Annotated in this window: 55 protein-coding genes and 1 pseudogene (1 of these 56 only partly in view); 33 read left to right on the top strand and 23 right to left on the bottom strand. The window is 65.8% G+C overall.

All coding sequences use genetic code 11. The features are described from left to right. The 10 genes from fdhF to CH339_RS12555 form a co-directional block, all read right to left on the bottom strand. On the bottom strand, nt 1-1,641 hold the 5' portion of the coding sequence (gene fdhF / locus CH339_RS12600; RefSeq protein ID WP_201241010.1) for a formate dehydrogenase subunit alpha. 1,221 nt of this gene lie to the left of the window's left edge; 1,641 of the gene's 2,862 nt are visible here — the first part of the coding sequence; its start codon is at nt 1,639-1,641; its stop codon lies beyond the left edge, outside the window. Nucleotides 1,642-1,673: 32 nt separating this feature from the next. Then, nucleotides 1,674-3,191: a formate dehydrogenase beta subunit gene (locus CH339_RS12595; RefSeq protein ID WP_111434709.1), complete on the bottom strand. Its 1,518-nt coding sequence runs from the start codon at nt 3,189-3,191 to the stop codon at nt 1,674-1,676. Next, entirely contained in the window at nt 3,188-3,670 is a 483-nt protein-coding gene (locus tag CH339_RS12590; protein WP_420825892.1) for a formate dehydrogenase subunit gamma, read from the bottom strand. The genes CH339_RS12595 and CH339_RS12590 overlap by 4 nt, the downstream gene beginning before the upstream one ends. Before the next feature lie 92 nt (nt 3,671-3,762). Continuing rightward, complete coding sequence (locus CH339_RS12585) at nt 3,763-4,650, bottom strand: LysR family transcriptional regulator (protein ID WP_111434708.1); 888 nt, start codon at nt 4,648-4,650, stop codon at nt 3,763-3,765. A 66-nt stretch (nt 4,651-4,716) separates the two neighbouring features. Beyond that, a complete protein-coding gene (locus tag CH339_RS12580; protein ID WP_111434707.1) occupies nt 4,717-5,748 on the bottom strand; it encodes a sodium:calcium antiporter in 1,032 nt (343 codons plus the stop codon). A 31-nt stretch (nt 5,749-5,779) separates the two neighbouring features. Then, complete coding sequence (locus CH339_RS12575; protein WP_111434706.1) at nt 5,780-6,364, bottom strand: exopolysaccharide biosynthesis protein; 585 nt, start codon at nt 6,362-6,364, stop codon at nt 5,780-5,782. 39 nt (nt 6,365-6,403) lie between these two features. Continuing rightward, a complete protein-coding gene (locus tag CH339_RS12570) occupies nt 6,404-6,658 on the bottom strand; it encodes a YMGG-like glycine zipper-containing protein (RefSeq protein ID WP_111434705.1) in 255 nt (84 codons plus the stop codon). A gap of 92 nt (nt 6,659-6,750) precedes the next feature. Continuing rightward, complete coding sequence (locus CH339_RS12565) at nt 6,751-8,217, bottom strand: cryptochrome/photolyase family protein (protein WP_111434704.1); 1,467 nt, start codon at nt 8,215-8,217, stop codon at nt 6,751-6,753. Between the two features lie 154 nt (nt 8,218-8,371). Then, nucleotides 8,372-9,025 (bottom strand): cytochrome b/b6 domain-containing protein, encoded by a 654-nt coding sequence (locus CH339_RS12560; protein ID WP_111434703.1) that lies wholly within the window; start codon nt 9,023-9,025, stop codon nt 8,372-8,374. Beyond that, nucleotides 9,025-9,321, bottom strand: coding sequence for a PepSY domain-containing protein (locus CH339_RS12555; RefSeq protein ID WP_111434702.1), 297 nt, complete (start codon nt 9,319-9,321; stop codon nt 9,025-9,027). The genes CH339_RS12560 and CH339_RS12555 overlap by 1 nt, the downstream gene beginning before the upstream one ends. 137 nt (nt 9,322-9,458) lie before the next feature. On the opposite strand from CH339_RS12555, the gene CH339_RS12550 reads away from it, so the two are divergent. Genes CH339_RS12550 through CH339_RS12540 form a run of 3 tightly spaced genes read left to right on the top strand, consistent with a single transcriptional unit; the run spans nt 9,459 to nt 11,802 of the window. Continuing rightward, entirely contained in the window at nt 9,459-9,797 is a 339-nt protein-coding gene (locus CH339_RS12550; protein ID WP_111434701.1) for a PepSY domain-containing protein, read from the top strand. Further along, nucleotides 9,797-10,459 (top strand): response regulator transcription factor, encoded by a 663-nt coding sequence (locus tag CH339_RS12545; protein ID WP_111434700.1) that lies wholly within the window; start codon nt 9,797-9,799, stop codon nt 10,457-10,459. Before CH339_RS12550 ends, CH339_RS12545 begins: the two co-directional genes overlap by 1 nt. Further along, nucleotides 10,456-11,802, top strand: a complete 1,347-nt coding sequence (locus CH339_RS12540; protein ID WP_111434699.1) for a sensor histidine kinase — start codon at nt 10,456-10,458, stop codon at nt 11,800-11,802. Before CH339_RS12545 ends, CH339_RS12540 begins: the two co-directional genes overlap by 4 nt. On the opposite strand, the gene CH339_RS24320 is transcribed toward CH339_RS12540, so the two are convergent. From CH339_RS24320 to CH339_RS25155, 4 genes are all read right to left on the bottom strand, one after another. Further along, the gene (locus tag CH339_RS24320; RefSeq protein ID WP_146610169.1) at nt 11,747-12,235 is read right to left on the bottom strand and encodes a hypothetical protein; all 489 of its coding nucleotides are present in this window, start codon (nt 12,233-12,235) and stop codon (nt 11,747-11,749) included. The genes CH339_RS12540 and CH339_RS24320 overlap by 56 nt on opposite strands. A 65-nt stretch (nt 12,236-12,300) precedes the next feature. After that, a complete protein-coding gene (locus CH339_RS12535) occupies nt 12,301-15,714 on the bottom strand; it encodes an error-prone DNA polymerase (RefSeq protein WP_111434698.1) in 3,414 nt (1,137 codons plus the stop codon). Continuing rightward, on the bottom strand, nt 15,711-17,198 hold the full coding sequence (locus tag CH339_RS12530; protein WP_276329881.1) for a Y-family DNA polymerase: 1,488 nt from the start codon (nt 17,196-17,198) through the stop codon (nt 15,711-15,713). Before CH339_RS12530 ends, CH339_RS12535 begins: the two co-directional genes overlap by 4 nt. Continuing rightward, nucleotides 17,155-17,997 carry an ImuA family protein gene (locus CH339_RS25155; protein ID WP_244669114.1) on the bottom strand — a complete coding sequence of 281 codons (843 nt, stop codon included), beginning with the start codon at nt 17,995-17,997 and terminating at the stop codon, nt 17,155-17,157. The genes CH339_RS12530 and CH339_RS25155 overlap by 44 nt, the downstream gene beginning before the upstream one ends. Nucleotides 17,998-18,284: 287 nt before the next feature. On the opposite strand from CH339_RS25155, the gene CH339_RS12525 reads away from it, so the two are divergent. Next, on the top strand, nt 18,285-18,476 hold the full coding sequence (locus tag CH339_RS12525; RefSeq protein ID WP_111434696.1) for a type II toxin-antitoxin system HicA family toxin: 192 nt from the start codon (nt 18,285-18,287) through the stop codon (nt 18,474-18,476). Between the two features lie 23 nt (nt 18,477-18,499). Then, nucleotides 18,500-18,916 (top strand): type II toxin-antitoxin system HicB family antitoxin, encoded by a 417-nt coding sequence (locus CH339_RS12520; protein WP_111434725.1) that lies wholly within the window; start codon nt 18,500-18,502, stop codon nt 18,914-18,916. 63 nt (nt 18,917-18,979) lie between these two features. Here CH339_RS12520 and CH339_RS12515 read toward each other — a convergent pair whose 3' ends face one another. Then, complete coding sequence (locus CH339_RS12515; RefSeq protein ID WP_111434695.1) at nt 18,980-19,447, bottom strand: SAM-dependent methyltransferase; 468 nt, start codon at nt 19,445-19,447, stop codon at nt 18,980-18,982. A gap of 21 nt (nt 19,448-19,468) precedes the next feature. Next, a complete protein-coding gene (locus CH339_RS12510) occupies nt 19,469-20,398 on the bottom strand; it encodes a LysR family transcriptional regulator (protein ID WP_111434694.1) in 930 nt (309 codons plus the stop codon). A gap of 111 nt (nt 20,399-20,509) precedes the next feature. Here CH339_RS12510 and CH339_RS12505 point away from each other — a divergent pair, with 111 nt between their 5' ends. From CH339_RS12505 to CH339_RS12420, 18 genes are all read left to right on the top strand, one after another. After that, a complete protein-coding gene (locus CH339_RS12505) occupies nt 20,510-21,700 on the top strand; it encodes a CaiB/BaiF CoA transferase family protein (protein ID WP_111434693.1) in 1,191 nt (396 codons plus the stop codon). Further along, nucleotides 21,697-22,641, top strand: coding sequence for a hydroxymethylglutaryl-CoA lyase (locus CH339_RS12500; RefSeq protein ID WP_111434692.1), 945 nt, complete (start codon nt 21,697-21,699; stop codon nt 22,639-22,641). The genes CH339_RS12505 and CH339_RS12500 overlap by 4 nt, the downstream gene beginning before the upstream one ends. 59 nt (nt 22,642-22,700) lie before the next feature. Next, nucleotides 22,701-23,681 (top strand): TRAP transporter substrate-binding protein DctP, encoded by a 981-nt coding sequence (gene dctP, locus CH339_RS12495; RefSeq protein WP_111434691.1) that lies wholly within the window; start codon nt 22,701-22,703, stop codon nt 23,679-23,681. Between the two features lie 7 nt (nt 23,682-23,688). After that, nucleotides 23,689-24,219 (top strand): TRAP transporter small permease, encoded by a 531-nt coding sequence (locus CH339_RS12490; protein WP_111434690.1) that lies wholly within the window; start codon nt 23,689-23,691, stop codon nt 24,217-24,219. Then, nucleotides 24,216-25,502, top strand: coding sequence for a TRAP transporter large permease (locus tag CH339_RS12485; RefSeq protein ID WP_111434689.1), 1,287 nt, complete (start codon nt 24,216-24,218; stop codon nt 25,500-25,502). Before CH339_RS12490 ends, CH339_RS12485 begins: the two co-directional genes overlap by 4 nt. 301 nt (nt 25,503-25,803) lie before the next feature. Continuing rightward, nucleotides 25,804-26,301 (top strand): Na+/H+ antiporter subunit E, encoded by a 498-nt coding sequence (locus tag CH339_RS12480; protein WP_111434688.1) that lies wholly within the window; start codon nt 25,804-25,806, stop codon nt 26,299-26,301. Then, complete coding sequence (locus CH339_RS12475; RefSeq protein WP_111434687.1) at nt 26,294-26,554, top strand: MrpF/PhaF family protein; 261 nt, start codon at nt 26,294-26,296, stop codon at nt 26,552-26,554. The genes CH339_RS12480 and CH339_RS12475 overlap by 8 nt, the downstream gene beginning before the upstream one ends. After that, entirely contained in the window at nt 26,554-26,883 is a 330-nt protein-coding gene (gene mnhG / locus CH339_RS12470) for a monovalent cation/H(+) antiporter subunit G (RefSeq protein WP_111434686.1), read from the top strand. The genes CH339_RS12475 and mnhG overlap by 1 nt, the downstream gene beginning before the upstream one ends. Next, nucleotides 26,880-27,140 carry a hydrogenase subunit MbhD domain-containing protein gene (locus tag CH339_RS12465; protein WP_111434685.1) on the top strand — a complete coding sequence of 87 codons (261 nt, stop codon included), beginning with the start codon at nt 26,880-26,882 and terminating at the stop codon, nt 27,138-27,140. The genes mnhG and CH339_RS12465 overlap by 4 nt, the downstream gene beginning before the upstream one ends. Beyond that, nucleotides 27,133-27,837, top strand: a complete 705-nt coding sequence (locus CH339_RS12460) for a Na(+)/H(+) antiporter subunit B (protein WP_111434684.1) — start codon at nt 27,133-27,135, stop codon at nt 27,835-27,837. Before CH339_RS12465 ends, CH339_RS12460 begins: the two co-directional genes overlap by 8 nt. Next, nucleotides 27,834-28,190, top strand: coding sequence for a sodium:proton antiporter (locus CH339_RS12455; RefSeq protein WP_111434683.1), 357 nt, complete (start codon nt 27,834-27,836; stop codon nt 28,188-28,190). Before CH339_RS12460 ends, CH339_RS12455 begins: the two co-directional genes overlap by 4 nt. Beyond that, nucleotides 28,187-31,330: a proton-conducting transporter transmembrane domain-containing protein gene (locus CH339_RS12450; RefSeq protein ID WP_111434682.1), complete on the top strand. Its 3,144-nt coding sequence runs from the start codon at nt 28,187-28,189 to the stop codon at nt 31,328-31,330. The genes CH339_RS12455 and CH339_RS12450 overlap by 4 nt, the downstream gene beginning before the upstream one ends. Then, on the top strand, nt 31,327-32,232 hold the full coding sequence (locus tag CH339_RS12445) for a respiratory chain complex I subunit 1 family protein (protein ID WP_111434681.1): 906 nt from the start codon (nt 31,327-31,329) through the stop codon (nt 32,230-32,232). The genes CH339_RS12450 and CH339_RS12445 overlap by 4 nt, the downstream gene beginning before the upstream one ends. Nucleotides 32,233-32,242: 10 nt before the next feature. Beyond that, nucleotides 32,243-32,944: a NuoB/complex I 20 kDa subunit family protein gene (locus CH339_RS12440; RefSeq protein ID WP_111434680.1), complete on the top strand. Its 702-nt coding sequence runs from the start codon at nt 32,243-32,245 to the stop codon at nt 32,942-32,944. A gap of 6 nt (nt 32,945-32,950) precedes the next feature. Beyond that, on the top strand, nt 32,951-33,484 hold the full coding sequence (locus tag CH339_RS12435) for an NADH-quinone oxidoreductase subunit C (protein ID WP_111434679.1): 534 nt from the start codon (nt 32,951-32,953) through the stop codon (nt 33,482-33,484). 1 nt (nt 33,485) lies between these two features. Further along, complete coding sequence (locus tag CH339_RS12430) at nt 33,486-34,664, top strand: NADH-quinone oxidoreductase subunit D (RefSeq protein ID WP_111434678.1); 1,179 nt, start codon at nt 33,486-33,488, stop codon at nt 34,662-34,664. 13 nt (nt 34,665-34,677) lie between these two features. Further along, entirely contained in the window at nt 34,678-36,477 is a 1,800-nt protein-coding gene (locus CH339_RS12425) for an FAD-dependent oxidoreductase (protein WP_111434677.1), read from the top strand. Continuing rightward, nucleotides 36,477-36,974, top strand: coding sequence for a ferritin family protein (locus CH339_RS12420; protein WP_111434676.1), 498 nt, complete (start codon nt 36,477-36,479; stop codon nt 36,972-36,974). The genes CH339_RS12425 and CH339_RS12420 overlap by 1 nt, the downstream gene beginning before the upstream one ends. 9 nt (nt 36,975-36,983) lie before the next feature. Here the strand turns inward: CH339_RS12420 and CH339_RS12415 are convergent, their stop codons facing one another. Beyond that, nucleotides 36,984-37,892 carry a MurR/RpiR family transcriptional regulator gene (locus CH339_RS12415; RefSeq protein WP_170138510.1) on the bottom strand — a complete coding sequence of 303 codons (909 nt, stop codon included), beginning with the start codon at nt 37,890-37,892 and terminating at the stop codon, nt 36,984-36,986. 115 nt (nt 37,893-38,007) lie between these two features. Here CH339_RS12415 and CH339_RS12410 point away from each other — a divergent pair, with 115 nt between their 5' ends. The 4 genes from CH339_RS12410 to glnQ all read left to right on the top strand — a co-directional run bounded on the left by CH339_RS12410 (nt 38,008) and on the right by glnQ (nt 41,409). After that, on the top strand, nt 38,008-39,000 hold the full coding sequence (locus CH339_RS12410; RefSeq protein ID WP_111434674.1) for an N-carbamoyl-D-amino-acid hydrolase: 993 nt from the start codon (nt 38,008-38,010) through the stop codon (nt 38,998-39,000). A gap of 56 nt (nt 39,001-39,056) precedes the next feature. Beyond that, entirely contained in the window at nt 39,057-39,809 is a 753-nt protein-coding gene (gene glnH / locus CH339_RS12405; protein ID WP_111434673.1) for a glutamine ABC transporter substrate-binding protein GlnH, read from the top strand. 164 nt (nt 39,810-39,973) lie between these two features. Beyond that, nucleotides 39,974-40,630: a glutamine ABC transporter permease GlnP gene (glnP, locus tag CH339_RS12400; RefSeq protein ID WP_111434672.1), complete on the top strand. Its 657-nt coding sequence runs from the start codon at nt 39,974-39,976 to the stop codon at nt 40,628-40,630. Further along, nucleotides 40,627-41,409 carry a glutamine ABC transporter ATP-binding protein GlnQ gene (glnQ, locus tag CH339_RS12395; protein WP_276329880.1) on the top strand — a complete coding sequence of 261 codons (783 nt, stop codon included), beginning with the start codon at nt 40,627-40,629 and terminating at the stop codon, nt 41,407-41,409. Before glnP ends, glnQ begins: the two co-directional genes overlap by 4 nt. 21 nt (nt 41,410-41,430) lie before the next feature. Here the strand turns inward: glnQ and CH339_RS12390 are convergent, their stop codons facing one another. From CH339_RS12390 to CH339_RS12380, 3 genes are read right to left on the bottom strand one after another with little or no spacing between them, the layout of a single operon-like run. After that, nucleotides 41,431-41,787, bottom strand: a complete 357-nt coding sequence (locus tag CH339_RS12390; protein ID WP_111434671.1) for an Hpt domain-containing protein — start codon at nt 41,785-41,787, stop codon at nt 41,431-41,433. After that, nucleotides 41,768-42,196, bottom strand: coding sequence for a response regulator (locus tag CH339_RS12385; protein WP_111434670.1), 429 nt, complete (start codon nt 42,194-42,196; stop codon nt 41,768-41,770). The genes CH339_RS12390 and CH339_RS12385 overlap by 20 nt, the downstream gene beginning before the upstream one ends. A gap of 1 nt (nt 42,197) precedes the next feature. Then, the gene (locus CH339_RS12380) at nt 42,198-45,347 is read right to left on the bottom strand and encodes an ATP-binding protein (protein WP_111434669.1); all 3,150 of its coding nucleotides are present in this window, start codon (nt 45,345-45,347) and stop codon (nt 42,198-42,200) included. 222 nt (nt 45,348-45,569) lie between these two features. On the opposite strand from CH339_RS12380, the pseudogene CH339_RS25405 reads away from it, so the two are divergent. From CH339_RS25405 to CH339_RS12365, 3 genes and pseudogenes are all read left to right on the top strand, one after another. Continuing rightward, a pseudogene (locus CH339_RS25405) lies at nt 45,570-46,943 on the top strand (TackOD1 domain-containing metal-binding protein); the annotation flags it as partial. A gap of 493 nt (nt 46,944-47,436) precedes the next feature. Beyond that, nucleotides 47,437-48,702: a glycosyltransferase family 2 protein gene (locus tag CH339_RS12370; protein WP_245408145.1), complete on the top strand. Its 1,266-nt coding sequence runs from the start codon at nt 47,437-47,439 to the stop codon at nt 48,700-48,702. Nucleotides 48,703-48,706: 4 nt separating this feature from the next. After that, entirely contained in the window at nt 48,707-49,831 is a 1,125-nt protein-coding gene (locus tag CH339_RS12365; RefSeq protein WP_170138509.1) for an HlyD family secretion protein, read from the top strand. Nucleotides 49,832-49,879: 48 nt separating this feature from the next. Here CH339_RS12365 and CH339_RS12360 read toward each other — a convergent pair whose 3' ends face one another. Next, nucleotides 49,880-50,803 carry a 3-hydroxyacyl-CoA dehydrogenase family protein gene (locus tag CH339_RS12360; protein WP_111434722.1) on the bottom strand — a complete coding sequence of 308 codons (924 nt, stop codon included), beginning with the start codon at nt 50,801-50,803 and terminating at the stop codon, nt 49,880-49,882. A 409-nt stretch (nt 50,804-51,212) separates the two neighbouring features. On the opposite strand from CH339_RS12360, the gene CH339_RS12355 reads away from it, so the two are divergent. Beyond that, nucleotides 51,213-52,592, top strand: a complete 1,380-nt coding sequence (locus CH339_RS12355; RefSeq protein WP_111434721.1) for a DEAD/DEAH box helicase — start codon at nt 51,213-51,215, stop codon at nt 52,590-52,592. 145 nt (nt 52,593-52,737) lie between these two features. Then, on the top strand, nt 52,738-52,947 hold the full coding sequence (locus CH339_RS12350) for a cold-shock protein (RefSeq protein ID WP_111434667.1): 210 nt from the start codon (nt 52,738-52,740) through the stop codon (nt 52,945-52,947). A 95-nt stretch (nt 52,948-53,042) separates the two neighbouring features. Here the strand turns inward: CH339_RS12350 and CH339_RS12345 are convergent, their stop codons facing one another. Next, nucleotides 53,043-53,606 (bottom strand): antibiotic biosynthesis monooxygenase, encoded by a 564-nt coding sequence (locus CH339_RS12345; protein ID WP_111434666.1) that lies wholly within the window; start codon nt 53,604-53,606, stop codon nt 53,043-53,045. A 252-nt stretch (nt 53,607-53,858) separates the two neighbouring features. Between CH339_RS12345 and CH339_RS12340 the strand changes: the two genes are divergently transcribed. Further along, nucleotides 53,859-54,587, top strand: coding sequence for a GntR family transcriptional regulator (locus tag CH339_RS12340; protein ID WP_111434665.1), 729 nt, complete (start codon nt 53,859-53,861; stop codon nt 54,585-54,587). A 15-nt stretch (nt 54,588-54,602) separates the two neighbouring features. Here the strand turns inward: CH339_RS12340 and CH339_RS12335 are convergent, their stop codons facing one another. Beyond that, nucleotides 54,603-55,196, bottom strand: a complete 594-nt coding sequence (locus tag CH339_RS12335) for a 2-hydroxychromene-2-carboxylate isomerase (RefSeq protein WP_111434664.1) — start codon at nt 55,194-55,196, stop codon at nt 54,603-54,605. Between the last annotated feature and the right edge of the window lie 100 nt (nt 55,197-55,296).

Below are 55,296 nucleotides of genomic sequence, written 5' to 3'. Positions count from 1 at the left end.
GACGCCGAGGCCGTAATAGATCGCGCCGTTGCCACCGGTGGCGAACAGGCGCGCGGCGCCGCGGAGTTCTTCGGCCGGTACGCCGGTCAGGGTTTCCACGGCCTCCGGGCTGTGGCGATCCTCGGAGACGAAGGCGGCGTAGTCCTGGAACTCGTCCCAGTCGCAGCGCTCGCGGATATAGGTCTCGTCAAAGAGGCCTTCCGTGACGATGACGTGGGAAAGGGCGGTGACGACGGCGACGTTTGTGCCGGGGCGGAGCGCCAGGTGGTGGGACGCCCTGATGTGGGGCGAGCGCACCAGATCGATGCGGCGCGGGTCGATGACGATCAGCTTTGCGCCCTGGCGCAGCCGCTTCTTCAGCCGCGAGGCAAAGACCGGGTGGCCGTCGGTCGGGTTGGCGCCGATGACGATGACGACGTCGGAGGCTTCGACGCTGTCGAAATCCTGGGTGCCGGCGCTGGTGCCGAAGGTTTGGCCGAGGCCGTAGCCGGTCGGCGAATGGCAGACGCGGGCGCAGGTGTCGGTGTTGTTGTTGCCGAAGACGGCGCGGGCGAGTTTCTGGACGAGGAAGGTCTCCTCGTTGGTGCAGCGGCTCGAGGTGATGACGCCGATGGACTTCTGACCGTGGCGTTCCTGGAGGCTCCGGAGCCGCGCCGCGGCAAAGCCGATGGCCTCCTGCCAGGAGACCTCGCGCCAGGGCTCGTCGATGGTGTCGCGGATCATCGGGTTGAGGATGCGGTCCTTGTGGTTGGCGTAGCCCCAGGCGAAGCGGCCCTTGACGCAGCTATGGCCGCGATTGGCCTTGCCGTCGCGATAGGGGACCATGCGGACCAGTTCGTCGCCGTTGAGCTCGGCCTTGAAGGAGCAGCCGACGCCGCAATAGGCGCAGGTGGTGACGACGGCGCGTTCCGGCGTGCCGAGTTTGTCGACGGACTTTTCCTGCAAGGTCGCGGTCGGGCAGGCCTGGACGCAGGCGCCGCAACTGACGCAGTCCGACGACAGGAAGTCGTTGCTGCCCATGCCCGGCGAGACCCGGCTGTCGAAGCCCTTGCCCTCGATGGTCAGGGCGAAGGTGCCCTGCACCTCCTCGCAGGCCCGGACGCAGCGCGAGCAGACGATGCATTTGGACGGATCGTAGGTGAAATAGGGGTTGGACTCGTCCTTCGGGATGTAAAGCGCGTTGGCCTCGCCGGAGGCCTCGCGCGGCGTGAAATGGTTGGCGAGCCCGTTGCCGTTCGCGGGCTTGTAGCGCACGTCGCGCAGGCCCACCATGCCGGCCATGTCCTGCAGTTCGCAGTCGTTGTTGGCGGAGCAGGTGAGGCAATCGAGCGGGTGGTCGGAGATGTAGAGCTCCATCACCCCTTTACGGATTTTCTTCACCTTTTCCGTCTGGGTGCGGACCACCATGCCCTCGGCGACGGGAGTGGTGCAGGAGGACGGCGTGCCGCGCTTGCCCTCGATCTCCACCACGCAGAGCCGGCAGGAGCCGAAGGCCTCGATGGAGTCCGTGGCGCAGAGCTTGGGGATCTGGATGCCGCCTTCGGCGGCGGCGCGCAGCACGCTGGTGCCCTTCGGCACGGTGATCTCGAAGCCGTCGATGGTGACGGTCACCGGGGCGCCGTGCCGTTCCGGGGTGCTCATGTCGCGGTCGTTGGGGAGCGTCGTCGGTCTGGTCATTCTGCGGCCTCCCGTGCTGCTGAGAAATCTTCGGGGAAATGGGTGAGCGCCGACATCACCGGGAACGGCGTGAAGCCGCCGAGCGCACAGAGCGAGCCGCCGCGCATGGTCTCGCAGAGGTCGGCCAGGAGCGCAGGCGCGTCCGGGTCGCCATGGGCGATGCGGTCGATGGTCTCGACGCCCCTGACGGCGCCGATGCGGCAGGGCGTGCACTTGCCGCAGCTCTCGATGGCGCAGAACTCCATGGCGAAGCGGGCCATCTGTAGCATGTCGACCGTGTCGTCGAAGACGACGATGCCGGCATGGCCGATGAGGCCGCCCTGGCCGTCGAATTCCTCATAGCCGAATGGGGTGTCGAATTTCTCCCGAGGCATGTAGGCGCCGAGGGGGCCGCCGACCTGCACGGCCTTGACCGGCCGGCCGGAGGCGGTGCCGCCGGCAATCTCGTTGATCAACTCGCCGAGCGGCATGCCGAAGGCGGTCTCGAAGAGGCCGCCATATTTGACGTTGCCGGCGATCTGGATCGGCATCGTGCCCTTGGAGCGGCCGAGGCCGAAATCGGCGTAGTGTTCGGCGCCCTTTTCGAAGATTGCCGGGATGGTCGCGAGGGAGAGCAGGTTGTTGACGACCGTCGGCCTGTTGAAAAGGCCGCGATAGGCCGGCAGCGGCGGCTTTGCCCGCACCACGCCGCGCTTTCCCTCCAGCGAGTTCATCAGCGAGGTTTCCTCGCCGCAGACATAGGCACCGGCGCCGATGCGCAGTTCCAGATCGAACCGGCGGCCGGAGCCGAGCACGTCCGGTCCGACGAGGCCGCGCTCAAGGGCGATGTCGATGGCCTTGGCAAAGATGGCGTTGGCATCGGGGTATTCGGAGCGGCTGTAGATATAGCCCTTCGTGGCGCCGACGCCGAGGCCGGCGATCACCATGCCCTCGATGAGGACGAAGGGATCGCCCTCCATGATCATGCGGTCGGCGAAGGTGCCGCTGTCGCCCTCATCGGCGTTGCAGATGATGTATTTCTGGGCGCCCTTGGCGTGGAGGACCGTTTCCCATTTTACGCCGGTCGGAAAGCCCGCGCCGCCGCGGCCGCGAAGGCCGGAGGTCTTGACCTCCTCGACGATGTCCTCGGAGCTCATGCCAATCGCACGCCTGAGGCCGGCAAGGCCGCCATGGGCCTCATAATCCTCGATGTTGAGCGGATCGATCAGGCCGCAGCGGGCGAAGGTGAGCCGGGTCTGGCGGGCAAAGAAGGGGATCTTTTCGACGTCGCCGAGGGTCTCTAGCGTGCCGTCGAGGAGGGCGGGGACGTCGTCGGTGGTGAGGGGTCCATAGCCGCGCCGGCCGGCCTCGTCCTCGATTTCCACCAGCGGCTCCAGCCAGACCATGCCGCGGGTACCGTTGCGCACGATCTCGATGTCGAGGCCGCGGGCGTCGGCCTCGCGGCGGATTTCGGCGGCGACGTCGTCGGCGCCGAGCGCCTTGGCGGCGGCGTCAAGGGGAACGTAGATCCTCATGCGCCGGCCTCCGCCAGGAGCTTGTCCATGCGCGCGTCGTCGACGCGGCCGACGACCGTCCCGTCGACCATCGCCGCCGGTCCGCAGGCGCACAGGCCCAGGCAATAGACCGGCTCGACGGTGACGGCGCCGTTCTCCGTGGTGCCATTCCAGTCGATACCGAGCTTCTTCAGGGTATGTTCGGCGATCGCCGTGCCGCCGGAAGCCTGGCAGGCCTCGGCGCGGCAGATTTTTACGACATGCCGTCCGGTCGGGGCGTGGCGGAAGTCGTGGTAAAAGGAGACGACGCCGTGGACCTCGGCGGCTGTCAGGTTCAACGCATCGGCGATCAGCGGCAGCGCCATCTCCGGCACATAACCGTACTCAGCCTGGATGGCGTGAACGATCGGCAGCATCGGGCCTTCCAGATGCATGCGGGCCTCGATCAATGATCGAACGCCCTCAGCCGTCGGCTGCGGGTACTCCTCGGACATCTTCATCTCCCGATTGTCTTTTGCGACAATTTGCCCGATCAATTATTTGAATATCAATACATGAATTCCGTTGATCGATAGAAAATATCTATCAAAGGTCAGGACGGATCGGCGATCGAGCGGGCCATTTTCTGCAATGCCTCGAACACCGGCGTGTAGGGTTCGTGGTGCAGGGCGACGAGGCCGACGGTCGGCACGAAGGCGCCGTCGGCGACCGGCACGAGCGCCAGGTCGCGGCCGACGGCGAGGAAGCGGGCGAGGTCAGTCGGCAGGATGGTGGCAAAGCCGCCCTCGACCACATGGCTGACGAGCACGATGGTGGAGTTGGATTCCACCAGCGCGGCGGGCTCGACGCCGGCCTCCATGAAGTTGCGGTTGATGATGCGCCGGTTCTGCATGTCCGGCGTCAAAAGGCAGAGGCGGACGCCCGAGAGGTCGCTCCAGGTCAGTCGCCTGCGGATGGCGAGCGCGTGGTCGGCCGGGCAGATGACGACGTAGCGCTCGCGGTAAAGCGAGGCGGCGGCGACGCGGCCGAGCGGCTCGTTGTCGAGATAGGTGATGCCGGCGTCGATATCGAGGTTTTCCAGCATCGCCAGGATGTCGATGGAGGAGCGCGACAGGACCGTAAAGCTGACATTGGGGTGCTTTTCGGTGAAGTGGGACGTCAGCCTGGCGGCCCAGGTCAATGCCGTCGGGATGGCGGCAAGGCGCAGGTGCCCGGAAAGACCCTCCTTGGAAAACCGCATCTCGTCGCGCAGGCGCCGTGAATCGCCGACGATCTGGCGTGCCCAGACGAGGGCGCGCTGGCCCTCCGGGGTCAGGCCGCCGAAACGCGAGCCGCGCTGGACCAGCTTGACGCCGAGCTGTTCCTCAAGCTGGCGGATGCCGGCCGACAGGGTCGGCTGGGTGATGCCGAGGCTGTGGGCGGCGCGGCCGAAATGTTGCTCCTTGGCGAGCGCGAGCAGCATTTCCAGCTTGGCGAGCATAGCAGATCCCTATCGAAAGCATTTCGATCAATAGCGGAAACGCATGGGATCGGGAATGGCTGAAAGCTACCCCCACAGCGCCTGCAGGCCGATGGCGCCACCGAAGATGAGGAAGAGCAAAAGGCTTTCAAAGCCGATGCGTGCCGTGCCCTCCTTCTGGCGCAGCAACAGGCCGAGGAGCAGGACGGCGGTCATGACGAGGCCGACGGCGTTCCAGAAGAAGTCCGAATTGCCGACGGCGTGGTAGATCGAGCCCTCGCGGTAGCCGGCGTCGGAGATCGTCAGGAACAGGGTGTCGAAGCTGTTGCCGCCGATGATGCCGCCGACGGCAAGCTGCAGGGCGCCACGGCGCACGGCGGCCAGCGTCGTCACCAGCTCCGGCAGGGAGGTGATGACCGCCGTCATCAGGGCGCCGACGAGGGTCTCGGACAGGCCGAGCCGGTCGGAGAGCGTGACGCCGCAGCGCGCGATGGTCCAGCCGGCGCCCGCCAGGAACACGACGAGGACGGCGAAGGTGGCGATGAGGCCGACCGGGCTCTGTCGGGCGTCGTCCTCGTCCTCGGGCCTGTCCTCACGCGTCTCGTCGGTCGAGATCGGCTGCCACATCGGGTATTCGCGCACGCGCCGCGTGGCGACGATGCCGGCGACATAGATCGCCGGGATCGCGAAGGACAGCGGATGGATCGCGAAGAGGGTGATTTCCGGCGTCGTCGACGCCAGGAACGGGATTGCCAGCAGCAGGATCAGGAGCCCGCACTGGAAGACGTTGGCGAGTTCCGCCGCGGCGTGTTCCAGGTTGGCGCGGCGATAGACGAGGTCGGCAACGGCGAGAAAGGCGGTCTGGGCGGCGATGCCGCCGATGCCGTTGGCAAAGGCGAGCGAAGCGTGGCCGTTGAGCGCGGAGGTCAGGGAGACGACCGCGCCGGAGAGCGACGTCGCGGCGCCGAGAAGGACGCCGCCGATCAGCGCCTCTCCGAGGCCGGTGCGGTCGGCGATGCGGTCGGCAAGCGTCGTCATGCGCAGGCCGCACAGCAGAATGACCGCCGCGGCAGCGGCCATCACGGCGGCGATTGTGGGAGTGCTCAGGTCGGCCAGCATGGGTGCCTTTCTTGAGCGCTTTTTTGCGAGCTTATTGGGTAACGACGCTGACCACCACCGTCGCGGCGACGCACAGGACGACAATTCCCCCTGCCGCCAGAAGCCCGTCACGGACGACGAGGGCGGCCGCGAACAACGTGACTGCCCCGGCAACGATCGACGAGGTGAAGGGGATGACTTCCAGGAACGGCATGACGAGGCCGCAGGCAACGCATGCGGCCTGCAGCAGGGACCGCGCCGGCGGGCTCATCAGCAGGTGCAGACGTTCCCTGGTGTAGCGGTCGACGAAGCGCGCTGGACGGCGCAAGAAACCGAGAGCGCTCTTCAGCTTGTCGCTGGATATCCGACGCCTCAGGATCCAGCCGGGAAGCCAGACGTGGTCCCGGCCGATGAGCATCTGCAGGGAAACGAGGGCGATCGTCAGCCCGAAAAAGCTCGACGCTCCGGGAATGCCGCTGAGCGGCGTGATCGCCAGCAGCGCCGGCAGCAGGATCAACGCGCTCTGGGACGCCGCGCCGAGGGAGGTCACCGTCTCATCGACGGAAACCTCTTCGCCTGACGCGATCTCGCAGGTCCTGTCGAGCACCGCGGTGATGGAATAGGCGCCCTCACTCACAGGCGCCCATCTCTCTTGTCGGCTCCGGCCACTTTGCGATCAGTAGTCGCAGCGGGCGCGATAGCGGCGGCCGTAGCGGTCGCGGTAGTAGCACCAGCCCGGCTCGGCGGCACGGCCGATGAGGCCGCCGGCAACGGCACCGATGGCACCGCCGGCGACGGCGCCGCCCATGGTTCCGCTGGTCGCGGCACCGATCGCGGCGCCCGATGCGCCACCGACGACGGCGCCCTGTTCGGTGGTCGTGCAGCCGGCGATCATCAGAGCGGCAAGGGCAGGCAGGATCACTTTCTTCATGGGATTTCTCCTCCGGTTGTCGCAAGAGCAATTCGCGGCGGCGAAAAAAGTTTCATGCCGAATGCGATTCTTTGCGCGACAGGGTTACCGGATCAGTCGTTCCCGTCCTTCATGCGCTGATAGCGCTCCAGCGCCCGCTTGCGGGCAACCGCGTGGTCGACGATGGGTTCGGGGTAGTCGCGGCCGAGCGCGATTCCGGCTTCTTTCAGTTCGAGCGGCTGTGCGGTCCAGGGGGCGTGGACGGCCTTGCCGGAAAGGTCCTTCAGCTCCGGCACCCAGCGGCGGACATAGGTGCCGTCCGGATCGAACTTCTCGCCCTGGAGGACCGGATTGAAGACCCGGAAATAGGGGGCGGCGTCGGCGCCGGAGCCGGCGACCCACTGCCAGCTCGCGGTGTTGTTGGCGAGATCGGCGTCGACGAGGGTATCCCAGAACCAGGCTTCGCCGTCGCGCCAGTGGACGAGGAGATCCTTGACGAGAAAGGAGGCGACGATCATGCGCACCCGGTTGTGCATCCAGCCGGTTGCCCAGAGCTCGCGCATGCCGGCATCGACGATCGGATAGCCGGTCCGCCCCTCCTGCCAGGCCTTCAGACCTTCCGCGTCGTCCTTCCAGTCGAAGTCCGCAAATTCCGGGCGGAGCGGCTCTTTGGGGATGGTCGGGAAGTGATAGAGCAGGTGATAAGAGAATTCGCGCCAGGCGATCTCCGAGAGGAACGTCTCCACGCCCTTCGGCATCGGCTGGCCGGTGGCCGACATGCCGGCGGCGATCGCCGCATGCCAGACCTGGCGCGGGCCGATCTCGCCGAAATGGAGATGCGGCGACAGGCGCGAGGTGCCGTCGGTGCCCGGGAAATTGCGCTTGTCGTCATAGGCCATCACCGCCTCGTCGACGAAGCTGGCGAGCTGCTCCTGCGCGCCTTTCTCGCCGGGAGTCCAGGTATGGCGCAGGCCGCCGGCCCAGTCGGGTTTTTCGGGCGGCAGCTTCCAGTCATCGAGGTTTTCGGTTTTGGGCAAGGCGTCCGGCGCGGGGATGCGGTCCGGCGCCGGTTCGGGCCGGTCTGGGTCGCCGAGGCCGCGCAGCGCCTTCCAGAACGGGGTGAACACCTTGTAGGGGCCGCCGTCCTTGGTCTGGATCTCCCAGGGCTCGCGGATGAGGGCGGCGTTGAAGCTCTTCGCCGCGATGCCGCGCTCCTTCAGGGAGGTCTTGATGGCCTCGTCGCGGGCGGTCGCCCAGGGCTCGTAACGGCGGTTCCAGAAGACGGACGTGGCGCCGGTCTCTTGCAGCAGGTCGTCGAGGACATCGGCTGCCTTGCCGGACCTCAGGATCAGCCGGCTGCCGCGCGAGGCCAGATCGTCGGCGAGGGCCTTCAGCGATCCATGGAGCCACCAGCGCGAGGCACCGCCGGGCGCCCGGTCCCCGGCGTCCTCGTCATCGCGGACATAGACCGGCACGACCGGGCGGCCGGTGTCGATGGCGGCGGCAAGAGCGGGGTTGTCGGCGAGCCTCAGGTCACGGCGGAACCAGAGGAGGACGGGGGCACCGGTGTCGGCGGACATGGATCACCTTCGGGAGGGGAGGTTCGTTGTCCCCTCGGATACGTGACACAACGCCCGCCGGACCACTGACGGTTCCGGACTTGCTCCCCTAAAAGCATGCGGGGGCCGCGGATGTCCGCGACCCCGATCTGTGCCACATCTCGTTGTTCTGGCATCAGGCTCGCTTGGCGCCGGTCACCATCGCCCGGGCCAGATTCTCCCGGTGGGCGTAGCTGGCGAAAAGAACGCCGGCGATGTGCAGGATGATGAGGGCAAGGGTCAAATTGGCAGCGATCTCGTGGGTCCCTGCCCAGAAGCCCTCGGCCTCGTCGCCTTCACCGTGCTCTCCGCGCTCGCCATATTCCTCGTGTTCTGCCTTTTCGCCGTGGACGCGCATGCCTTCGGTGGCGGGCGCGGCGGCAACGATGCCGGCGAGCGGGCCGCGGCCTTCCTCGGCGGCAAGGCGTCCCATGCCCGACACCGCGGTGACGGCAAGGCAGAGGAGGAGGGCGACGGCCATCGCCCCGCCGGCCGGGCTGTGGCCGATATGGCGTTCCGCCTTGCCGGAGACGAGGCCCTTCAGATAGGCGACAACGCGGCCGGGCCCGGTGACGAAATCGGAAAATCGCGCCCGCTTCGGTCCGACGAAGCCCCAGACGATGCGCAGTAGCACCGTCGCGACGATGGCGTAGCCGGCCCAGGTGTGCAGCCATTCCGGCTCGCCCTCGGTGAGATAGGCGGTGGCGAAGGCCGCCACCAGGATCCAGTGGCCGATCCGGATGAGGGGATCCCAGACCCGGATCGTGCCGTTGCTCTCGGACGCGGCCATCAGTCGAGGTCACCCCGGCGCTCCATCGGCTCGCCGGTCATCGGGTCGAGATAGGCCTTGACGCGCATGCCGTCGGCGCTGGTCATCTCGACCTCGTAGCCGTTGCGTTCGGCCTCGATCTCGCGGACCGTGTAGCCTTTGTCCTTCAGCTTGGCGGCGATGGCATCGACGCTCATCCATTCGGCGCGCGGCGCGGACGCCGCCATCTCGTCGCCGTCGTCGGACGCTTGAGCGCTGGCGGCGGCAAGGCCGGTGGCGGCAGCAAGGGCCACGGGCAGAAGCATCTTGCGGATCATGTCGGTCTCCTTTTCATCCGGTTGCAGCGGCGGTCGTGCCGCTGCGATGGGGTCTTTGTCGCCCAGCCGCGCTGACGGCGGCCTGACGCCTTCTGTCAGCTTGCTGTCAGCTTGCCGGCGGTAGAGGATGGCGGGCCATGAAACGCCTGATCCCGCCCTTTCTGCTCCTTGTCGCGCTCGCCGCCGCCCCGGTCGCCATCGGTCTTCCGGCGCTCGCCGACCGCGACCACCACGAGGAGCGCGACCACGACGAAGCGCGTGCGGCGCTCCGGCGCGGTGACGTGCTGCCGCTGGCACGCATCCTTGCGATCGTCGGGGACAAGCTCGGCGGGCGGGTCATCGAGGTGGAGTTCGAGCGCCGCCACGAGGGCTATGTCTATGAGCTGGAGGTGCTGAGTGAGGGCGGCCGGCTGCGCGAGATCAAGGTCGATGCGGCGACCGGCCGGATTCTTTCGCGCGGCGGGGAGGACGACTGATGCGGGCGCTTGCCGTCGAGGACGACGCCCGCATCGCGGCCGATCTGAAAGCGGCGCTGGAGGGCGCGGGGTTCCGCGTGGAGACCTGCGGCGACGGCGAAGACGCCTGGTTCCTCGGCGACACGGAGGACTATGACCTCGTCGTCCTCGACCTCGGCCTTCCCGGCATGGACGGGCTCAGCGTGCTGAAGCGCTGGCGTGCCGGCGGGCGGGAGATGCCGGTGCTGGTGCTGACCGCGCGGGGCGCCTGGAGCGAGCGGGTGGAGGGGATCGAGGCCGGGGCCGACGACTACCTGCCGAAGCCGTTCCGCATGGAGGAACTGGTCGCCCGGGCGCGCGCCCTGATGCGCCGGGCCGCCGGGCGCGGCAGCGCCATCCTCAGCCTCGGCGACCTCACCGTCGACACCAACCGGATGACCGTGTCGCGGCGCGGCGTTCCGCTGTCGCTGACGGCGCTGGAATACCGGCTCGTCGCCTATCTGATGCTGAACCGCGACCGGGTCGTGCCGGCGTCCGAACTCCTGGAACACCTTTACGGCGACGAGGACGCGCGGGAAGCCAACGCCCTTGAGGCGGTGATCGCGCGCCTTCGGCGCAAGCTCGGCGCAGGCGCGATCTGCACCAGGCGGGGCTTCGGCTATTTCCTGGAAGGCGGATCGTGAGGCGGCTGTCGCTGCGCCTGCGGCTGGTGCTTGCCGGCGCGGTCGCCGTCGTCGTTGCGCTGGCGTTGGCCGCGGCCGGCCTCGTCGCGCTCTTCGGCACCCATGTGGAGCGGCGCGCCATGGCCGAGCTCTCCGTTCAGCTCGACCAGGTGCTTTCCGGACTTGCGCTCCGCGACGGGGCCCTCGTGCTGGCGACGCCGCCGGCCGATCCGCGGTTTTCAAAACCCTATGCCGGGCTCTACTGGCAGATTTCTGCCGACGGCCGGCTGCTGCGCTCGCGCTCGCTCTGGGACGCCGAGCTGCCGCTGCCACAAGACGATCTTGCCGACGGCCAGGTGCACCGGCACGACCTTGCCGGCCCCTCCGGCGAGACGCTGCTGACGCTGGAGAGGAGCGTGACGCTTCCGGCCCGGCTCGGCGGCGGGCCGGCGCGGGCGGCGGTCGCCATGGACGCGCGCGAGCTTGAGGCCGCTGAGCAGGCCTTCCTTGCCGACATCATTCCTTATCTGGCGCTGCTTGCCCTGGTGCTGATCGCGGCCGGCTGGGTGCAGATGGCTGTCGGCCTCAGGCCGCTTGCGAGCCTTGGGCGCCGGGTGACGGAACTGCGCTCCGGTGCGGCGCGGCGGATGGGCGCCGACTGGCCGCTGGAGGTGCGCCCGCTTGCCGGCGAGATCGATGCGCTGCTCGATGCCCGCGAGGCGGACCTTGCCCGGGCCCGGGCGCGGGCCGGCGACCTTGCCCACGGGCTGAAGACGCCGCTGCAGGCGCTCCTCGGCGAGGCGGAGCGCCTCAGGGCGCGGGGCGAGATTGAGGCGGCCGAGGACATCGATCAGGTGGTGCGGTCCATGCAGCGCCATGTGGAGCGCGAGCTGGTGCGCGCGCGGGCGGCGGCGCACGCCTTCAAGGCGCGCGCGGATGTGGCGAAGGCGGTCGAGCGGATCGTTGCCGTGCTGCGGCGGACGCCCGATGGCGGGCGGCTCGACTGGCGTATCGACGTCGCGCCGGGGCTTGCCGTTGCGCTCGACGAGGGCGACTTTTCCGAGGCGCTCGGCGCGCTGGCGGAGAACGCGGCGCGGTTTGCAGCGGGCGTGGTGGCGATTGAGGCCGTCGTAGACGGCGACATGGTGCGCCTTTCGCTCTGCGACGACGGGCCGGGAATTCCGCAAGCGCGGCTTCAGGAGATGACGGCGCGTGGCCGGCGGCTCGACGAGGCCGGCGGCGGCAGCGGGCTCGGCCTTGCCATCGCGTCGGAAATCGCCGAGGCCGCCGGCGGCGGGCTGACGCTTGTTAATTCGTCTCCGGGGCTGGAAGCCCGTCTGGTAATGCCGCGGGTGTTGGACTGATCTCGGGTGAACTATATTCGTACATTACTGCATAAGAAAATAGAGAGCAGCCTATCATGAATAATATAATTGGAAAATATTGTAGGAATTTTGATAAAGAAATTCTCCTATTCTTCTTCTTGCTATCTGGGTCTCTATCGTGATGAGAAACTTCGACTCTTAAGTAATTTGAAGCACCACACGACGCCAATCCTAAGCAGAATGCTATTATTGACAAACTAGCCCATTGAAGCAAATTTGAGGGTGAATTTTTGTCTATTAATGATTGAATAAATGCCAATAAAGATACAGCACCACCACCATTTATTATCAAATTTCCTTTTATTAGTTGATTTGAAATTTCTGCTCTATCTTTTTGTTTTTGAATTTCACGCTGATTATTATATTCAAGGTTCTGTAATTCGATCTCTCTAATTAATTCTTGCTGGTCCATTGTCTTCCCCCAAGCTGGAAATTCAAATTTAATTGAAATCTAGAAAATAACAACTTTGTAGAGTGTCAGTGGAAATCCCGCGACTTCGGAATGACGCGGACGTTGCGCGGGTGGCGGGCGCGGGCCGGCGGGCCGCTCGCTACCTCGTCATCCTGCAGGGCGGCAAGGTCGGCGCTGCGGTCGCGGACGGCGCTGGCGATCAGGTGGATGACGCCGTCGGTACTCTTCTGGATGCGGCCCTCGACGACGGCGAGCCGGGCGCTCATGATCTCGCGCCGGAACCGCTCGAAGCGGCGCGCCCAGATGAGCGCGTTGGCGATGCCGGTCTCGTCCTCCAGCGTCATGAAGATGGCGTTGCCCTTGCCCGGCCTCTGGCGGATGATGACGACGCCGGCGCAGCGCACAAAGGCGGCATCGGGCAGGTCGGCGAGGCCGGCGCAGGGGATGATTCCTTCGTCGGCGAATTTTTTTCTGAGAAACGACAAGGGATGCGCCTTCAGCGATAGCCTGAGCGTCTGGTAGTCGGTAACGACGTGCTCCGACATCGGCATTTCCGGCAGCAGCGTTTGCGGCTCCTCGCCGAGCTCGCGCGCCTCGGCGGCGGCGAACAGCGGCAGCGGCGCATCGTCCGGCAGGCGCCGCACGGCCCACAGCGCCTCGCGCCGGTCGAGTTTTAGAGAGCGAAAGGCGTCGGCGTCGGCCAGTTTTTTGAGCGCGCCATGGGGAAGACCGGTGCGGCGCCAGAGCGTTTCCACGTCGCCGTAACCGTCCTCCCGCCCGTCCGTCAGTGTCTTTGCCCAGTCCTCCCGGAACCCGTCGATCTGGCGAAAGCCGAGACGCAGCGTAAGGGCGCCGCTTGCGGCCTCCTCCAAGGTGTTGTCCCAGAAGCTGGCGTTGATGTCGGGGCCGCGCACCTCGACCCCGTGCTCGCGGGCGTCGCGGACGATCTGGGCCGGGGCATAGAACCCCATGGGCTGGGCGTTGAGGAGGCCGCAGGCAAAGACCGCCGGGTGGTGGCATTTGATCCAGGCGGAGACGTAGACCAGCTTGGCAAAGGAGGCGGCGTGGCTTTCCGGAAAGCCGTAGTCGCCGAACCCCTTGATCTGGTTGAAGCAGCGCTCGGCGAAGTCGCGCTCATAGCCGCGCCGGACCATGCCCTCGACCATCTTTTCCTCGAACGAGTGGATGGTGCCGAGATGGCGGAAGGTGGCCATGGCGCGCCTCAGGCCGTTGGCCTCGTCGGCGGTGAATTCCGCCGCGACGATGGCGACCTTCATGGCCTGTTCCTGGAACAGCGGCACGCCGAGGGTCCGGCTCAGCACGTTGCGAAGCTCGTCCGGATCGTGCGGCGGGGCGGGCGAGGGAAAGTGCACCGCCTCCTCGCCGTTCCGCCGGCGCAGATAGGGGTGCACCATGTCGCCCTGGATCGGGCCGGGGCGCACGATCGCCACCTCGATGACGAGGTCGTAGAACTCTTTCGGCTTCAGGCGTGGCAGCATGGCGATCTGGGCCCGGCTTTCGACCTGGAAGACGCCGATGGAATCGCCCCTTTGCAGCATCTCGTAGACCGCCCCGTCCTCCTGCGGGATGCTGGCGAGATCATGGTCGAGGCCGCAATGGCCCCGCATCAGCTCGAAGCATTTGCGGATGCAGGTCAGCATGCCGAGGGCCAGCACATCTACCTTCATCAGCCCGAGGGTGTCGATGTCGTCCTTGTCCCATTCGATGAAGGTGCGGTCCGCCATCGCCGCATTGCCGATCGGCACCAGCTCGTCGAGACGGCCGCGGGTCAGCACGAAGCCGCCGACATGCTGGGAGAGATGGCGGGGAAAGCCGAGCAGGGTTCCGGCAAGGTCGACGGCCTGCTTTATCAGCGGGTTTTCCGGATCGAGTCCGGCCTCGCGCACCCGGAGCGCGCCCTTGTTGTCGCCCCAGCTTCCCCAGACCGTGCCGGCAAGGCGGGCGGTGACATCTTCGGTCAAACCGAAGACCTTGCCGACCTCGCGGATGGCGCTCTTCGGCCGGTAGCGGATGACGGTGGCGGCGATGCCGGCGCGCTCGCGGCCGTAGCGCTGGTAGATGTGCTGGATCACCTCCTCGCGCCGCTCGTGCTCGAAATCGACGTCGATGTCGGGCGGCTCCTTGCGTTCGGCGGAAATGAAGCGGGCGAACAAAAGGTCGTGCTCGGCCGGGTCGACGGCAGTGATGCCGAGCACGTAGCAGACGGCGGAATTGGCGGCGGAGCCGCGGCCCTGGCAGAGGATGCCGCGGTCCTCGGCGAAGCGGACGATGTCGTGGATGGTGAGGAAATAGCGGGCGTAGTCGAGGTCGGAAATCAGCGTCAGTTCGTCGATGAGGAGCTTTTCGACCTTTGCCGGAACGCCGTCCGGATAGCGCCAGCGCGCGCGCTTCCAGGTCAGTTCCTCCAGCCAGCCCTGCGGGCTCTTTCCCGGCGGGATCATCTCTTCGGGGTATTCGTAGCAGAGCTCGTCGAGGGAGAAGTCGATACGCTCCAGCAGCCGGCCGGTCTCGGCGATCGCCTCCGGGGCGTCGCGGAACAGGCGGGCCATCTCCTCAGGGTATTTCAGGTGGCGCTCCGCATTGGCGTTGAGGCGGCGGCCGGCGCTGGCGAGTTTTAACCCCTCGCGAATGCAGGTGACGACGTCCTGCAGGGGGCGCCGCTCCGGCCGGTGATAGAGCACGTCGTTGACGGCAAGGAGCGGCACGCCCGCTTCCTCGGCGAGTGTCTTGAGACCAATAAGTCGGCGCCGGTCGTCGCCGCGATAGAGCATGGAGGCGGCGAGCCAGACGGCGCCGGGCGCGGCATCGATTAGGCGGCTAAGGGTGGAGAAGAGGATGTCCCTCTCGCCCGTTTGCTCTCCACTCTGCGTCACCACCGGGCTTCGACCCGGTGGTCCACGCGGCGCTGCCGGAGCGTTCTGAAAGTCCGAATGGATTGCCGGGTCAAGCCCGGCAATGACGCCTGAGGGAGATTGGGACGAAGGAGCGGATGTTTCGGCCGAGTGTGGTCCTGAATCGGACTCTAGCGCCCCCTCGCCGGGCATGACGACGAGGAGGAGGTCGCCGAGGGCCGCGAGGAGGTCGTCGATCCGGATGAGGCAGTCGCCCTTTTCCGCGCGCAGCTTGCCGAGGCTCAAAAGCCGGCAGAGGGAGGCCCAGCCGGTGCGGTTCTGGGGATAGGCGAGGATTTCCGGTGTGCCGTCGCAAAACACCAGCCGGCTGCCGACGGCAAGCCGGAAGGGGAGTGGCACCGGCCGGCCGGTCTTTGCCTGCAGCTTCGCCTCCAGGTCCTTGAAGGCGCCATGGGCGCGGACGACGCCGGCGACGCTGTTGCGGTCGGCAATGCCGAGGCCGGTATGGCCGAGGCGCAGCGCCTCGGCGACAAGTTCCTGGGGGTGGGAGGCGCCGCGCAAAAACGAGAAGTTGCTGGTCGCGGCCAGTTCGGCATAGGCGGTCATGGAAAAATTCCGTGCAGGAACCAGCGCGGCCGCTCCGCCTCCAGCCCGTAGAGCCCCTCGCGGAACACCCAGTAGCGCCGGCCGGCGCCGTCCTCGACGCGGTAGTAGTCGCGGGTCAGGCCGTCGGCGCGCCACCATTCCGCTGCGATGCGCTCCGGCCCCTCGGCGCGGGCGATGTCGTGCATGGCGCGGCGCCAGCGGAAGCGCAGGGGCGGGCCGTCCGGCACCTCGGCAAGGGTCTCGATCGGCTGGGGCGGATCGAACAGGTGGATCGGGCGGCTTTGGGCCTCCGGTGGTATCCAAGGGGTGCCGTCCTCGGCCGCGCCGAGGGCCGGGACGGTGCGGGCGGCAAGCTCGGGGATGTGGCTGTCGACGGCAACGAAGCGGCGCACAGCGTCGCGCCCGAAGCGGGCGATCAGCCGGTCGATGAGATCGCTCACCTCCTGCTCGGCCGCCTCGCTGCCGTCAAGGCTCGTCTGGGGCATTGCGGCCGGCTCGCTGGCGATGACCGCAAGGCGGATGAAATCGAAGCCGAAGCCGGGGTCGAGCGGGTCGGGGAGGGCGCCGAGGCGTTCCCTGAAGAGGCGTATCAGTACGGCCGGATCGCGCTGGGGCTCCACGGTCTCGATGCCGATGCGAAAGACCCGGCCGTCGGTGCGAAAGAAGGCGGCCTCGAAGCTGCGCCCGCCCTCGCCGCGGGTCTCAAGGCTCCCGCAGACATGGCTGGCAAGGCTCCGCAGCGCTTCCAGCATGTCGGCTTCAAGGCCGATGGGTTCGGCAAAGCTCCGCTCGGCCATGGTCGGCGGCATCGGCCGGCGCGGCGTGATGCGCAGGTCGCGCTCGCCGAGGACGCCGGCAAGGCGGGCGACAAGGTCGGCACCGAAGCGGGCGGCGAGCGGCGGGCGCGGGCGCTCAGCAAGGGCACCGACGGTCTTCAGGCCCGCCCGCGACAGCGCCTGGACGGTCTGGGGCGCGAGATCGAGGGCGGCGGCGGGAAGGGGAGCGACGGCGTCGGGCTCGCCGCCGGCCGGGACGATTCTTTCGCGGCCGAAGCGGGCGAGGGCCTTTGCGGCCTCGGGCGTTCCGGCGATGCTTGCCCGTACGGTGATCCCCAATGCGGCAAGGCGCTTTTTGATGTCCGCGTGGAGACGGTCCTCGCCGTTCAGGAGATGGGCGCAGCCGGTGATGTCGAGGATAAGGCCGTCGGGCGGATCGAGGGCGACCAGCGGCGTATAGCGGTCGCAGAAATCGGCGATGCGCTCCAGGAACGCCGCGTCGGCGGCGCGGTCCATCTCCACGGCCTCAAGCTCCGGAATGCGGGCGCGGGCATCGGCGAGCGCCAGCCCGGGGCAAAGGCCGAGCTTTTCGGCCCGGGCGTCACCGGCGGCAAGGCGGAGCGCGCTGCGGTCCTTTTCGATGAAGACGAGCGGGGCTCCTTTCTCACGTGCCGGTGCGGGTGCGTTCTGCCGGGAGCGGCGCTGGATGCGATCCGCGCTGAGGTAGGGAAACCACAGGGCGAGGTAGCGGCGCGCGGCGCGCGGGTTGGGTAAAGAGACACTGCCCATGATCCCACTCCAGATGCCAGCGCCGGCCGGCGGGACCGGTGCGATGGCGCAACAGCTCGATGGTGAAGGCCGCGGCCCCGGGGGCGTTGGCGGCGAGCGGCCGGGAGGGGCCGGCGGCAACGCGCCAACGGGTCTCGGCCGCGCTCTGCTGGGGCTCCGCCTGCAGGCGCAACAGGAGGACGGTGGTGCCGGCCTCGGAGGCGGCGAGCGCCAGGCGGCGCGAGGCGGTGAAGTCGAGCACCTTCGGCGCCCCCCAGGGCTCGATGACGACGGCGCCGAGCGCGGAACAGCGCGCCGCTTCCAGCCCCGCCTTGAGGACGCCGAGGGGATCTTTCGCCTCGACAAGGACGAGGTCGGCCGGATCGAGGCCGAGGCCGGCAAGACCGGGGCCGTAGAGGCTTCCCGCCTCCACATTGACGAAGGCCTGGCGAACCCAGACGACGGTCTTGTCCGTGCCGTTTTTTTCGGCCGAGGCGTCGTCGAGCACGCGCCGGGTGAGGGCGGCGGCAAAGCCGGCCGCAGCGCCGGCGTCGAGGGGGCCGGCGGCAAAGATCTCATGCAGCGCGCCGCGGCCGAGCCCGCCTTCCAAGAACCGGTCGAGATCGGCCGGGCCGAGCCCGGTTTTCCTTTCTCCGCCGGGCGAGGGGACAGGGTCGTGCATGGGGTGTCGCGCGAAAGCCGACAGCTTCGCGCGCAGCCGGTCGAGTTCCGTCGGCATGGCCTGCTCGTGGTTTTAAATGTTCCCATTTTGTTCTATGAAAGCACCGCCGCTGAAAGGAGTCAATGCGGGCGTTTTAGGGGTCTGTTTCCGTTTGAAATTGGCCGTTGGTGTGACTCGATCACGAACTCACTGACAAAGCGAAGCTCGGTAACGACGCTCGTCTCCTATTGAGCAATCCGATAAAATCACAGGGTGTTTACGGCCTACAAATACACGCTTGACATGCTTGATTAGATTGTTCACGTTTTTGTGGAGTTTCACAAAAACGTTTTACGGCCTAAATTATGAATGCAAGAGAGCTTGAGAAGCTGCTCAAAAAGCATGGCTGTTCGTTTGAAACCCACAAGGGCGGTAGCGGTCACAAGACGATTCGCCGAGGAGATCGCACGAGCCAGTTGCCGATGCACGGCTCCCGAAAGGAGCTGGGTACCAGACTCGTCAACAAAATTCTGAAGGATTTGGAGATCGAGCTATGAATTGGTTCCGCTTGGACCTCTCCATGGACGACAACGAAACGTTTTTCGTCACGTCACCGGATTTCCCGGAGGTCGCCACATTTGGCGAAGACCTCGATTCCGCAATGTGCAACGGGCGAAATGCACTCGAAGAAGCGATCGCCGCGCGGATTGCCGCCAAACAACGCATCCCCGTCCCGCATCCGGAAGATGCCTCTCAGTATACGGTTCAACTTCCCGCCCTGACTTGGCTAAAAACCGTCCTATACATGCTCTGCTTCGAGCAAAATGTCTCGCGAGCTGAGCTGCAGCGCCGACTGGGATGGAAGCACAGGGAGCAGGTGGACCGCCTGTTCAAACTCGATCACGGAACCGGTTTGGACCAGATGGACCTCGCTCTGAAAGCGGTCGGTTGCGATTTGTTCGGCCGAATGGACATCCGATGGGATGAGGCAGCGTAAATAGCGCCGACGCTTCGGCAACGGAACGACGATCACGAGGTCGACCTCCATAAAAAGCCCGCCTCAAGCCTTCCAGTAATTCTTCATGATCTCCGCCGCCCAGTCCGGTTCGCGGACGTCACCGCGGGGCAAAAAGCCTTTCATCACCGGCTTGATGTCGAGGATCGGGGAGCCGTCGATGGCGTCGAGGCCGCGGACCTCGACGGTGGTGCCGGAGACGGCGACGATCTCGCAGACCGAGACGCCGATGCGGTTCGGACGGTTCTTGCCGCGCTGGGCGAAGATGCCGACCAGCGGCCAGTCCTTGCGGCCGCGCGGGTGGCGGGCGCCGGCGACGATTTTTTCGTCCGGCACCCGGTCGAACACGAACACCACCTCGGCATGGGAGAAGTCGGCAAGGCCGTAAAGCGCGTCTTCGGAAAAGCGCTCCGCGTCGAGTTCCAGCCGGCAGAGGCTTTTGCCCCAGTCGTCGTCTTCGGGGACATCGCGGCCGCCGCGCACGGTGCCGATCGGGTCGAGGTCGAGCTTCATGGCTTGAACGTTCCTTTGAATCTACTTGTCGACGGCGCGGGCGTCCCAGAGGCCGCGGGCGATGGCATCGAGAACGAAGTGCATAAGAAGCTGGCGCACGGTCTCGCGGGCATAGGTGGCGGGGCGCTCCGACAATTCGCACAGGCAGAGCGTGCGGGAAAGCTCCGGGGCGACGATCGGCCGGGCCATCAGCCGGCCGGCCTCCAGGTGCTCGCGCATGAGGTGCCGGGTGCCGATGACGCAGCCGAGGCCGGCGAGCAGCGAGCCGGTGATCGCCTGCACCGAATTGAGGTGCAGCCGGGCGCGGGCCTCGAGCCTTTTCAGGAGCGCCGCGTCGTCGACGATGGCCCGCGCCGAGTTGCCACGGCGCAACAGGATGATCGGCAGGTCCAGAAGGTCGTCGAAGGCGAGCGGTTCCTCGGTATCGCCGATGACGTCGGCCCGGCCGATGCAGACCATACGCTCCTCAAGGAGCGGCTGGGAGCGCAGGCGCGGATCGAGCGGCGGGTTGTAGACCATGGCAAGGTCGATCTCCGAGGCCATCAGCTCCATGAGCGTGGCGCCGGAAAGGCTTTCCGACAAGGCAAGGCGCAGCTTCGGATAGTCGCACGCGACCTTTTCCAGGAGCGGCACGCCGATGGTCTTGACCGCGGAAAAGGCCATGCCGACGGCGACCTCGCCGGAGATCTCCCGGCCGGCGTCGCGCACGTCCCGCTCGGCGCTGGCGATCGCACGCAGGATCACCCGCGCATGCCCGAACAGCCGCTCGCCCGCCGCCGTCGGCTGCATGCCGCGGGGTTTTCGGACAAAAAGCGCGGTCGCCAGTTCCTCTTCCAGGTTGGCGAGGTGGTGACTGAGGGCCGAGGGCGCGATATGAAGCGCCTCGGAGGCCCGCGACAGCGACCGGGCCTCGAAGATCGCGGCGAAGTAACGGAGCTGGCGGGAGTCCATCTTGCGTTCTGTTTTTTCGAATGATGAGTTCGAATCAATAGAATTTCGAAAATGAACCGGCAACACTAAACTCCGCCGCTCGTCAACAAGAGCAACAAGGGCAGGGAGCCCATGGAACCAGCTTTCAAACCGCTCGACGGCGTCCGCGTCGTGGAGATGAGCCACATGATTCTCGGACCGTCCTGCGGGATGTTCCTAAGCTTCCTCGGCGCGGAGGTGATCAAGGTCGAGCCGCCGGAGGGCGACAAGACCCGCGACCTCACCGGCATGGGCCGGGGGTTCTTTCCGACCTTCAACCGCGGCAAGAAGTCGGTGACGCTGGACCTGAAGTCCGACGCCGGCCGCGCCGCCCTCGACAAGCTTTTGAAGACCGCCGACGTGTTCGTGGAAAACTTTCGCGACGTCTCGCTCGCCAAGATGGGCTTTGCGCCGGAGATGCTGCGCGAGAAATATCCGCGCCTCGTCGTTGCCTCCTGCAAGGGCTTTCTGCACGGCCCCTATAAGGAGCGCACGGCGCTCGACGAGGTGGTGCAGATGATGACCGGCATGGCCTATATGACCGGACCGACCGGCCGGCCGCTGCGCATCGGGTCCTCCGCCAATGACATTATGGCGGGCCTCTTCGGCGCCCTGTCGGTGCTGGCGGCCCTGTTCGAGCGCGACAAGGACGGCAAGGGCCGCGCCGTGCGCGTCGGCCTTTTCGAGAACTGCCTGCTGCTCGTCGCCCAGCACATGGTGCAGTTCGACATCGAGGGCCGCGAGGCGCCGCCGATGCCGGAACGGGATTTCTCCTGGCCGGTCTACGACATCTTCGAGACGGTGAGCGGCCGGCAGATCTTCGTCGGCGCCGTCACCGAGGGCCAGTGGGGCATCCTGTGCCGGATCCTGGAGCTGCAGGAGCTTCTCGACCATCCCGACCTGCAGTCGCGCATGGCGCAGATCGATGCCCGCGAGTGGACCGTGCCGATTTTTGCCAAGGCGATCGCCAAGCGCGACTTCGACGAGCTGGCCGTCGCCTTCGAGGAGACCGGCATTCCGTTCTCGCCGATCGCCCGGCCGGCGGAGATGTATGACGACCCCCACGTCAACCGGCCCGGCGGTCTCATCACCACGACGATGGCCGACGGCACCACCTTCCGGGCGCCCGGCCTGCCGGTGGAGATCGACGGCCAGTCCTTCACCTGCCACGGCGAATACCTCGCCGACATCGGCGCCGACAGCACCGAGGTGCTGACGGAACTCGGCCTTTCCGAAGAGGAAATCGCGGCCGCGCGCGGCGCATCCAAGGGGGAGGCGGCATGAGCCGGGCGAGCGAGATCTACCCCCGGGCCCGCGTCTCCTTGCGCGAGGTGGGCTTGCGCGACGGGCTGCAACTGGTGAAGGCCTTTCCCTCGACCGCGGGCAAGGCCGAATGGATCAAGCGGGCGCATGGTGCGGGCGTGAGGCATTTCGAGGTCGGCTCGTTCCTGCCCGCCAGCCGGATGCCGCAATTCGCCGACCTTCGCGAGCTCATCGGCGTCATCGCCGGCCTTGAGGGCGCACGCTCGGCGGCGCTCGCCCTCAACGAGCGCGGCGCGGACGATGCGATGGCGTCCGGCGTCGACGAGGTGGTGTGCGTCGTCTCGGCAACGGAAGAGCACAGCCAGGCCAACATGCGCCGCTCGCGCGCGGCGGCGATCGATCTCGTTCGCAGTACGGCCGAAAAGGCCGCCGGCGCGCCGAAGCGGCCGCTGGTGATGGCCGCGATCTCCATGGCATTCGGCTGTTCCATCGCAGGTCCCGTCGACCCCGCCGAGGTGGTGCGGCTTTCGGAGGCCTGCCTCGAGGCCGGCGCCGACATCGTCGGCATCGCCGATACGGTCGGCTTCTGCGGTCCCAAGCAGGTCGAAGAGCTGTGTGAGGATATCGGCAAACTCTGCGGCGATACTCCCTATTCGGTGCACCTGCACGATACCCGCGGCATGGGCATCGCCAATGCGGCGGCGGCCCTCAATGCCGGCGCGCGCATCCTCGACGGGTCCATCGGCGGCCTCGGCGGCTGCCCCTTTGCGCCGGGTGCCACCGGCAATGTCGTCTTCGAGGACCTCGTCTATCTGTGCGAGACGATGGGCTTTGCCACCGGCATCGACCTTGAGGCATTGTTCCCGGTACGCGAGATCCTGAAGACCGAAATGCCGGACGAGCCGCTCTACGGCGCGCTCGCAAGGGCCGGCCTTCCGGCGACGGTCACCTACCGGCACTGACCGGCTCTAGCCAATCCCACCCCACCGATGCATAAGGACGACAGTCAGGGAGAGATCATATGAAGCTGTCACACATTCTCGCCGCCGCCTGCATGCTCGCCGCCACGTCGACGGCGACGATGGCGGCGGAGACCATGCGCTGCAGCCACCAGCTTCCGCCGGGCCACCACATCGCCAAGGTCATCGACCGCTGGGCCGAAGAGGTCGAGAAGCAGTCGAACGGCGATATCGATGTGCAGATATTCGGCGCCAGCAGCCTCGTCGGCGCGCGCGAGAACATCGTCGCGACCGCCAAGGGCGACGTGGAATGCGCGTTCTCGGTGAACTTCCAGTGGGGCAAGACCCTGCCGATCATGAACGTCACCATGGCGCCGTTCGCCTTCAGCGATCTCGACATCTGGCGCAAATGGCCGGAGTCGGAAGCCGCCGCGTTCCTCGATGAAAAGCTTGAGGACAAGGGCCTGAAGAACGTCGTCTGGCTGTTCACCACCAATACCTCGGTGTTCACTTCCAACGACAAATACCTCTTGAAGCCTGAAGACTTCGACGGCGTGAAGATCCGCGGCCTGGAGCCGTCCTTCAACGCCTCGCTGGAAGCGCTCGGCGCAGCGCCCAGCTCCATGTCCGGCTCCAAGGTCTACCAGGCGCTCGCCACCGGCGTCATCGATGCCGGCCTCACCGACATTGCCGCCGCCGTCTCGCGCAAATATTACGAGGTGCAGGACCACTTCGTCGTGCTGCCGGTGATCTCGGTCTATTTCCACGGCTACGTGAACCCGAAATTCTATGACGGGCTTTCCGACGCCAACAAGGCGGCGCTGAAGGCGGCCGGCGACAAGGCGGCGGAATGGGCCATCGAGGCCTCCACGGAAGCCGCCTCCAAGGCGCCGGACCAGCTCCGCGAAAAGGGCGCCGAGGTGCACATCGCGACCGAGGAAGAGATCGACGCGCTGGAAGCCGCCATGCGGCCGGCCTTCGACGAGAAGTTCGCCGACAATGACGACGCCAAGAAGCTGATCGAGCTGATCGGCAAGCTTTAGGGGCTCCATGTCCGACGACGAACACGGCGAGGGGGCGCAGGACGCCCCCTCTTTGCCGAAAGGCTTCCTGACCTGGCCGGCCTGGCTCGGCGGCATCGTTGCCTCCGCGCTCGTGCTGGCCGTCATGGTGCTGGTCGTCTATGCGATCCTGCAGCGCTATTTCCTCGATACACCGCTGAAATGGGGCGACGAACTCGCCGGCTACCTCTTGGTCGCGCTGGTCATGCTGGGGGCGGCGGAAACGCTCCGGCACGGCGAGCACATCGCCATCGACCTCGTCACCGACCGGGTCGGGCCAGGGCTGAAGCGGCTGCTTGCCGTCGTCGCCAATCTCGCCGTCATCGGCTTTGCGGTCGTGCTCGCCGTCAGCACCTGGGACTCCATCTCCTTTGCCTATGACTTCGGCTCCTATTCACCGGGCTATCTGGAAGTGGCGACCTGGATCCCGCAGCTCCCGATGCTGATCGGCGCCGGGCTCCTCATCCTCGTCGCGCTCGCCATCCTCATCCGCCACCTTGCCGGGAAGGACGCGGAATGACCGCGGTTGTCGTCTTTGCCGGGCTGATCCTCCTGCTTCTCATCGGCATTCCCATCTTCGCCGCCCTCGGCCTGATGGCGACGGCGATCCTGCTGATCTTCGAGGGCGACGTCTCGGCGGTCGCCGACACGGTCTTTTCGCACCTCAACAAGGACCTTTTGACCGCCATCCCGCTGTTCGTGCTGATGGCGCAGATCATGATCCGGGCGAAGGTGATCGACGACCTCTACGAGTTCGCGCACACCGTCGTCGGCCATATCCGCGGCGGGCTCGGTGTCGCCACCGTGCTGTCCTGCACCATCTTCGCCGCGATTTCCGGCTCCTCGGTCGCCACCGCCCTTTCCGTCGGCTCAAGCGCCGTGCCGCAGATGAAGCGGTTCGGCTATCCGACGCGCGATGCGCTCGGCGTCGTCGCCGCCGGCGGCACGCTCGGCATCCTCATCCCGCCGTCCGGGCCGATGATCCTCTATGCCATCGTCTCGGAGGTCTCGATCGGGGCGCTGTTCCTTGCCGGCATCATCCCCGGCGTCCTGATGGCGCTGGTGTTTTCGATCTTCTGCGTCGTCCAGGCGACGCGGCGCGCCGGCGTCAAGGCGCCGGAAATGGCGGCGTTCTCAAAGATGGTGGCAGCGACGAAGCGCTCGATTTGGGCGCTGATGGCGCCCCCCGTCGTCATGGGCGGCATCTATTTCGGCATCTTTACCGCTTCGGAAGCCGCCGCCGCCGGCTGTGTCTATGCGCTTGCCGTTGCCGTCCTTGCCTACCGCAATTTCGGCATTTCCGATCTCTGGGCCTGCGCGCAGCAGACCATGCGCACCTCGGTGATGGTGTTCATGATCATCGCCGGGGCGGCGATGTTCGGCCATGCCATCACCATCATCCGCCTGCCGGTCGGCGTCACGGAGATGGTCGCCAATCTGGGGCTCGGGCCGATCGGCTTCATCGTCGCGGTGATGGGCCTCGTCTTCGTCCTCGGCATGTTCCTGGAGACGATCTCCATCATCCTGATCACCACGCCGATCCTGTTGCCGACCATGCACGAGCTCGGCATCGACCCGATCTGGTACGGGGTTCTCCTGATGATCAATCTGGAGCTGGCGCTGATAACCCCGCCGGTCGGCATGAACCTCTTCGTCATCAAGGGCATCACCGACGCGCCGCTCTCCGATGTCGTGCGCGGCGCGGCGCCCTTCGTCGCCCTGATGATCGGCGGGCTGGCCTGCCTGATCGCCTTTCCCGAACTTGCCACCTGGCTGCCCGCGACCTCCGGGTTCGGGCGCTGAGCGCACCGGTGTGACCCGTGGAAACCGCCGGGATTTCCGCGGATTCGCGTCTGTAGTGCTGACCTTTCCGCGCGAATTTGACCGAGGATATAGTATCATTTCCGAATGTTATTGATTTCTAATAGATGATACCAAAGGCTGATCCTCGCATCGGGCGACTCGGCACCTCCTCCTGACCATCCCCTTCCGCCGGTTTGCCGCTGACTGAATTTTCGGATCCGCCGCCGTTCCCGCCCGTCCAAGGGCTTGCGACCGGATGCGATGCGCGGGCAAGAGGGGCTGCCTTAAGGGAGACGCCGCAATGGGCAGGGTGCGCAATTCGGCCGAGCTTTTCGCGACCCTGCTCCTGTTCTGGATTCTTCTGAACGGAACGCTGGCGCCCGGAACGCTCGCCGTCGGCGCCGCGGCTGCGATTGCCATCGTCCTCTTCTACACCGACGGGCTGTCGTTCCTGTCGCACTTTCAGCCGGTGCCGCGCTCCTTCACCGCCTCCATCCTCTTCGTTTTCTATTTCCTGCGGGAGCTCGTGCGCTCGAACATCGCGCTTGCCCGCATCGTCTTGTCGCCGGAGCTGCCGATCAAGCCGGGCATCGTCAAGGTGAGGACGAAGCTGAAAAGCCCGATGGGCCGGCTGCTGCTCGCCAATTCCATCACCCTGACGCCGGGCACACTCTCCGTCGAGCTCACCGGCGAATGGCTCTACGTGCACTGGGTGACGGTCGACGCCACCGACAATGAGGGGGCGACGGCAAAGATCGTCGCCGGCTTCGAGCGCTATCTTGAGGTCATGTATGGTTGAGGTCCTGATCACCGTCGCCGGTGTCATCGCCGGCGCGGCCTTCCTCCTGGCGCTGTTCCGCTTCGTCAAGGGACCGCGCGCCGTCGACAGGGTCATCGCCTTCGACGTTCTCACCATCATCGCCATCACCGGCATGGTGCTGGTGGCGCTGGTCGAAGGCCGGGTCATCTATCTCGACGTGGCGCTGGTCTACGCGCTTCTCTCCTTCCTCGGCGTCATCGTCATCGCCCGCTACCTGGAAGGAGCGTCGTGATGCTCGACCTTCTCGGCGCCCTCGTGCTCGTTGCCGGCACCGTGTTCCTGCTTCTCGGCGGGCTCGGCCTCTACCGCATGCCGGACACCTTCAACCGCATCCAGGCCGGCACCAAGACGACGACCCTCGGCACGCTCCTGACCCTTGCCGGCGTCGCCCTCCTTGAGCCGGCCTGGACGCTGAAGCTGCTCCTCATCGGCCTGTTTCTGCTGTTCACCAATCCGCTGTCATCCCAGGTGCTGGCGCGCGCGGCGCATCGCACGAGGGTGGCGCAGACGCATGAGGTTCAGGTCGACCGGCTCGCCGACGATACGGGAGAGACGGCATGAGCGCGTTCCTGCCCGTCATGAGCGTCGTCGTGGCGCTCGCCACCATCGGGGCGGCGTTCGTTGCCATCCGCGTCGACAGCCTGCCGGTGGCGATCCTGTCGGCCGGCGCCGTCTCGCTGTTCGCCTCGGTGCTGTTTCTGATCCTTGCCGCGCCGGACGTTGCAATGACCGAAGCGGCGATCGGCAGCGGGCTCACCACCTTCCTCTTCTTCTTCGTGCTGGGACGCGTCGGCGGCGGGGAGCAGGACCATGATTAGGCACGCCCTCGCTGTTTTCTTCTTGCTCGGCCTCGGCACGGTGTTCGCCGGGCTGCTGCTGGGTTATTCGCCCGACACGGAGCTGAACCTGACGGCGCGCTACTACGCGGAGAACACGGCCAATGACCTCGGCGCCGCCAACATCGTCACCGCGATCATCGTCACCTATCGCGGCCTCGATACCCTCGGCGAGGTGACGGTGCTGTTCCTGACGGCGGCGATCGTCGCGCTGGTACTCGCTCAATCACGCCATCAGCCGGGCACGCCGCAGCGGGTGCTGCCGCCCTCCGGCGAGTTGCTGCATACCGGCAGCCGGCTGTTGGTGCCGTTGATCGTCCTCTTCGGCGTCTATGTCTTCGTCAACGGCCATCTGACGCCGGGCGGCGGCTTCCAGGGCGGTGCCATCGTCGCTTCGTCGATGCTCTTGCTGCTCCTCACCGACCCCCTGCGTCGCTTCGGCCACCGCATGATCGCGCGGGTGGAGTCGCTGTCGGGGCTCTTCTACGTGGCCATCGGCGTCCTCGGCCTGGTGCTCGCCGGCGGCTTCCTCGACAACCGCATCCTGCCGCTCGGCGATTTCGGATCGCTGTTCTCGGCCGGCGCCATCCCGATCATCTATTCGCTGGTCGGCCTTAAGGTCGGGGCGGAGTTCAGCTCCATGCTGGTCAATCTTTCCGAGACGGAGAAGCCGCAATGATCCTCGTTTCCATGGCGGCCGGGTTCCTGCTGATCCTGATGGGGCTCTACGGCGCGCTCACCAACCGCAACATCCTGAGGATGATCGTCGCCTTCACTATCGCCAGCACCGGCGTCAACCTGGTGCTGGTCTCGGTCGGCTACCTCGCCGGGCGCACCGCGCCGATCCTCGACGCGGCCGTGCCGGTGGCCGACGCCGCCGAGCGGATCATCGATCCGGTGCCGCAGGCCCTGGTGCTGACGGCGATCGTCATCGGCCTCGGCATCACTGCGCTGATGCTCGCCTACGCCTTCAAGCTCTACGAGACCAAACGCACGCTCGATATCTCCAAATTCACGGAGCTAAAAGGGTGAGCCCGATCCTGATCATCGCCATAGGCCTCGGCACCGCGTTCCTGCTGGCCTTCCTCGACAATCGGCTGCGCGCTACGGCCTACGCGATCACGCTTGTCGCGCTCGCCGTCATGAGCTGGATCGCGGCCGACTGGCTGTTCGCCCTGTCCTCCGGCTCGACCGGCCCGGTCGAGATCTTCACCGCCGGCACGAAGCCGCCCTTTGCCATCAATCTGCGCATGGGGCTGGCGGAAGCCGCGCTGACGCTGCTGATCACGGTCACGGGCCTCCTTGCGGCCGTGTTCCTCAAAGAGCCGATGATGCGGCTCGGGCGGCGGTCGATGGCGGTGCTCCTCATCGCCACCATGTCGTTCGCCGGCATCGTGCTCACCCGCGACGTCTTCAACCTCTTCGTCTTCTTCGAGCTTGCCGTCATCTCCACCGGCGGCCTGGTGCTCCTGTCCGACGACGCGCGGGCGCTGTCTGCCGGCTTCAAATATTTGATAGTCTCGCAGGTGATCTCGATCCTGCTCCTCATCGGCATCATCTTCCTCTACCACGCCGGCGGGTCGCTCAATATCGACGACCTCGCGGCTGCGTCCGCCGCCGGCAATTCGACGGTGCTCCTGAAGTCCGGTGCGCTCGCCTTCTTCCTTCTCTTTATCGCCCTCGTTGCCGAGTTGAAGCCGTTCCCGGCGAATGGCTGGGCGCTCGATATCTACGAGTCCGCCCATCCGGCGTTCTCCGCGATCTTTTCCGCCGCTGCCGGCGCGGCATCGCTCTACGCGGTCGACAAGGCGCTCCTCATCGGCGGGCCGGCCTGGCTGCCGGTGGCAACCGCCATCGGGCTTTCCACCTTCGTTGCCGCCAATGTGCTGGCGCTGTCGCAAACCAGCGACCGGCGGCTGCTCGGCTATTCGTCCGTTGCCCAGATCGGGCTCGTCTTCGCCGTCATCGGCCAGAAGGACCTTCTGGGCGACCAGTATCTCTTCATCGCCGGCGGCATCCTTCTGGCGCATGCCGTCGCCAAGGCCGGGCTCTACTGGCTCTCCGGCACCCTGCCGGAGCGGGCGCTGACGTCCTGGGCCGAGCTGAAGCACCACCCGGTGCTGCTGTTCGCCTTTGCCTCCTTCGTTGCGATGCTCGTCGGCCTGCCGCCCTTCCCGGGCTTCTATGCGAAGTGGCAGCTCGCCCATGCGCTCGCCGCCGACGGCCGCTATCTGGTGCTCGGGCTCATCCTCCTCGGCGCCCTCATCGAGGCCGGCTACCTGTTCAGGTGGTTCGGCTATGCCCTGAAGCGCGAGGCACCGGCGCAGCAGGTCGATCTGTCGCTGCACAAGATCGGCGTGGTGCTCATCGCCGTCGCCGCCGGCTGGGGGCTCGGTTACCTCTGGGGCGACCTCTCCGGTCTCGGCAATGTGCTGACGGCGCTGCCGCTGCTCTTTGCGCTTTCCTTCCTTGCCCTCGACTGGCTACCGGCGAAGGTCAAGAACGCGATTGCGATTGCCGGTCTCGTCGCCTGGTTCCTGGTCAGCTATCCGGGTTACGACCCGCTGAGGCTTATCTTCGGCGTCATCATCCTGATCGGCGGCGCGGTCATTTTGCTGGCGAGCTTCGAAACGCACGGCCGCCGCATCGGCTTCTACCCGTCCGCCATGCTGATGTATGCCGGGCTCGCCATGCTGATCGTCGCGGAAGACTCGTTCGGCTTCTTTGCGGCCTGGGAAATCCTCACCCTCGGCTCCTATTTCCTGATCCTCAGGGGCAAGAAGTCGGAACCGCACGCGCTCTCCTACATCGTCTTTTCCCTCGGCGGCGCCTTTGCGATCCTCGCCGGCTTTGCCGTCGCCGCGCAAGGCACCCAGCCCTTCGCCCTCCAAGGCCTTGCCGACGTCTCGGCGACCTTTGCTCCTTACGTCTTCATCCTCCTTGCCGCCGGCTTCATGACCAAGACGGCGGCGATCGGGCTCCATATCTGGCTGCCGGGCGCCCATGCGGAGGCGGAGACGGACGTCTCGCCGATGGTCTCCGGCATCCTTTTGAAGGCCGGGCTCTACGGTTTCTTCATCTTGCTTATGACCATGGGCAAGACCCAGTTTTACGGTGTCGAGCTCACCTATGTGCTGCTCTGGATCGGCGCGCTCTCCGCGCTCCTCGGCAACCTCATGGCGATCTTCCAGGAGGACGCCAAGCGGCTGCTTGCCTATTCCTCCATCGGCCAGATGGGCTATGCGCTCTTCGGCCTTGCCCTGATGAACCATCTCGGCTGGCTGATGGCGCTGATGTTCGTCATCAACCACTATGTCTACAAATCGATGCTGTTCCTCTCCGTCGGCGGCATCGCAAAGCGCACCGGCACCAAGCTGATGTACCGGATGGGCGGGCTCATCACCCTGATGCCGCTCTCCTTCATCGCCGTCCTCGTCGGCATCATCGCCATGTCCGGCGTGCCGCCGCTCTCAGGCTTCGGCGGCCGGTGGATCTTCTACAACGCGATCATGAGTTCGGACGCCCGGCTGCCGATGGTGATCATCTTCCTCTCCGGCCCGATCGCCTTCCTCTACCTCTTCCGGCTGATCCACACGATCTTCCTCGGCCAGCTCAAGGACGAGCACCGGCGCCTGAAGGAAGCCCCGTTCTGGATCGTCCTGCCGCAGATGCTGTTCGTCGCCTTCCTGATCGGGTTCGCGATCTTCCCGGGCCTGGCGCTCCGCCGCGTCGATGCCTATCTCGGCTCGTTCTTCCCGAGCCACGGCCTTGCCTGGGAGGGCCTGACGATCACCAGCGAGTACGGCTACTGGAGCCCGGTCTCCATCATGATCGTCGTCGCCGTCATCTTCGTCGTGCTGCTCGCCTGGCTCGTCTTCCTCAACCACCGGGCCCAGAAGGTGAAGCAGTTCAACATCGTCTTTGCCGCGGAACGGCCCTACCGCCCCGAGACCACCCATTTCGCCTGGAATTTCTTTGCGCCCTACCGCAAGGCGCTGGGCTTCCTGACCGAACCGCTGGTCACCCGCTTCTGGGGCGGCATCACCGGCACGCTGCACGGCACCGCGGACCTCACGCGACGCTTCTATACCGGTGACGGCCAGGTCTACGCCTTCCACTTCGTCGGCTTCGTCGTCATCGTCTACCTGCTCTCCATGGGGGTGCGGCCATGACCTTCGAGTGGATGAAGATCCCCTTCGCCCTTTTGACGCTCTTCATCGTCGTCAATTACGGGCTGTTGCTCACTGCCCTGATGCAGAAGATCGCGGCACGGGTCGGCGGGCGCTACGGCATCCCGATCTACCAGAACTACATCGACCTTCTGAAGAACTACGCGCTCCGTAGCGCCATCACCCACGGCTTCATGTTCTATCTCGGACCGGTGTTCCGGTTGACCGGCGGCGTCGGGCTCTTGCTGTTCGTGCCGACGATCTATGGCTCGGCGATGTTCTCCAACATGTCGTTCGCCGGCGATTTGATCCTTGCGCTCTATTTCATCTTCTTCGGCTCGCTCGGCATGGCGCTCGGCGCCGGCGAGAGCGGCCATCCCTATTCGGCGATCGGCGTCTCCCGCGGCCTGTCGCAGGTGACGATGGCCGAACTGCCGCTGGCGCTCGCGGTCTTTGCCATCGCCGTGCAGTACCAGACGCTGTCGATCACGGAGATCGTCGCGGCCCAGCAGGGCGGGTTCCTGCACTGGACGCTCTTCACCAATCCGCTCGCCGTGATTGCCGCCATGCTCTCCTTCCTCGGCTCCATGATGCGCCCGCCCTTCGACGTGGTGCTGGCGCCGCAGGAAATCCCGATCGGGCCGCCGACCGAGTACCACTCGGCCTATCTGGCGCTGATGCAGACCAACCGGGTGATCTTTCCGATCGCCAAGATCGTCATCTTCATGAACCTCTTCTTCGGCGGCGCGTCGAACTGGCCGGTGTTTTTCGTGAAAGTCTTCGCGATCTACATGGTCTCGGTGCTGGTCGGCGTCGTTTTTCCGCGTTTCCGGGTCGAGCAGTCGATCCGCTGGTTCATGGTCTGGGCCGTGCCGATCGGCATCGCCGCCATTCTCATCGTGTGAGGGGTCAACGATGGAAGCCTTCGTCAAGCCGGGCGAGAAGAACCGCCTGAAGGAGCGGCCCGAGCGGCCGGTCAAGCAAGAGCTGCAGCCGCGCGTGGTCAAAACGCCGGACGGGCAGGAAATCACCGTCGAGCCGCTGAAGGACTACTATTGCGAGGCGCCGCCGCGCGTCCATCCGCCGGCCTATGCCAAGATCGTCGAAGACCTCTTCAACTGGGCGCGGGCGGAATCGCTCTGGATCCTCGGCTTCGGCACCGGCTGCGGCGCCATCGAGATGCGGCCGCTGATGACGCCGCGCTTCGATGCCTATCGCTACGGCATCCAGTGGCGGCCGACGCCGCGCCAGGCCAACCTCTTCGTCATCTCCGGCTATCTCTCGGTGAAGACGCTGAAGCGGGCGATCCGCTCCTACGAGCAGATGCAGAACCCGAAATACGTCGTCGGGCTCGGCTCCTGCACCATCAATGGCGGCATGTACTGGGACAGCTACAACACCATCAAGCGGCTCGATCGCTACCTGCCGGTCGACCTTTACATCACCGGCTGCATGCCGCGACCGGAGGCCCTGCTCGCCGGCTTTTTGGAGCTGAAGAAGATCATCAAGGCCGGCAAGGGCGAGGGCGCCAACCGCTACGCGGAGAACTTCGACTGGTACAAGGCCAACCAGAAACAGGTGATCCACGACTGGGATATGCCGGACTATAGCTGGTAGCATGCGATGAAAGACCTTACCGACCGGCTGGGCACACTGTTTTCGCTCGGCGACATCACCGAAAAGCGCGACGACCTCGCCTTCGTCTCGGTTGCGCCGGATCTCCTTCGCGCCGTCATCACGCATTTGCGCGACGTGGAGGGCTTCACTCATCTGGTGTTGCTTACGGCCGTCGACTGGATCGAGGGCGGGCAGTTTCAGCTCACCTATCTGGTCCACAACCGCACAAGAGCCCGCGACATCGGCCTTCGCGTCTTCATCGACCGCGAGGAGGCGACGATGGCGGGCATCCACGACCTGTGGCCGACGGCGGCGACCTATCAGCGCGAGCTGAAGGAGATGTTCGGCATCGACTTTCCGGGCAGCCCGCGCATCGACGAGGAGTTCATCCTGGAAGGCTGGACCGACATCCCGCCCTACCGGCGCGACTTCGACACCAAGAAATACGCCGAGGAAACCTACTTCCACCGGCCGGGCCGGGAGACCTTCGATCCGGCGACGCACATGAAAGACAAACTCTACCCGGGCGAGGCCTCCTGAGATGGCGCTTTTCGAACTCGACCGCAGCCAGTATCCGGAGGCGAAGGCCGACGGCAGCCTCGACATCGATCTTGCCTCGGGCAAGTACCTGAAGCTCTGGCAGGGCCCGCAGCATCCCGGCATCACCGGCAACATGTCGGTGGAGTTGACCGTATGCGGCGACGAGGTCGTCGAGGGGCGGACCCATGTGGGCTATCTGCACCGCGGCTTTGAGAAGCTGATGGAGCGGCGCACCTTCATCCAGTGCTTCCCCATCGTCTGCCGCATCTGCGTGCCGGAGCCGGATTTCAACGAATATTGCTACGCCGCCGCGGTCGAGGAACTGGCCGGCCTGGAAGTTCCGGAACGGGCGCATTGGATCCGCACGCTCATTCTCGAGATGGGCCGCATCAACAGCTACATGATGTATCTCGGCGGCCAGGCGGGAAGCTTTGGCATGGGCGTCATCGGCCAGTGGGCGACCTATGTCCGCGACCTGATGCTCGACCGGTTCGAGGAGATGACCGGGGCGCGCATCTACCACATGTTCATCCTGCCCGGCGGCGTCCGCGACGGCCTGCCGGAAGGCTTTGCAGTACGAATGGAGGAAACGCTCAGGGAGGTCGAACGGGCCCTGAAAGACATCAACGATGTCATGTACTGCAATGCCGTCTTCAAGAAGCGCACGGTCGGGGTCGGAGTGATCACTCCGGAGATGATCGAGCCCTATGGCGTTACCGGCCCGAACGCCCGGGCTGCCGGTGTTGCCAAGGACGTGCGCAAGGACCAGCCCTATCTGGTCTACCCCGAGCTCGACTTCGAGCCGGTCACCGGATCAGTGTCCGATATCTACACCCGCGCCGATGTGCGCCGCCGGGACGTCCATGTCTCCATCGACCTGATCCGGCAGATCCTCCAAAAAATGCCGAAGGACGGGCCGGTGATGACCAGGCTCCCGAACGTTCTCAACTGGAAGATCCCTGAAGGCGAGACCTATATCCGCGGCGAGTGCTCGCGCGGCGAATACGGCTACTACCTCGTCACCGACGGCTCCGGCTATCCGCGCCGGGTCAATGTGCGCGGGCCGTCCTACACCCATGCCATGGCGCTGCTGGAAAAGCTCATCGTCAACGCCAACATTTCCGACGTCGCCGGGCTGATGGTGTCGCTGCACACCTATCCGCCGGAAATCGAGCGCTAGGGGAGGGCATCAAATGACCGTTCAGGACGTCCTTTCCCCCTTCACCGCCTGGAAGAACCTCTTTCGCGATCCGGTGACGGTGCGCGACCCGCTGACCGAGCGGCCGGGCGCGGCGCGCTATCGTGGCTTCCACAAGAACGATGTCGCGGAATGCATCGGCTGCGGCACCTGCGAGGCGATCTGCCAGAACGCGGCCATCGACATGGTGCCGGTGGACGGCATCGAGACCAAAGAAGGCGATTCCGGACTGCGCCCGCAGATCGACTACGGCCGCTGCTGCTGGTGCGCGCTCTGCGTCGATGTCTGCATGACCGGCTCGCTGACCATGTCGAACGAGTACACCTGGATCGACAGCGACCCGGACGCGTTCCGCTTCGTCCCGGGCGTGGACCACAAGTCCTGGGACGACGCCGAACTCGGCTATCACCGGCCGGACGGCCACCGGCTGACGCCGCCGGAGCGCATCGTCATGCGCGAGATGGACCCGGAGCGGCGCATCGGGAATTTCGAGGAGATCGTCGACGGCTACTCGGTCGAGGAAGCGCGGGCGGAGGCCGAGCGCTGCGTTGCTTGCGGGCTCTGCGTTGCCACCTGCCCGGCGCACATGTCGATCCCGGACTATATCGCCACCATCCGCGAGGGCGACTATGAGGCGGGGCTCAAGCTTCTCTACGAGACCAACCCGTTCAGCCAGGTCTGCGGTCGGGTCTGCACCCACAAATGCGAGACCGTCTGCGCCGTCCACCACGAGGGCGATCCCATCGCCATCCGCTGGCTGAAGCGGCACATCACCGACCAGGTCGACCGCGACCGCTACGTCGACATCATCGGCCGGCCGGCGGGCGAGACGGGCCACAAGGTGGCGGTCGTCGGCGCCGGTCCGGCGGGGCTCACCGCGGCCTTCGACCTTGCCCGCATGGGCCATGCGGTCACCGTCTTCGAGGCACGAAAGCATGCCGGCGGCATGACCCGCTACGGCATTCCGGAGTACCGGCTGCCCTATGACGCGCTCGACGCCGATGTCGACGTCATCCGGGCGATGGGTGTCGATATCAAGTGCGACACGCCCATCGGCGACAAGGTCACTATGACGGGGCTTGAGAAAGACTTCGACACGGTGCTGGTCGCCATCGGCCTCCATCTCGGCCGCTCGACCCGCATTCCGGGGTCCGACCATCCGAAGGTGGCAAAGGCCGTCGATCTCCTTCGCGCCATTACCGACGGCGAGACCATCGACGTGCCGAAGACCGCCGTCGTTATCGGCGGCGGCAACGTCGCCATGGACATCGCCCGCAGCCTCGCCCGGCTGCAGAAGCAGATCCATGGCGAAGTCGGCATGACGGTGACGGCGCTGGAAGATTTTTCGCATTTCCTCGCCGACCCGGAGGAGGTCAAGGAATCCTTTGAGGAGGGGATCGAGATCTTTGATGCCCGTGGTCCGCGCGAGGTGCTGGTCGACGAGGTGGGCAACGTCACGGGCCTGAAGACCTGGAAGGTCGTTTCCATCTTCGACGACAAGGGCCGCTTTGCGCCGACCTATGACGAGGGCGACGAGCGCATCCACGTAGGTACGATGGTGATCGAGGCCATCGGCCAGGCGGCGGATGTCGCTCTCCTCGGCGAGGCGTTGACCGAAAAGCTGGAATGGAACCGCGGCCGCATCACCGTCGATGCCGACGGGCGGACCTCCGAGCCGTGGCTGTGGGCCGCCGGCGACTGCGTCAACGGCCCGGACGTCGTCCACGCCGTTGCCGACGGCCACCGGGTGGCGGCGAGCATGGATGCGGTGTTGAAGGCAAAGGAGCTGTCGTGATGCCGGAAGGACGCGGCTACCAGCGGCTGAAGCCGCTCACCAACCTCCAGGACATTCTCGACGTTGCGACGGAGTTCGAGCGCACGGCGCGGGATTTCTACAAGGACCTGGTGCCGAAGGTCTCCAAGAACATCCGCTATCTGGTGGAGGAACTGGCCGAGGAGGAGCAGGAGCACTTCGACCTCTTTGCCGACCTCGCCAGACGCGACGACCTCGGCGATCTCGTCAGGCATGAAATCGAGCGGCCGGCGAGCGACCGCAAATTCTCCGACTGCGTGCACTTGCCCGACCTCGGCGAGAACCCCGACGACCAGGCGGTGCTGCAATATGCGTTAATGCGCGAGCACGCGGCGATGGAGCAGTACACGGCGCTTGCCGAACGGACGCCGCCGGGGCCGGTGCACGACCTCTTCCTGTTCCTTGCCAACGAAGAGACCAAGCACAAGAACGAGCTTGAGGCGATCTATTACGAGATCGTCCATAGCGGCGGGGTTTGAGCCGAAGCCTCAGATATCCCCGAGCGCATCGTGGAGGTCTTCGACCTCTTCCAGGTGCCGGCGCGCCTTGCCGCCCAGCGCTTCGCCGGCCTGGGTCACCAGATAATTCAACAGGCTGATGCCGGCGGCGTAGGAATCGAACATGCCGGCGCCGCGGTTCTGGCAGCGCAGGGTGATGTCGGCGGGCAGTTCGGTTCCCGCCGCGGTCTTGTCGGTTATCAGCACGGTCGGGATGCCGCGCGCCGATAGCAGCGCCAGGATGCCGGAGAGCATGCGCGGCCAGCGCCTGAACCCGACGACCAGCACCAGATCGTTTGTGCCGATGCCGGCCATGTCCTCGGCAAGGTCGAAGGCCTGGCTCGGCATCTGGCGGATGCCGCCGCGCACGTTGAGCAAGAGCCCGCGGGCATAGTGGGCGAGGGCGAAGCTGTTCCTGAAGCCGACGACCCAGACCGTCTCAGCCCTCACCAGCCGTTCCACGGCGGCGGCGATGTCGGCCTCGGAGAGGAAGGAGCGGGTGGCGCTCAGATTGTCGATATCGCGCTGGAAATGGTCGGCAAGGGCCGAGGCCGGTCGTGCATGCGCTTCCGGTTCCTGGCCTGCATGGCTGTCGTCATAGAGGGGCGAGCCCCAATGCGGCGTCTCGCGGGCCTCGATGCGGGCGGCCTCGTAGCTCTCGTAGCCGAGCCGGCGGAAGAACCGCGCCGCGGTCGCCTTGGAAACGTCGGCCATGCGGGCAAGCTCGGCCGCGGAATAGCTGGAGAAATTGCCGCGGCATTCCAGCACGGCGTCGGCGAGCCGCTTCTGGGTGTCCGGCAGCTCCGAATAGACGTCGAAGATGCGGTAGTCGATGCGCCGCGGCGGGCCGGCGTTTCCTGGACCATTTCCCGGAGCCCGTGAGGGGCTGTCTGAAACCATCGTTTCTTTTGCCTTTGACTCATGGAACGTCTGCGTCATACAGTGCCCAAACGATGAGCGCAATTTAATCTGTCTATAAATTGTGCACCAGCAGTCAATGCGCCGGGGGTAAAGCTTGTCGAGGATCGTCCGCGTCGCCGCCGCCCAGATGGGCCCGGTCTCCAGGAACGACGCAAAGCCGAAGACGGTCGCAAGGATGGTCGCGCTCATGCGCGAGGCCCACTCGCTCAAGGCCGACCTCGTTGTCTTTCCCGAGCTGGCGCTGACGGCCTTCTTCACCAAATGGTACATCGCCGACGAAGCGGAGCTGGAAGCCACCTATTTCGAGACGGAGATGCCGAGCGAGGTCACAAGGCCGCTGTTCGAGACGGCCGCTGAGCTCGGCATCGGCTTTCACCTCGGCTATGCGGAAATCGCCCATGAGGGCGGCAGGAAGCGGCGCTACAATACGGCGATCGTCGTCGATCGGACCGGCCGCATCGTCCACAAATACCGCAAGGTGCACCTGCCGGGCCACGAGGACTACCGGCCGGACTATCCGATCCAGGACCTTGAGAAGATGTATTTCGAGGTCGGCGACAAGGGGTTCCGCGCCTTCCGGCACGAGGGCGGCGTCTTCGGGGTCATCATCTGCAACGACCGGCGCTGGCCGGAATCCTACCGGGTGCTCGGCCTGCAGGGCGCGGAGATGATCCTTTGCGGCTACAACACCTGCGTCCACAATCCGATGGCGCCTGAGCACGACCACCTCGCCAACTTCCACAACCACCTGCCGATGCAGGCCGGCGCCTACCAGAACGGGACCTGGGTCGTCGGCGTCGCCAAGGCCGGCGTCGAGGACGACTGGGCGATGGTCGGCCAGAGCGCGATCATCTCGCCGACCGGCGAGATCGTCGCCATGTGCGCCACCGACGGCGACGAGATCGCCTTTTGCCGCTGCGACCTCGACCTGACGCGGCTGTCGAAGACCGCCGTCTTCGATTTTGCCCGCCACCGGCGACCCGAACACTATTCGCTGATCACGTCCACGGCCGGCACCGTCGCGCCTCCGGACCCGGAGCCGGTGCCTGCCAATGAGAACCGGCCGCTGACGAAGCCGGAATTTTGAGACCGGAGGACCGAACGGTCCTTCTTCGCCGAACGAACCACAGGAGAACCATCCGGATGCTGAAAAAACTTCTATCCCGCTCCCGTACCGCGCTCGCCGCGGCGGCCCTTTCCGCGACCATGATCGGCGGAGCCGCGGCCGCCGATATTGCGGTCGCCACCGACACCGCCTTCGTGCCGTTCGAGTTCAGCAAGGACGGCGAATATGTCGGCTTCGACATCGACATGATCGACGAGCTGACCAAGCGCATCGGCATCACCTACGAGCTGAAGCCGATGGACTTCAACGGCATCATCCCGGCGCTGCAGACCGGCAATATCGACATGGCGATCGCCGGCATGACCATCAAGGCGGAGCGTGAGAAGGCGATCGACTTCTCCCATCCCTACTACAACACCTCCGTCTTGATGATGGTGCGGTCGGAAACCGACGACATCAACGCGCCGGAAGACATGAAGGGCAAGATCGTCGCCGTTAAGACCGGCACCACCAGCGTCGACATCGCCAAGAAGTTCGGCGCCGGCGAGATCAAGCAGTTCCCGAACATCGACGGCGCCTATCTGGAGGTGCGCTCGGGCAATGCGGACGTCACCCTCTACGACGCGCCGAACATCCTCTACTACATCAAGACCGCCGGCGGCGACGCCATGAAGGCGGTTGGCCCGGAGATGGAAGCCCAGACCTACGGCATGGCGTTCCCGGCCGGCAGCGAGCTGCGCGAGAAGTTCAACATCGCCCTCCTGGAGATCATCGAGGACGGCACCTACGCCAAGATCTACAAGAAGTGGTTCGGCAAGGACCCTTCGTAATGTAACCTCAGCCGGCGGCGGACATGTTCGCCGCCGGCCTTTTCGGCCGCGCGTCCCGAAGGGTTGCGGCCCGAGGCCCCACCCCGATGCCCACCGGCCGGCCCGGCGCCTGCCTCCCCTAAGGCGCCCGTCCGGCCCGACGCCCATTTTCCGGCGAGGTGCTGATGGATTTCCAATTCGACGTCGTCGTCGACTCGATCCCCGTCCTGATGGAGGGGCTGGCGCTGACGCTGCAGATCACCTTCCTCGGGGTCGTCGGCGGCATCGCGCTCGGCGTGCTTGCCGGCCTGGCCCGGGTCTACGGCAATGTCCTCATCAACGGCATCGCCATGATCTATATCGAGGTCATCCGCGGCACGCCGCTGGTGGTCCAGGTCATGTTCATCTATTTCGCGCTGCCGCTGGCGACCGGCCTTCGGGTCGCGGCGCTCTATGCGGCGATCTTCGCGATCGTGCTCAACTCCGGCGCCTATATCGCGGAGATCGTGCGCGGCGCGGTGCTGTCCATCAACAAGGGGCTGATCGAGGCCGGCAAGGCGCTCGGCGTCAGCTCCTGGCAGAACATCGTCTATATCGTCGGCCCGCTGGCGTTCCGGCGCATGGTGCCGCCGCTCGGCAATCAGGTGATCATCAGCCTGAAGGACACCTCGCTGTTCATCGTCATCGGCGTCGGCGAACTGACCCGCCAGGGCCAGGAGATCATCGCCACCAATTTCCGGGCGCTGGAAGTGTGGACCTCCGTGGCGCTGATCTATCTCGCCGTCACCACCATCCTCGCCTATCTGCTGCGGCTGCTCGAAAGGCGGATCCGGATCCTATGACAGATACTGAGACGACCATTGAGGCCGCCGGCAACGGCGCGAAGATGAAGGGCCTGGTGCGCTTCCAGCACGTCGACAAGAATTTCGGCGAGGTGAAGGTCCTGAAAGACATCGAGCTGACCATCGACCAGGGCGAGGTGGTGGTCATCGTCGGCCCGTCCGGCTCCGGCAAGTCGACGCTGCTGCGCTGCATCAACGGGCTTGAGACGATCAGCGCCGGCCGGCTCATCATCGAGAACCAGTTCGACATGTCCGATCCGAAGACGGACCTGCGCAAGGTGCGGGTCGAGGCCGGCATGGTGTTCCAGCAGTTCAACCTGTTCCCGCATATGACGGCGCGCGAGAACGTTGCCTTCGGCGCCCGGCGCGCCCGCGGCAAGGCCAAGGACGAGGCGCTCGCCACGGCCGACGAGCTGCTCGCCCGGGTCGGGCTCGCCGACCGCGGCGGCCACTATCCGGACGAACTCTCCGGCGGCCAGCAGCAGCGCGTGGCGATTGCCCGGGCGCTCGCCGTCGGACCGAAACTGATGCTGTTCGACGAGCCGACCTCGGCGCTCGATCCGGAGCTGCGCGGCGAGGTGCTGGGCGTGATGCGGGCGCTGGCGCTGGAAGGCATGACGATGATCGTCGTCACCCACGAGATGGCGTTCGCCAACAGCGTCGGCACGCGGCTGATCTTCATGGACGACGGCCGTATCGCCCACGACGGCGATCCGGCGGAGATGTTCGCCAATCCGCCGTCCGACCGGTTCCGCGACTTCATGAAGGACGTCGCCTGAGCGGGCGTTCCCTGAGGCGGGCTAGATCTGCACGTTGTAGAGTGCGGAATCCTGCGGCGAGGCGGAGTGGATCAGCCGGTTGAGGCAGGACAGGTGGTCCTGGATCCCCTCCTGCTCTTCTCTGCTCAAGGCCGCGGCCTCCGGGTTGATGCCCTTCAGGTAGTGTTCCAGCAGCGAGGCCGCGGCGCTGATGCTGGAAAAGCCGAGCGATCCGCTGCTGCCCTTGATCTTGTGCGACAGGCCGATCGCTTCGGCGACGACCGGACCGGGACGGGCGTTCGGGGCATCTAGCCGGGCGAGGCACAGGCTGATGTCCTCAAGCTCGACCGTCAGCGTCAGGCAGTGACGGCTGATCAGTTCACGCAGTTCGTTCTGCATGGTCCGGGGCTCCTTGGTCTTTCAGTATCCGCATGTTCCAGATGTCCCTCAGTTCGCTGGACAGCGTCATCGGATCGAACGGCTTGGGGATGACGGAGAGAACACCGAGTTTCAGGAACGCGGCGATTTCGTGGCGCTGCGCCTTGGCCGTCATGAAGACGACCGGCACATCGGCCAGTTCCGGTATTTCGCGCAGCTTGGCGAGGGTTTCGGTGCCGTCCATGCCCGGCATCATGACGTCGAGCAGGATCAGGTCGGGACGGAAGTCGGGTGTCCTGCGCAGGGCGTCGAAGCCGTCGACGCAGACGTCGAGCTCGAAGCCGCCGATCTGCGTCAGGGCGAGTTCTGCGACGGCCCGGATGTCGGGCTCGTCCTCCACATAGGTGATGCGTTTCAGCTCGTCGCTCATCTCATTCCCCAGCCATGTGTTCGCCGACCCGTCGATCGGCGTCTGTTTCGGTCTCATCGAAGCCGTTCCGGGAGTGCAGCAGCGCGGCTATGCCCTCGCGGATCGCCGTCGTGGTCGCCTGCGACTTGACGAAGCTCTGGTCGATGTCCTCTCTGAGGAAGACCGGCAGGTCGCTGCCGGAGAACACCAGGACATGCGGCCGCTCCTCACCGATCGCCTCGATCATCGGCAGCAGTTCCTGGCCGTGCCCGTCGGGCAGTTCCAGGTCGAGAATGACGATGTCATAGCCGTTGATGAGAAGCTTCTGGCGCGCCTGGCGGATGCTGGACGCGAAATCCACCTGCGCCCGGTCGCCGATCACCGCCTCGATGATGCTGCGGTGATCTTCGTTGTCCTCGACATGGAGGATGCGCGGCGCCAGGTCGGAACGGGGATTGGCGGCGCGGCCGACGAACAGCTTCAACTGGGCGACGTCGATAGGCTTGGCCAGCCAGTCGACGTGATCCATCCGGTTCTCGGCGGTATCGCTCGCCGACCCGTCGGCGAAGGCCGACACGACAATGACCGGAAGGTTCCGCGTCTTGGAGTCGCGGCGCAGTTCCGACAACAGGTGCAGCCCGTTCTGGCCGGGCATCTCCAGGTCCAGGGTCATTGCGGCGAACCGGTGCTGTTGCAGCAGTTCCTTGGCCTCGGCCGCGTTGGCGCAGGTCTGGGTGCTGAAGCCCATGCGTTCCACGATCAGCTTGAGGAGGGCGCGCATGTCCGGCTCGTCTTCGCAGATCAGGATGCGCGCGGCGTCCTCGTTGCCGCCCGGTTGCGGCAGGCCCGCGATCGAGGGCGGCAGCGCCGGCAGGTCGAAATGGAATTCCGTTCCCTTGCCGGTCTCGGTGTCGTAGCCGATCGTGCCGCCATGGTCCTCGACGATCGCCTTGGCGATGGACAGGCCGAGGCCGCTGCCGCCGCGCTGGCGGTTGTCGGCGCTGTCGGCCTGGCAGAACTTGCCGAAGATCTTGCCGCGGAAATCGGCCGGAATGCCGGGCCCATCGTCGACGACGCTGACCCGGACCTGATCGCCGTCAACGGCGACCCGGACCTCCACCGTGCCGCCGGACGGGGAGTGCTTGACCGCATTCGACAACAGGTTGGTGAGGACCTGGGCGAGGCGGTCGCGGTCCGCCTGGACCTGGACCCAGGGTGCGCCGGGTTCGAGGCGGACGACGACGTTGAACTCCTCGCCATAGGAGCGGTTGGCCTCGATCGTGCGTTCCAGGAACGGGATCAGGTCGATCCGCTTGAAGTCGTAGGTGATCTTGCCGGCCTGGATCTTCTCGATGTCGAGCATGTCGTTGATCAGCCGCACCAGCCGGTCGCAATTGGCATGGGCAATGGAGATCATCGACTTGGCCTGCGGCGAGAGATCGCCGAGAACGTCGGCCTTCAACAGTCCGAGCGAGCCCTTGATCGAGGTCAGCGGCGTGCGCAGTTCGTGGCTGACGGTGGAGACGAACTCGTCCTTCAGGCGTTCGGAGCGGTAGCGTTCGGAAAGATCGGTGAGGATGCCGACGAAAAGCCTGCATCCGTCGCGCCGTACCTCACTGACGGCGAGGTGGATCGGAACGGTCCTGCCGTCGGCGTGCCTGGCCAGCACCTCGCGGCCGCTTGACATGATGTTCGGCTTGCTGCCTTTGCAATAGCGCTCCAGATGGCCGTCATGGGCCGCGCGGTCTTCGGCGGTCATCAGCATGGACACATTCGATCCAAGGAGCGTTTCGGAGGGATATCCGAAGAGTGTGGTCGTTGCCGGATTGGCGTCGACGATCCGTCCCTTCTCGTCGATGACGATGATCGGGCTGACGGCCGTCTCCAGGATGGCCTGGATGTTCTCCTGCTTTTCCGTCAGCATTTCCTCGCGAAAGCGCAGCGTCACCGCCATCTTGCGGAACGCGCGGCCGAGCTCGCCGACCTCGTCGGGCCTGTCCGTCGGAATGTCGATTTCTTCCAGGGCGTGGCCTTGAACGAGTTGCCCGGTGGCGCCGGTCAGGCGCTTCAGCGGCCGCACGATCAGGCTGGCGGCGAAGATCGCCAGCAATGCGCCAACAATGGCCAAGGCCCCGGAGATGGCGATCGTCTTGTTGCGGGAGGCGGCGTCCTCGGCAAAGACGCGCGAGACCGGCGTGAACGCGGCCATCATCAGGAACCGGTCCGGGTCCGAGGCGTCGAAATACACCTTGTGGAAGGCGGCGATGCTGTCGTTGAGGATGCCGGACACCTGGCCCGGCTTTTCCTGGCCGCCGCCGCCGACCGGATCGAACAGGGCGCCGACCTGCGGGATATCGTTCTGAAGCCGGTTCTGGCCACCGAAGTCGAAGGCGAAGGTCTTTTCCGCGTCGGGATGGACGAGGTAGTCGCCGCGCTCATTGGTGACGTAAAAGGTGCGCCCGGACGCGAAATTGGTCGGGAGTTTGGCCAGCACGGGGCGCATGTCGATATTGAGGACGATGAGGCCGAACGCGCGGCCGGTTTCATCATAGATCGGCGTTCCGACGCGCAGCACCGGCTTTTTCGGAATCTCGACCGCCCCATGCTCGCGGTTGAGGTCTATGCCGAAGAGACGCACCGAGCCGAGCGGCGCGTCAAAGGTTCCGGTGACGTAGTCCCTGTCACCCTTTTGCTGAAGCTTCTCGTCGGGGATCGCCACCACCTTCGGGCCGATCCGGTCGACCCGGACCAGTTCCCTGCCGTTATCGGCCAACTGGATGTAGCGGATCTGCAGGAGCTCGGGATTGCTGCGCGCCAGGGACAGGAAGATCTGCGTCAGGCGATCCTTCCAGGTTTCGATGCCGTCGCCGCTGAACGGATCGACGCCGTCAAATTTCGTGGCGCTGGCAATGCGCTGGATCGGCGGGGTGCCGGCCAGGACCAGCGCCTGCCGGCGGGCGGTCTCGACCAGGTTGAGAAGGTTCTGGGCGGCCTGCCTGAGCCCGAAGTCGAGCCGCTGGCGCTCGTGATCCTGCCAATAGGCGGCGTGCTGGCGATATTGCAGGACACCCACTGTCACCGCCGTGAATACCACCAGCGTGGCAGCGAACACGGCGACCTTCGTCGCAATTCCAGATAGCAGCGGAATGCGCCGGGGGGCGGGTGCCTTCATGGTGTTCTCCTCGTTTGACGCTCTGTCAATTCATTCACTCTAATCGGCATTGTTCTTCTTCGCAGTAAAAATGACTCAAATTGATATTATGATTAAGTCTTTAAATATATCTTACTTCTGATAGTTGCATTCTTACATGTTTTGTTTACCCAAAAATGGCATCTTATAGTTGTAAACAATTATATTGAACGGATACAAGGCATATGCGCATCCGTTTTATACATGGGCATAAGCGCTGCATGTCAGTTTGTCGCTGACGATTACGGTGCCGTGCAAGGGGTGATTGAGTTGGTAGAACAGTCTGGGGTGCTGACCGGGGGAGACGATCGACCGGAGCCGGCGACAGCGGCGAACGTTCTGATTGCAGAGGACAGTTCGATTACCCAGGACCTCCTTAAGCTGGTCCTGGAGCAACGCGGCCACCGCGTCACCATCGCCGGCGACGGAGCGGCCGCGCTCAAGGCCCTGCTGTCGGGCAGCTATGACGTTGCGTTGCTCGATTTCCATCTTCCGGAGATGAACGGCCTGGAAGTGGTCTCGCGGTTCCTCGACGAGGCGGGCGAGGCGCCGCATCCCCGGTTCGTCGCCATCACCGCAGACATCGAGGGTCTTCTGGCCCACCAGGCCAATTGCGAGCGCTTCGACGCGGTGGTGCCGAAGCCCGTTAATATCCAGGATATCTGCAAGGTCGTGGAGGGCGGCGGGTCGCTGTCCCCCTCCGCGGCGGGGCGGGACGGAGCCGGGGCCGCGCTGGCGCCGGAGGCGCCCCCGCCGGCGCCGCCGGCCGAGGACGACAGCTCGCCGATCTACGGTCTCGGCTACAATTTCCTTCGCTGGCCCGACGATTTCGGTGCCGGTCGGTTCGCCGCGCGCAGCCTTCAGGCGCGCCTCGGGGACCGGGAGTTCGATGCCGTCCTGGTGCGCGCCGCCGCGACGCCGGCCGACCTTGCTCCCCTCTGGCAGGCACAGGCGCTGCATCTGCTGCCGGTCATCGACATGGTCGGCACGCTTTCCGGCAAGGCCGACATCGACTGCTCCAAGCTGGGCCGCGACCGGCTCGACCTCGTGCGCGATCTCGTCGAGGGGTTCCACGACCGGCGCGCTTCGATGCATGCCGACCTGCGCCATACGGAGGACCCGGGCGAGCAATTGCTCGGCCGGATGTTCGTTGCCGACGCGCCGCTGACGCCGTCCTACGACGTCGGCTCGCCAATGCTGGTCGCCTACAATTGCACGATGGACCCGGTGCGGCTTACCGGGACCGCCCGCAAGCTGGTCGAGCGCGGCCTCCTGGCGGCGGCGTTCTTCGACCGCGTCCACGAATGCACGTCCTGCGGCTCGGCCCATTTCAACGTTCGCGAGGAGTGCCCCGAGTGCCGGTCGTCGAACCTTTCCGACGAGGCCTATCTGCACCACTACCGCTGCGCCTATCAGGGACCGGAGGCGGATTTCCGCCGCGGCGACGCGCTGGTCTGCCCGAAATGCCGGCGCGAACTGACCTCGTTCGGACGCGACTACGACAAGCCGGGAACGATGGTGGTCTGCGGCGGGTGCGGCCACACCACCTCCGAACCGTCGGTCGGGTTCGTCTGCCTTTCGTGCGGGGCCCATGCGGACGGCGATACGGTGCGCACGCGCGACGTCGAGAGCTTCCGCTTCACCGACCAGGCCAGCGGCTTCGTCGAAGCGGGCCGGGCGTTCCTCGGCTTTGCCCAGCAGACCCTGCGGTTCGCCGAACTGCCGCTGGAACTGGTCGTCGCGCTCAACGACGAGGCCAGGCGCTTCAACGAAGAGGGCACGCCGTTTGCGCTCCTCGACATTTCCTATCCCGCCCAGCGGGAGATCGAGCGCGAGCACGGGCCGCGGCGGTTCGCCGAGCTGCGTGGCCAGTTCCTTGAAAACCTGCGCCACGTGCTCGGGGCCGACGCCAGGGTGGTCAAGGGCCAGGCCTACGATTTCGCGCTCCTGCGGCAGACCGATCCGGATGCCGTGCGCGGTGAGGTGGAGGCCATCGTCGCCGGTGCCGGCGCACACCTGGCCGTCGATCCCCAGGCCGTCATCGTCGTCTTCGGGCCGGGGACCTGTCGTGATGATGGCAGTTCTTGCGGACGGGCTCGATTTTCTCAAGGCCCAGAGCTTCGGCTCCATCGTCAGCCTGTTCTGGTTCGTGCTGATTTTCGACGTGCCGCGCTATACGCTCTCCTTTGCCGCCGCTGTCCTGCGCCGCCGGCCGGTCGATATGGCGCCGGAACGGCTGCGCAGTCTCGGGCGCATCAGCGTCGTCATCGCCGGCAACAACGAGGCCGATGTGATCGAGGCCTGCGTGCGCGGTCTTTGGGAGCAGACCCTGCCGCCGGACGAGATCGTCGTCGTCAGCGACGGTTCGACCGACGCCATGACCGCGCGGTTGAGGGACCTGAAGCGCGAGGGGCTGATCCAGCGTGCCCACGGGACGGCGCTGCGGGCCGGCAAGGCAGCGGCGATCAACCTCGCCGAACGGCTGTGTTCCGGCGACATCGTCGTCAATGTCGACTGCGACTGCCTGTTCGATCGCCACGCGTTGCAGCGCATCGTGCAGCCGTTTGCCGATCCGGGCGTCGGCACCGTGTGCGGCAACATCCTGGTGTCCAACCATTCAAAGAGCCTCGTCGCCGGGTTCCAGGCGATCGAGTATCTGATCAGCATTTCGCTCGGCAAGGCCGCACTCGACCTCGTCGGCCAGGTGAGCTGCGCCTCCGGCGCGTTCTCCGCCTTCCGCCGCAGCGCGCTGCGCGCCGTCGGCGGGCTCGATGCCGGGGGCGGCGAAGACCTCGACGTGACGCTGCGGCTGCGCCGGGCCGGCTGGGCGACGACCTTTGCCGCCGACGCGATCTGCTACACGGCCGTGCCGGACACGCTGTCGACGCTGACCCACCAGCGCTTCCGCTGGGAGCGGGACGCGGTGCGCCTGCGCTATCGCAAGCACTCCGACGTCCTCAATCCGTTCGCCGCCGGCTTTCGTCCGGTGGAACTGGTGCATCAGTTCGAGTTCCTGTTCTTCAACGTCATCGGGGCCGCCGCGCTGCCGTTCTACGTCGTCTGGCTGTTCGCCACCTATGGCGACCTGGCGCCGGCGATCCTGCTCGCCGCCCAGGCCGGGCTGTTTGTGGTCGATACGGTGGTTTTCCTGATGGCGGCCCATGCGACGCCGCAGGCGAACGGGCTTGCCCTGATGCCGCTGGTGCCCGGCTACAGCCTCTTCAACGGGGTCGTGATGCGGATGATCCGGCTCGCCGCCTATCTCCAGGAATGGGTCGTCGATGCCTCTTATTTCGACCCCTATGTGCCGGATAAAGTCCACAAGGTTCGGGAGTAACGCCATGCGCAGTCTGAAAAAACGCCCGCGCGCCGACACCATCGCCAACCAGGAGCGCAAGGGGCGGGTCCGTCCGGGCCGGCACATCTATTTCGCCCTCTTGGCGATCTTTGCGATCGCGGCGACGAATTACGTCTGGGGCGATCTCGTCATGCTGCGCGGCGGCGGGCTGGTGCTGCGCGACAAGACGGTGATCGCCGCCACCTTCGTCGCCCGTGTCGCGGAGGTGGATGTCACCGAGGGGCAAACGGTCGGCGAGGGCGACACGCTGATGCGGATCGAGTCGACCGAAGTGCTGGAGCGGCTGGCCGACCTGTCGATCCGCCAGGCCGAGCTCGCCCAGCAGGCGGCGACCTTCCGGCTCCGGTCCGAGGTCGCCAGCCAGCTCCTGCCGCTGGCGGCGCGGCGCGAGACGGAAACCGGCAAGGTGCTCGTCCGCTTCGACGCCATGTCGGATCGCGGCCTGCTGACCTCGACGCGCTACGAGGAAGCCTTGCGGGCCAATTTCGACGCCCGCCAGGACCGGGTGAAGCTGGCGACGGAAACCGAGACCCTGTCGGAGCAGATATCGGCGCTGGAGGACGCCAGGGCCGATGCCGCAAGGGCCGTTGCCGACCTCATGTCCCACTATGCCGCGGGCGTCATCCGGGCGCCGGCCGGCGGCACCGTCGGCGCACGCGTTCCCTCCCTCGGCAGCGTCTTTCGCGCCGGCGATCCGATCCTGTCGGTCTATTCCGGCGAGGCCTATGTGCTGACCTACCTGCCGCGGCGCTACCTGCTGCCGATCGAGACGGGCATGGAGGTCACCGTGTCGAGCGGACGTCACACGAGCGACGGCGTCATTACCGACATCCTGCCGGTCTCCGATGCCCTGCCGCGCGAGTTCCAGAACACCTTCAAGCCGCGCGACCGCAACCAGCTCGCGCGCATCCGGCTCACCGATCCGGGCATCTTTCCGGTTTACGAAAAGGTCGAGATCCGACGCAAATCCTACCTGCCGTGGCCGGTTTCGAAGCAAAAGGCCCGCCAGCCGCAGGAAGAGATCTGGACAGGGGCCGAGGACGGCGCGCCGGCCGCAATCGGCGACGCGGAGCGACGCCATGCCGTGGCGGCGGGCCGGCCGGAGTAACGTGCGGCGCGGGGCTCCTGCCATTCGTCGCATGTTGCAGTCATTGACCTAACCCTTGCCCTTGCGCTCGATCTGCGCCTGGGCGGCGAGGAAATCGCGCAGCCGACCGCGCACCGCATCGGCTTCTCCGGGCGGCCACTTGCGAAACCCCTCGCCGGTCTTCATGCCGAGACGGCCCTTGGCCACCAGGGCGCGCAGATAGGGGTGCGGCTCGGGTGTCGTGTCCAGCGCCGGCATGATCGTCTCGTGGATCGCCTCGGTGAGGTCGAGGCCGACGAGATCGGACTGCTCCATGGGTCCGAGCACCGCCATGCGCCGGCCGAAGCCGAGCCTGACCACCTCGTCGAGGGTTTCGGCATCGCAGACGCCGCTGGCAACGAGCGCGATCGCCTCGCGCTTCAGGGCATGCTGGAGGCGGTTGCCGATGAAGCCGGGCACGTCCTTTTTCACGTGAACCGGGCTGCGTCCGGCCGCGCGCAGGATATCCATGGTGCGTTCCACGGCCGCACCGTTCTCCGGCCCGATCTGAACCACCTCCACCAGCGGAACGAGATGGGGCGGGTTCCAGAAATGGGTGCCGACGACCCGCTGCTTTCGGGCCACGCGGTCCGCGATGATGCGGATCGGGATCGACGAGGTGTTGGAGGCAAGGATGGCGTCGTCGGGCGCCGCACGCTCCAATTCGACAAAGAGCGCCTGCTTGAGGCCGACATTTTCCGCCGCCGCCTCGACGACGAGGTCGGCGCCGGCGGCGGCCTCGGCAAGGCTTGTGACGGCCGTCACCCGTGCGGCGATCGTCTCGTCGGTGCCGAACAGATCGGCGATGGCGGCGAGCCGGTCCGGCAGGCTTTGAAGGGCGTCTTCGCTGCGGTCATAGACGCGGACGGCGTGGCCCGCATCGGCAAGAATCCAGGCAATGCCATGGCCCATAAGGCCGGCGCCGATTACCGCCGTCGTCAATTTCTCCGTCATCCGTTTTTCCTCCGCGCGGTCGCTTTCCGGGCAGTTGAGCCGGCCGGCGCGGGAATGGGAAGAGGCTGTTGAGGAGAAAACGTCCAAGCCGGCGGGGTTCTGCGCCGTCGCTCGGCGGGTCGCGGGGCGTGGCGAAATGCACTCCGCGCCGGCCGTCCGACGCGAAACCTGTTGCTTTTCGACGCAAACTGTGGTCATTGACGGCAACGCTGCCGCGCGTAGACGACCAACAGGTTGAACGCGGGGGCGTGCTTCTGAGCAGCCGTCGTAGAAGATCGTTGCCATGAAAAGGTGCCGCAAGGCGCGAAAGCCAGCGACTGAACTACGCAAGTCCGCTCATAGAAACTAGATCGTGCCGCGTGACGGGCGAGAGGCCTTGGTCCGCCGGACGATGAACGAAAGTCTTCCTTTGACAACTTTTTCCGATCTCGGCCTTGCCGAGCCTTTCCTTCGTGCCGTCGAGGCCGAGGGCTATACCGATCCGACCCCTATCCAGTCGAAAGTCATTCCCGAAATTCTCAACGGCCGCGACGTTCTGGGCATCGCCCAGACCGGCACCGGCAAGACCGCGAGCTTCGTGCTGCCGCTCTTACACGCGATCGCAGGCGACAAGCGCCGCGCCGACAAGAAGAGCTGCCGGGCGCTGATCCTGGTGCCGACGCGCGAACTCGCCGCCCAGGTCGCCGACAGCGTGCGCACCTACGGGCGCTTCGCCCGGGTCACCTCCACGGTGATCGTCGGCGGCGTCAAGCCGGGCCCGCAGATCCGCGCGCTGTCCAATGGCGTCGACATCGTGATCGCAACGCCGGGCCGGCTTGAGGATCATCTTTCAGGCCGCGCCATCCGCCTCGACGCCACCGAGGCCGTCGTCCTCGACGAGGCCGACCAGATGCTCGACCTCGGCTTCATGCCGGCCGTTCGCCGCATCCTCGGCAAGCTGCCCCGGGAGCGCCAGACCGTGCTCCTGTCGGCGACCATGCCGAAGCAGATCCGCGGCCTCGCCAGCGACTTCCTGAACCGTCCGGCGGAAATTTCCGTTGCCCCGACGGCGCGGCCGATCGAGCGCATCGACCAGTCGGTGATGCACATGGCCAAGGCCGCAAAGCGCGGCGCGCTGGTCGACCTTCTGGCCGGTGCCGAGGTGGAGCGGGCGATCGTCTTCACCCGCACCAAGCGCGGCGCCGACCGGGTCAGCAAGCATCTGCTCGATGCCGGCCTGTCCGCCGCGGCGATCCATGGCGACAAGAGCCAGGGCCAGCGCCAGCAGGCGCTGAAGGCGTTCCGCAACGACCGGGTGCGCATTCTCGTCGCCACCGACATCGCGGCGCGCGGCATCGACGTCGACGACGTCTCCCATGTCATCAATTTCGAGCTGCCGAACGTGCCGGAGGCCTATGTGCACCGGATCGGGCGGACGGCGCGTGCCGGCAAGAGCGGCATTGCGGTGTCGCTGTGCGATCCGGACGAGCGCGGGCTGCTGCGCGACATCGAGCGGTTGATCGGACGCGCGATCGGCGCTGAGGGCGATGCCCCGCCGGCCGAGCGGCGCGACCGCAAGCCGAAGCGCGCGTCGGAGGCCCGTTCCGCCGACCCGCTGTCTGGCGACAAACCGCCGCGGCGGCGCAGGCGCGCCCGCAACGGCAAGTCTTCGGCCAAGGGCCAGGCGGTGCCGCAATCGCGGCGCTTCGCCAAGTCCGGTCCGGAAAGCGCCGGCGACGGGCTTTCCCGCATGCTCGGCAATATCGGTTCGCGGTCGGATGCCGGTGCATCCGCTTCCACGAATACCTGACAACACGCGGTGCGGCGTCCGGCTTCGGGCGCCGCATCCGACCAATCGGATGGGGCGCGCCGGCAAACGGCGGTTTGTCGTCGGGCCCGCATCTCGAACATAAAAAACCAGCATCCCCTGTCACGTCTTAAGAGGAGATTTCGAAATGCAGACGGGTTCGGTCAAATGGTTCAACGCCACCAAGGGTTACGGTTTCATCCAGCCGGATGATGGCGGCAACGACGTCTTCGTGCATATCAGCGCGGTGGAACGTGCCGGCATGTCGACCCTGAACGAGGGCCAGAAGATCAGCTATGAGATCGAGGTTGATCAGCGCCGTGGCAAGTCCTCGGCCGTCAATCTGCAGGCTCAGTAAGCGGCGTTCTGGCGCCGTGCCGGGTGCGCCCGGCATCACGATTTGAAACGGCGGGGCGGCCAACGCTCCGCCGTTTCTCTTTGCCGGGGAGAGGGCTATTTCGCCGGTTTGAAGAGCCAGCCCTTCAGGAGCGCGGTGACGCGGGGCATGACCAGATAGGTCATCAGCAGCACCTGAAGCACGACGATGGCGAGCACCCGGACCCAGAACGGGCCGCCGGACAGCCACTCACCGACGGTGAGCTGCAGCGGATAGACCAGCACGAAGACGACGGCGATCAGCACCAGCGCCATCTTCCACTGCGGCGCCTTGGCGGCGGCGGGAACGTCCGGCAGGTCGAACCAGAACTCCAGGCCGGTGACCTTCTTCATCCTGGCCTCGCCGGCGGTGATGTCGGCGAGCCGTTCCAGCCAGCGGGCGCGCTCCTCCGATTCTTCCCAGGCCCGGCCGTGCTCGTAGGTGTCGAAGCGGTAGATCAGCACGTATTCGTGGTTGGTCCGGGCAGATGGTCGCAGGACGTTGAGGCCGAGGTGGCCGGGAAAGGATGAAGCGGCGGCGGAGATGCCCTTGATCCACTCCTCATAGGCGGCCTCCCTTCCGGGCAGGACCTTGCGGGCGACGCTGACGGTGACGGGCTCTTGCGGTTCCGGTTCGCTCATGACACTTGCCTCTATCCGCGAATTCCGCCGTTCCGGGTGGCATGGACGCCGCCCCGGCAAGCACGGTGGTCGCATTCGCGGTCCGGTTTCAAACTCGGTCTTCGATAGCATGAAATATCGTTTTTATCAAAAAATAACGTGAATATACACTTCATTTAAACGTTTCTAGAATATCTGAGAATCGTTGCGGATTACGTTTTTCTGGATCATATTACCAATCCTGAACTCCTAGTCGCTGGTTGAAATCGTCCCATGCCTGTTGCCGAACCGCCGCTCTACGACCTTGCCACCGCCGCCAAGAACGGCGGTGCGAAGACCATGATCGAAGCCGTCTTCTCGCGGCTGCGCGAAGATATCCTGAGCGGGCGGCACCAGCCCGGCGAGCGCCTGCGGGTGGAGCAGCTCCGCAAGGAGTTCGGCGTCGGGGCGAGCACGATCCGCGAGGCGCTGTCGCGGCTGATGTCGGAATCGCTGGTGACGACGGAGGGCCAGCGCGGCTTCCGCGTCTCCGCCGTGTCGCTGCAGGATTTCCGGGACATTGCCGAGATGCGCAAGATCCTGGAGACGATCGCCCTTCGAAGCTCGATCGAGCACGGCGACGACGACTGGGAGGCGGGGATCGTCGCCGCCTACCACCGACTCTCCAAGGTCGAGGAGCGGCTCGCCGACAAGCCGGACGACGTCGCCTCGGAATGGGGCGACCTCAACCAGGCCTTCCACGATGCGCTGATCTCGGCCTGCGGCAACCGCTGGCTCCTGAATTTTCGCAAGATCCTGCACGACCAGTCGAACCGCTATCTGCGCCTGTCGCTGGTCGACACCACGGCGCCGCGCAACGTCCACGCCGAGCACGAGGCGATCTTCAAGGCAGTGATGGCGCGCAAGCCCGACGAGGCCTCCGAACTGGTCGGCACCCACATCGACCGCACCGTGGGCGTCATCGCCAAGCAGTTCGAGGGCCGGCCGGAGGCAGCGGAGTAGGGGCGAGCGCCGCCCTCAGATATTCCTCAGCCGAGCCTCGCGCAGATGATCGCGCAGGAAATCCAGGCGGTCGTTGCCCCAGAAGATGGCGTCCCCGGTGATGAAGGTGGGGACGCCGAAGACGCCGCGTTCCTTGGCTTCCGCCGCGTTTTTCTCAAGCATCGCGAGGTTGTCCGCGTCCTCGCTGGCGGTGATGACGGCCTCGGGGTCCATGCCGATGCGCCGTGCCACGTCGCGCAGCACGTCGGGATCGCCGATGTCCTGTCCCTCCGCCCATTCGATCCGCATCACCTCCACCACATAGTCGCGGAGCCTGCCTTCCTTTTCAGCCAGCAGGCTGGCGGCGCCGGCCCGCGTCGGGTCGGTGGTGATCGGCGGCGGGGTGTAGGGGATGCCGAGTTTCTTGGCCCAGCGGCCGACGTCCTGGCGGACCAGGGGGATCTTGACCTTGGCGCGGTCGGGATCGGACCGGCCGTTCCAGCCGCCGAGGGGCTTCCAGCGCAGCGTGACGCGGTAATCCTCGAAGATGTCCCAGACCGACTTGGTCACCAGATAGCAGTAGGGGCTGCGGAAGTTGAAGAAGAACAGGAGGTCCGCCGGTTCGCTCATCGGCTCAGGCTTTCGTTTCTTGGGGCAGGCGACCGGGTCGCCATCGTCTCGAAAAACTCCGCCGACTATCTGGAGATGCTTTACGGCATCTGGTGGGCCG

The sequence above is a fragment of the Rhodobium orientis genome (genome assembly GCF_003258835.1).
In the GTDB taxonomy this organism is placed as follows: Bacteria; Pseudomonadota; Alphaproteobacteria; order Rhizobiales; family Rhodobiaceae; genus Rhodobium; species Rhodobium orientis.
This window is presented reverse-complemented; position numbering and strand designations above follow the sequence as displayed.

Excerpts from the sequence above, each read along its gene's own strand:
- CH339_RS12595 (WP_111434709.1), bottom strand. The coding sequence starts at position 3,191 with ATGAGGATCTACGTTCCCCTTGACGCCGCCGCCAAGGCGCTCGGCGCC.
- CH339_RS12590 (WP_420825892.1), bottom strand. The coding sequence starts at position 3,670 with ATGAAGATGTCCGAGGAGTACCCGCAGCCGACGGCTGAGGGCGTTCGA.
- CH339_RS12585 (WP_111434708.1), bottom strand. The coding sequence starts at position 4,650 with ATGCTCGCCAAGCTGGAAATGCTGCTCGCGCTCGCCAAGGAGCAACAT.
- CH339_RS12580 (WP_111434707.1), bottom strand. The coding sequence starts at position 5,748 with ATGCTGGCCGACCTGAGCACTCCCACAATCGCCGCCGTGATGGCCGCT.
- CH339_RS12570 (WP_111434705.1), bottom strand. The coding sequence starts at position 6,658 with ATGAAGAAAGTGATCCTGCCTGCCCTTGCCGCTCTGATGATCGCCGGC.
- CH339_RS12565 (WP_111434704.1), bottom strand. The coding sequence starts at position 8,217 with ATGTCCGCCGACACCGGTGCCCCCGTCCTCCTCTGGTTCCGCCGTGAC.
- CH339_RS12560 (WP_111434703.1), bottom strand. The coding sequence starts at position 9,025 with ATGGCCGCGTCCGAGAGCAACGGCACGATCCGGGTCTGGGATCCCCTC.
- CH339_RS12555 (WP_111434702.1), bottom strand. The coding sequence starts at position 9,321 with ATGATCCGCAAGATGCTTCTGCCCGTGGCCCTTGCTGCCGCCACCGGC.
- CH339_RS12550 (WP_111434701.1), top strand. The coding sequence starts at position 9,459 with ATGAAACGCCTGATCCCGCCCTTTCTGCTCCTTGTCGCGCTCGCCGCC.
- CH339_RS12545 (WP_111434700.1), top strand. The coding sequence starts at position 9,797 with ATGCGGGCGCTTGCCGTCGAGGACGACGCCCGCATCGCGGCCGATCTG.
- CH339_RS24320 (WP_146610169.1), bottom strand. The coding sequence starts at position 12,235 with ATGGACCAGCAAGAATTAATTAGAGAGATCGAATTACAGAACCTTGAA.
- CH339_RS12535 (WP_111434698.1), bottom strand. The coding sequence starts at position 15,714 with ATGACCGCCTATGCCGAACTGGCCGCGACCAGCAACTTCTCGTTTTTG.
- CH339_RS25155 (WP_244669114.1), bottom strand. The coding sequence starts at position 17,997 with ATGCCGACGGAACTCGACCGGCTGCGCGCGAAGCTGTCGGCTTTCGCG.
- CH339_RS12525 (WP_111434696.1), top strand. The coding sequence starts at position 18,285 with ATGAATGCAAGAGAGCTTGAGAAGCTGCTCAAAAAGCATGGCTGTTCG.
- CH339_RS12520 (WP_111434725.1), top strand. The coding sequence starts at position 18,500 with ATGGACGACAACGAAACGTTTTTCGTCACGTCACCGGATTTCCCGGAG.
- CH339_RS12515 (WP_111434695.1), bottom strand. The coding sequence starts at position 19,447 with ATGAAGCTCGACCTCGACCCGATCGGCACCGTGCGCGGCGGCCGCGAT.
- CH339_RS12510 (WP_111434694.1), bottom strand. The coding sequence starts at position 20,398 with ATGGACTCCCGCCAGCTCCGTTACTTCGCCGCGATCTTCGAGGCCCGG.
- CH339_RS12505 (WP_111434693.1), top strand. The coding sequence starts at position 20,510 with ATGGAACCAGCTTTCAAACCGCTCGACGGCGTCCGCGTCGTGGAGATG.
- CH339_RS12500 (WP_111434692.1), top strand. The coding sequence starts at position 21,697 with ATGAGCCGGGCGAGCGAGATCTACCCCCGGGCCCGCGTCTCCTTGCGC.
- dctP (WP_111434691.1), top strand. The coding sequence starts at position 22,701 with ATGAAGCTGTCACACATTCTCGCCGCCGCCTGCATGCTCGCCGCCACG.
- CH339_RS12490 (WP_111434690.1), top strand. The coding sequence starts at position 23,689 with ATGTCCGACGACGAACACGGCGAGGGGGCGCAGGACGCCCCCTCTTTG.
- CH339_RS12485 (WP_111434689.1), top strand. The coding sequence starts at position 24,216 with ATGACCGCGGTTGTCGTCTTTGCCGGGCTGATCCTCCTGCTTCTCATC.
- CH339_RS12480 (WP_111434688.1), top strand. The coding sequence starts at position 25,804 with ATGGGCAGGGTGCGCAATTCGGCCGAGCTTTTCGCGACCCTGCTCCTG.
- CH339_RS12475 (WP_111434687.1), top strand. The coding sequence starts at position 26,294 with ATGGTTGAGGTCCTGATCACCGTCGCCGGTGTCATCGCCGGCGCGGCC.
- mnhG (WP_111434686.1), top strand. The coding sequence starts at position 26,554 with ATGCTCGACCTTCTCGGCGCCCTCGTGCTCGTTGCCGGCACCGTGTTC.
- CH339_RS12465 (WP_111434685.1), top strand. The coding sequence starts at position 26,880 with ATGAGCGCGTTCCTGCCCGTCATGAGCGTCGTCGTGGCGCTCGCCACC.
- CH339_RS12460 (WP_111434684.1), top strand. The coding sequence starts at position 27,133 with ATGATTAGGCACGCCCTCGCTGTTTTCTTCTTGCTCGGCCTCGGCACG.
- CH339_RS12455 (WP_111434683.1), top strand. The coding sequence starts at position 27,834 with ATGATCCTCGTTTCCATGGCGGCCGGGTTCCTGCTGATCCTGATGGGG.
- CH339_RS12445 (WP_111434681.1), top strand. The coding sequence starts at position 31,327 with ATGACCTTCGAGTGGATGAAGATCCCCTTCGCCCTTTTGACGCTCTTC.
- CH339_RS12440 (WP_111434680.1), top strand. The coding sequence starts at position 32,243 with ATGGAAGCCTTCGTCAAGCCGGGCGAGAAGAACCGCCTGAAGGAGCGG.
- CH339_RS12435 (WP_111434679.1), top strand. The coding sequence starts at position 32,951 with ATGAAAGACCTTACCGACCGGCTGGGCACACTGTTTTCGCTCGGCGAC.
- CH339_RS12430 (WP_111434678.1), top strand. The coding sequence starts at position 33,486 with ATGGCGCTTTTCGAACTCGACCGCAGCCAGTATCCGGAGGCGAAGGCC.
- CH339_RS12425 (WP_111434677.1), top strand. The coding sequence starts at position 34,678 with ATGACCGTTCAGGACGTCCTTTCCCCCTTCACCGCCTGGAAGAACCTC.
- CH339_RS12420 (WP_111434676.1), top strand. The coding sequence starts at position 36,477 with ATGCCGGAAGGACGCGGCTACCAGCGGCTGAAGCCGCTCACCAACCTC.
- CH339_RS12415 (WP_170138510.1), bottom strand. The coding sequence starts at position 37,892 with ATGGTTTCAGACAGCCCCTCACGGGCTCCGGGAAATGGTCCAGGAAAC.
- glnH (WP_111434673.1), top strand. The coding sequence starts at position 39,057 with ATGCTGAAAAAACTTCTATCCCGCTCCCGTACCGCGCTCGCCGCGGCG.
- glnP (WP_111434672.1), top strand. The coding sequence starts at position 39,974 with ATGGATTTCCAATTCGACGTCGTCGTCGACTCGATCCCCGTCCTGATG.
- glnQ (WP_276329880.1), top strand. The coding sequence starts at position 40,627 with ATGACAGATACTGAGACGACCATTGAGGCCGCCGGCAACGGCGCGAAG.
- CH339_RS12390 (WP_111434671.1), bottom strand. The coding sequence starts at position 41,787 with ATGCAGAACGAACTGCGTGAACTGATCAGCCGTCACTGCCTGACGCTG.
- CH339_RS12385 (WP_111434670.1), bottom strand. The coding sequence starts at position 42,196 with ATGAGCGACGAGCTGAAACGCATCACCTATGTGGAGGACGAGCCCGAC.
- CH339_RS12380 (WP_111434669.1), bottom strand. The coding sequence starts at position 45,347 with ATGAAGGCACCCGCCCCCCGGCGCATTCCGCTGCTATCTGGAATTGCG.
- CH339_RS12370 (WP_245408145.1), top strand. The coding sequence starts at position 47,437 with ATGATGGCAGTTCTTGCGGACGGGCTCGATTTTCTCAAGGCCCAGAGC.
- CH339_RS12365 (WP_170138509.1), top strand. The coding sequence starts at position 48,707 with ATGCGCAGTCTGAAAAAACGCCCGCGCGCCGACACCATCGCCAACCAG.
- CH339_RS12360 (WP_111434722.1), bottom strand. The coding sequence starts at position 50,803 with ATGACGGAGAAATTGACGACGGCGGTAATCGGCGCCGGCCTTATGGGC.
- CH339_RS12350 (WP_111434667.1), top strand. The coding sequence starts at position 52,738 with ATGCAGACGGGTTCGGTCAAATGGTTCAACGCCACCAAGGGTTACGGT.
- CH339_RS12345 (WP_111434666.1), bottom strand. The coding sequence starts at position 53,606 with ATGAGCGAACCGGAACCGCAAGAGCCCGTCACCGTCAGCGTCGCCCGC.
- CH339_RS12340 (WP_111434665.1), top strand. The coding sequence starts at position 53,859 with ATGCCTGTTGCCGAACCGCCGCTCTACGACCTTGCCACCGCCGCCAAG.
- CH339_RS12335 (WP_111434664.1), bottom strand. The coding sequence starts at position 55,196 with ATGAGCGAACCGGCGGACCTCCTGTTCTTCTTCAACTTCCGCAGCCCC.